This window comes from Microcystis sp. M144S2, from assembly GCF_020246065.1.
Taxonomy (GTDB): Bacteria; Cyanobacteriota; Cyanobacteriia; order Cyanobacteriales; family Microcystaceae; genus Microcystis; species Microcystis ichthyoblabe_A.
Genome location: NZ_JADBTR010000011.1, coordinates 1 through 57,671, shown reverse-complemented (window position 1 = coordinate 57,671; position 57,671 = coordinate 1). Strand labels below are relative to the sequence as shown.

General features: G+C 42.0%; 53 protein-coding genes and 4 pseudogenes (1 of these 57 running past the window's edge). 23 read left to right on the top strand and 34 right to left on the bottom strand.

The window, feature by feature from the left end; all coding sequences use genetic code 11:
* Positions 1 to 247, bottom strand: partial view of a GAF domain-containing protein gene (locus IM462_RS01775; protein WP_287700327.1) — the 5' portion only. It extends 173 nt beyond the left edge of the window; only the first 247 of its 420 coding nucleotides appear in the window; it begins with the start codon at positions 245 to 247; its stop codon lies beyond the left edge, outside the window.
* Between the two features lie 85 nt (positions 248 to 332).
* On the opposite strand from IM462_RS01775, the gene IM462_RS01770 reads away from it, so the two are divergent.
* Both IM462_RS01770 and IM462_RS01765 read left to right on the top strand, forming a co-directional pair.
* Complete coding sequence (locus tag IM462_RS01770) at positions 333 to 1,667, top strand: AAA family ATPase (protein ID WP_287700325.1); 1,335 nt, start codon at positions 333 to 335, stop codon at positions 1,665 to 1,667.
* Positions 1,664 to 2,356, top strand: coding sequence for a Rho termination factor N-terminal domain-containing protein (locus IM462_RS01765; RefSeq protein ID WP_190722758.1), 693 nt, complete (start codon positions 1,664 to 1,666; stop codon positions 2,354 to 2,356). The genes IM462_RS01770 and IM462_RS01765 overlap by 4 nt, the downstream gene beginning before the upstream one ends.
* A 485-nt stretch (positions 2,357 to 2,841) precedes the next feature.
* Here the strand turns inward: IM462_RS01765 and IM462_RS01760 are convergent, their stop codons facing one another.
* Positions 2,842 to 3,558 (bottom strand): lysophospholipid acyltransferase family protein, encoded by a 717-nt coding sequence (locus tag IM462_RS01760; protein WP_287700322.1) that lies wholly within the window; start codon positions 3,556 to 3,558, stop codon positions 2,842 to 2,844.
* 156 nt (positions 3,559 to 3,714) lie between these two features.
* Here IM462_RS01760 and metG point away from each other — a divergent pair, with 156 nt between their 5' ends.
* Complete coding sequence (gene metG / locus IM462_RS01755) at positions 3,715 to 5,328, top strand: methionine--tRNA ligase (protein ID WP_287700320.1); 1,614 nt, start codon at positions 3,715 to 3,717, stop codon at positions 5,326 to 5,328.
* 100 nt (positions 5,329 to 5,428) lie between these two features.
* Positions 5,429 to 6,034, top strand: a complete 606-nt coding sequence (locus IM462_RS01750; RefSeq protein WP_002743578.1) for a LabA-like NYN domain-containing protein — start codon at positions 5,429 to 5,431, stop codon at positions 6,032 to 6,034.
* 137 nt (positions 6,035 to 6,171) lie between these two features.
* On the opposite strand, the gene IM462_RS01745 is transcribed toward IM462_RS01750, so the two are convergent.
* From IM462_RS01745 to IM462_RS01730, 4 genes are all read right to left on the bottom strand, one after another.
* On the bottom strand, positions 6,172 to 6,366 hold the full coding sequence (locus tag IM462_RS01745; RefSeq protein WP_287714793.1) for a hypothetical protein: 195 nt from the start codon (positions 6,364 to 6,366) through the stop codon (positions 6,172 to 6,174).
* A 74-nt stretch (positions 6,367 to 6,440) separates the two neighbouring features.
* Entirely contained in the window at positions 6,441 to 7,637 is a 1,197-nt protein-coding gene (locus IM462_RS01740) for a DNA double-strand break repair nuclease NurA (protein WP_287701361.1), read from the bottom strand.
* Positions 7,638 to 7,745: 108 nt separating this feature from the next.
* The gene (locus tag IM462_RS01735; RefSeq protein WP_287701359.1) at positions 7,746 to 8,903 is read right to left on the bottom strand and encodes a HigA family addiction module antitoxin; all 1,158 of its coding nucleotides are present in this window, start codon (positions 8,901 to 8,903) and stop codon (positions 7,746 to 7,748) included.
* Positions 8,896 to 9,231: a type II toxin-antitoxin system RelE/ParE family toxin gene (locus IM462_RS01730; RefSeq protein ID WP_002758830.1), complete on the bottom strand. Its 336-nt coding sequence runs from the start codon at positions 9,229 to 9,231 to the stop codon at positions 8,896 to 8,898. The genes IM462_RS01735 and IM462_RS01730 overlap by 8 nt, the downstream gene beginning before the upstream one ends.
* A 422-nt stretch (positions 9,232 to 9,653) precedes the next feature.
* Between IM462_RS01730 and rpsL the strand changes: the two genes are divergently transcribed.
* From rpsL to rpsJ, 5 genes are all read left to right on the top strand, one after another.
* On the top strand, positions 9,654 to 10,037 hold the full coding sequence (gene rpsL, locus IM462_RS01725; RefSeq protein WP_002740176.1) for a 30S ribosomal protein S12: 384 nt from the start codon (positions 9,654 to 9,656) through the stop codon (positions 10,035 to 10,037).
* 155 nt (positions 10,038 to 10,192) lie between these two features.
* Positions 10,193 to 10,663, top strand: coding sequence for a 30S ribosomal protein S7 (gene rpsG, locus IM462_RS01720; RefSeq protein ID WP_002739653.1), 471 nt, complete (start codon positions 10,193 to 10,195; stop codon positions 10,661 to 10,663).
* Positions 10,664 to 10,805: 142 nt separating this feature from the next.
* The gene (gene fusA / locus IM462_RS01715) at positions 10,806 to 12,881 is read left to right on the top strand and encodes an elongation factor G (RefSeq protein WP_287701356.1); all 2,076 of its coding nucleotides are present in this window, start codon (positions 10,806 to 10,808) and stop codon (positions 12,879 to 12,881) included.
* Positions 12,882 to 13,034: 153 nt separating this feature from the next.
* Positions 13,035 to 14,264 (top strand): elongation factor Tu, encoded by a 1,230-nt coding sequence (gene tuf / locus IM462_RS01710; protein WP_287701354.1) that lies wholly within the window; start codon positions 13,035 to 13,037, stop codon positions 14,262 to 14,264.
* A 90-nt stretch (positions 14,265 to 14,354) separates the two neighbouring features.
* Entirely contained in the window at positions 14,355 to 14,672 is a 318-nt protein-coding gene (rpsJ, locus tag IM462_RS01705) for a 30S ribosomal protein S10 (protein ID WP_002740287.1), read from the top strand.
* Positions 14,673 to 15,075: 403 nt separating this feature from the next.
* Here rpsJ and IM462_RS01700 read toward each other — a convergent pair whose 3' ends face one another.
* The 4 genes from IM462_RS01700 to fabI form a co-directional block, all read right to left on the bottom strand.
* Positions 15,076 to 16,263, bottom strand: a complete 1,188-nt coding sequence (locus IM462_RS01700) for a lipoxygenase family protein (protein WP_287701352.1) — start codon at positions 16,261 to 16,263, stop codon at positions 15,076 to 15,078.
* 354 nt (positions 16,264 to 16,617) lie between these two features.
* The gene (gene glyQ / locus IM462_RS01695; protein ID WP_004162850.1) at positions 16,618 to 17,493 is read right to left on the bottom strand and encodes a glycine--tRNA ligase subunit alpha; all 876 of its coding nucleotides are present in this window, start codon (positions 17,491 to 17,493) and stop codon (positions 16,618 to 16,620) included.
* Between the two features lie 157 nt (positions 17,494 to 17,650).
* Positions 17,651 to 18,574: a serine/threonine protein kinase gene (locus IM462_RS01690; protein WP_287701350.1), complete on the bottom strand. Its 924-nt coding sequence runs from the start codon at positions 18,572 to 18,574 to the stop codon at positions 17,651 to 17,653.
* A 293-nt stretch (positions 18,575 to 18,867) separates the two neighbouring features.
* Complete coding sequence (gene fabI, locus IM462_RS01685; RefSeq protein ID WP_002740281.1) at positions 18,868 to 19,644, bottom strand: enoyl-ACP reductase FabI; 777 nt, start codon at positions 19,642 to 19,644, stop codon at positions 18,868 to 18,870.
* 214 nt (positions 19,645 to 19,858) lie between these two features.
* Here fabI and ntcA point away from each other — a divergent pair, with 214 nt between their 5' ends.
* Both ntcA and IM462_RS01675 read left to right on the top strand, forming a co-directional pair.
* The gene (ntcA, locus tag IM462_RS01680; protein WP_002793163.1) at positions 19,859 to 20,536 is read left to right on the top strand and encodes a global nitrogen regulator NtcA; all 678 of its coding nucleotides are present in this window, start codon (positions 19,859 to 19,861) and stop codon (positions 20,534 to 20,536) included.
* Between the two features lie 7 nt (positions 20,537 to 20,543).
* Positions 20,544 to 22,031, top strand: a complete 1,488-nt coding sequence (locus IM462_RS01675) for a DUF3084 domain-containing protein (RefSeq protein ID WP_287701348.1) — start codon at positions 20,544 to 20,546, stop codon at positions 22,029 to 22,031.
* 13 nt (positions 22,032 to 22,044) lie between these two features.
* Here the strand turns inward: IM462_RS01675 and IM462_RS01670 are convergent, their stop codons facing one another.
* The 5 genes from IM462_RS01670 to ccsB all read right to left on the bottom strand — a co-directional run bounded on the left by IM462_RS01670 (position 22,045) and on the right by ccsB (position 27,652).
* A complete protein-coding gene (locus IM462_RS01670; RefSeq protein ID WP_287701346.1) occupies positions 22,045 to 22,629 on the bottom strand; it encodes a Uma2 family endonuclease in 585 nt (194 codons plus the stop codon).
* Positions 22,630 to 22,675: 46 nt separating this feature from the next.
* Complete coding sequence (locus IM462_RS01665; protein WP_104398036.1) at positions 22,676 to 23,920, bottom strand: ATP-binding protein; 1,245 nt, start codon at positions 23,918 to 23,920, stop codon at positions 22,676 to 22,678.
* A 241-nt stretch (positions 23,921 to 24,161) separates the two neighbouring features.
* A complete protein-coding gene (locus IM462_RS01660; RefSeq protein ID WP_287701343.1) occupies positions 24,162 to 25,484 on the bottom strand; it encodes a serine/threonine protein kinase in 1,323 nt (440 codons plus the stop codon).
* 55 nt (positions 25,485 to 25,539) lie between these two features.
* Entirely contained in the window at positions 25,540 to 26,433 is an 894-nt protein-coding gene (locus IM462_RS01655) for an aspartoacylase (protein WP_287701341.1), read from the bottom strand.
* A gap of 232 nt (positions 26,434 to 26,665) precedes the next feature.
* A complete protein-coding gene (gene ccsB, locus IM462_RS01650; RefSeq protein WP_287701339.1) occupies positions 26,666 to 27,652 on the bottom strand; it encodes a c-type cytochrome biogenesis protein CcsB in 987 nt (328 codons plus the stop codon).
* Positions 27,653 to 27,784: 132 nt separating this feature from the next.
* On the opposite strand from ccsB, the gene ftsH reads away from it, so the two are divergent.
* Positions 27,785 to 29,749 (top strand): ATP-dependent zinc metalloprotease FtsH, encoded by a 1,965-nt coding sequence (gene ftsH, locus IM462_RS01645; RefSeq protein ID WP_287701337.1) that lies wholly within the window; start codon positions 27,785 to 27,787, stop codon positions 29,747 to 29,749.
* 168 nt (positions 29,750 to 29,917) lie between these two features.
* Here the strand turns inward: ftsH and IM462_RS01640 are convergent, their stop codons facing one another.
* The 3 genes from IM462_RS01640 to IM462_RS01630 all read right to left on the bottom strand — a co-directional run bounded on the left by IM462_RS01640 (position 29,918) and on the right by IM462_RS01630 (position 32,922).
* Positions 29,918 to 31,834: a hypothetical protein gene (locus IM462_RS01640; RefSeq protein ID WP_287701336.1), complete on the bottom strand. Its 1,917-nt coding sequence runs from the start codon at positions 31,832 to 31,834 to the stop codon at positions 29,918 to 29,920.
* Positions 31,803 to 32,156 (bottom strand): hypothetical protein, encoded by a 354-nt coding sequence (locus IM462_RS01635; RefSeq protein WP_287701334.1) that lies wholly within the window; start codon positions 32,154 to 32,156, stop codon positions 31,803 to 31,805. The genes IM462_RS01640 and IM462_RS01635 overlap by 32 nt, the downstream gene beginning before the upstream one ends.
* Positions 32,157 to 32,370: 214 nt before the next feature.
* Positions 32,371 to 32,922, bottom strand: a complete 552-nt coding sequence (locus IM462_RS01630; protein WP_287701332.1) for a thioredoxin family protein — start codon at positions 32,920 to 32,922, stop codon at positions 32,371 to 32,373.
* A 41-nt stretch (positions 32,923 to 32,963) separates the two neighbouring features.
* On the opposite strand from IM462_RS01630, the gene IM462_RS01625 reads away from it, so the two are divergent.
* Both IM462_RS01625 and IM462_RS01620 read left to right on the top strand, forming a co-directional pair.
* Entirely contained in the window at positions 32,964 to 33,368 is a 405-nt protein-coding gene (locus IM462_RS01625; RefSeq protein ID WP_046663094.1) for an NIL domain-containing protein, read from the top strand.
* A gap of 236 nt (positions 33,369 to 33,604) precedes the next feature.
* Positions 33,605 to 35,014 (top strand): isochorismate synthase, encoded by a 1,410-nt coding sequence (locus IM462_RS01620; protein WP_287701329.1) that lies wholly within the window; start codon positions 33,605 to 33,607, stop codon positions 35,012 to 35,014.
* A gap of 11 nt (positions 35,015 to 35,025) precedes the next feature.
* Here the strand turns inward: IM462_RS01620 and IM462_RS01615 are convergent, their stop codons facing one another.
* The 12 genes and pseudogenes from IM462_RS01615 to IM462_RS01560 form a co-directional block, all read right to left on the bottom strand.
* Positions 35,026 to 36,402 carry an aldehyde dehydrogenase gene (locus IM462_RS01615; RefSeq protein WP_287701327.1) on the bottom strand — a complete coding sequence of 459 codons (1,377 nt, stop codon included), beginning with the start codon at positions 36,400 to 36,402 and terminating at the stop codon, positions 35,026 to 35,028.
* 30 nt (positions 36,403 to 36,432) lie between these two features.
* Positions 36,433 to 37,911, bottom strand: coding sequence for an Ig-like domain-containing domain (locus tag IM462_RS01610; protein ID WP_287701325.1), 1,479 nt, complete (start codon positions 37,909 to 37,911; stop codon positions 36,433 to 36,435).
* A gap of 56 nt (positions 37,912 to 37,967) precedes the next feature.
* Positions 37,968 to 38,759, bottom strand: a complete 792-nt coding sequence (locus IM462_RS01605; protein ID WP_287701323.1) for a TIGR03943 family putative permease subunit — start codon at positions 38,757 to 38,759, stop codon at positions 37,968 to 37,970.
* A gap of 24 nt (positions 38,760 to 38,783) precedes the next feature.
* Entirely contained in the window at positions 38,784 to 39,794 is a 1,011-nt protein-coding gene (locus tag IM462_RS01600) for a permease (RefSeq protein ID WP_287701321.1), read from the bottom strand.
* 336 nt (positions 39,795 to 40,130) lie between these two features.
* Positions 40,131 to 40,940, bottom strand: coding sequence for an ATP-dependent sacrificial sulfur transferase LarE (gene larE / locus IM462_RS01595; RefSeq protein ID WP_287701319.1), 810 nt, complete (start codon positions 40,938 to 40,940; stop codon positions 40,131 to 40,133).
* A 215-nt stretch (positions 40,941 to 41,155) separates the two neighbouring features.
* Positions 41,156 to 41,416, bottom strand: coding sequence for a type II toxin-antitoxin system RelE family toxin (locus tag IM462_RS01590; protein WP_002780565.1), 261 nt, complete (start codon positions 41,414 to 41,416; stop codon positions 41,156 to 41,158).
* A complete protein-coding gene (locus IM462_RS01585; protein ID WP_045359291.1) occupies positions 41,417 to 41,632 on the bottom strand; it encodes a hypothetical protein in 216 nt (71 codons plus the stop codon). It abuts the gene before it with no gap.
* Positions 41,633 to 41,728: 96 nt separating this feature from the next.
* Positions 41,729 to 42,421 carry a PEP-CTERM sorting domain-containing protein gene (locus IM462_RS01580; protein ID WP_287701365.1) on the bottom strand — a complete coding sequence of 231 codons (693 nt, stop codon included), beginning with the start codon at positions 42,419 to 42,421 and terminating at the stop codon, positions 41,729 to 41,731.
* A 469-nt stretch (positions 42,422 to 42,890) separates the two neighbouring features.
* A complete protein-coding gene (locus IM462_RS01575; protein WP_024969784.1) occupies positions 42,891 to 43,277 on the bottom strand; it encodes a hypothetical protein in 387 nt (128 codons plus the stop codon).
* 161 nt (positions 43,278 to 43,438) lie between these two features.
* Positions 43,439 to 43,698: pseudogene (locus IM462_RS01570) on the bottom strand (element excision factor XisH family protein); the annotation flags it as partial.
* Positions 43,699 to 43,917: 219 nt separating this feature from the next.
* Positions 43,918 to 44,298: pseudogene (locus IM462_RS01565) on the bottom strand (DUF4351 domain-containing protein); the annotation flags it as partial.
* 57 nt (positions 44,299 to 44,355) lie between these two features.
* Positions 44,356 to 45,270 carry a DUF4351 domain-containing protein gene (locus IM462_RS01560; RefSeq protein ID WP_287701313.1) on the bottom strand — a complete coding sequence of 305 codons (915 nt, stop codon included), beginning with the start codon at positions 45,268 to 45,270 and terminating at the stop codon, positions 44,356 to 44,358.
* 150 nt (positions 45,271 to 45,420) lie between these two features.
* Here IM462_RS01560 and IM462_RS01555 point away from each other — a divergent pair, with 150 nt between their 5' ends.
* Together IM462_RS01555 and IM462_RS01550 are read left to right on the top strand one after the other, a co-directional pair.
* The gene (locus IM462_RS01555) at positions 45,421 to 47,127 is read left to right on the top strand and encodes a potassium channel family protein (protein ID WP_287714767.1); all 1,707 of its coding nucleotides are present in this window, start codon (positions 45,421 to 45,423) and stop codon (positions 47,125 to 47,127) included.
* A complete protein-coding gene (locus IM462_RS01550) occupies positions 47,124 to 47,378 on the top strand; it encodes a hypothetical protein (protein WP_002776534.1) in 255 nt (84 codons plus the stop codon). Before IM462_RS01555 ends, IM462_RS01550 begins: the two co-directional genes overlap by 4 nt.
* A 117-nt stretch (positions 47,379 to 47,495) precedes the next feature.
* Here the strand turns inward: IM462_RS01550 and IM462_RS01545 are convergent, their stop codons facing one another.
* Complete coding sequence (locus IM462_RS01545; RefSeq protein WP_287714766.1) at positions 47,496 to 48,107, bottom strand: Uma2 family endonuclease; 612 nt, start codon at positions 48,105 to 48,107, stop codon at positions 47,496 to 47,498.
* A gap of 194 nt (positions 48,108 to 48,301) precedes the next feature.
* Here IM462_RS01545 and IM462_RS01540 point away from each other — a divergent pair, with 194 nt between their 5' ends.
* A complete protein-coding gene (locus tag IM462_RS01540) occupies positions 48,302 to 48,415 on the top strand; it encodes a type II toxin-antitoxin system YoeB family toxin (RefSeq protein ID WP_353738210.1) in 114 nt (37 codons plus the stop codon).
* A 39-nt stretch (positions 48,416 to 48,454) separates the two neighbouring features.
* Here IM462_RS01540 and IM462_RS01535 read toward each other — a convergent pair.
* From IM462_RS01535 to IM462_RS01525, 3 genes and pseudogenes are all read right to left on the bottom strand, one after another.
* Positions 48,455 to 50,569 (bottom strand): annotated as a pseudogene (locus tag IM462_RS01535) (pentapeptide repeat-containing protein).
* 41 nt (positions 50,570 to 50,610) lie between these two features.
* Complete coding sequence (locus tag IM462_RS01530) at positions 50,611 to 51,111, bottom strand: hypothetical protein (protein ID WP_502845519.1); 501 nt, start codon at positions 51,109 to 51,111, stop codon at positions 50,611 to 50,613.
* 274 nt (positions 51,112 to 51,385) lie between these two features.
* Entirely contained in the window at positions 51,386 to 51,514 is a 129-nt protein-coding gene (locus tag IM462_RS01525) for a hypothetical protein (protein ID WP_256378106.1), read from the bottom strand.
* 290 nt (positions 51,515 to 51,804) lie between these two features.
* Here IM462_RS01525 and IM462_RS01520 point away from each other — a divergent pair, with 290 nt between their 5' ends.
* From IM462_RS01520 to IM462_RS01495, 6 genes and pseudogenes are all read left to right on the top strand, one after another.
* Positions 51,805 to 52,041 carry a hypothetical protein gene (locus tag IM462_RS01520; RefSeq protein ID WP_110544353.1) on the top strand — a complete coding sequence of 79 codons (237 nt, stop codon included), beginning with the start codon at positions 51,805 to 51,807 and terminating at the stop codon, positions 52,039 to 52,041.
* Positions 52,042 to 52,043: 2 nt separating this feature from the next.
* A complete protein-coding gene (locus IM462_RS01515; RefSeq protein ID WP_287701309.1) occupies positions 52,044 to 52,484 on the top strand; it encodes a hypothetical protein in 441 nt (146 codons plus the stop codon).
* A gap of 307 nt (positions 52,485 to 52,791) precedes the next feature.
* A pseudogene (locus IM462_RS01510) lies at positions 52,792 to 54,026 on the top strand (RNA-guided endonuclease InsQ/TnpB family protein).
* 557 nt (positions 54,027 to 54,583) lie between these two features.
* The gene (locus IM462_RS01505) at positions 54,584 to 55,150 is read left to right on the top strand and encodes a nicotinate-nucleotide adenylyltransferase (protein ID WP_287701307.1); all 567 of its coding nucleotides are present in this window, start codon (positions 54,584 to 54,586) and stop codon (positions 55,148 to 55,150) included.
* Positions 55,147 to 55,875 (top strand): NUDIX hydrolase, encoded by a 729-nt coding sequence (locus IM462_RS01500; protein WP_287701305.1) that lies wholly within the window; start codon positions 55,147 to 55,149, stop codon positions 55,873 to 55,875. Before IM462_RS01505 ends, IM462_RS01500 begins: the two co-directional genes overlap by 4 nt.
* Positions 55,876 to 55,887: 12 nt before the next feature.
* Positions 55,888 to 57,546 carry an NAD+ synthase gene (locus IM462_RS01495; RefSeq protein ID WP_287701303.1) on the top strand — a complete coding sequence of 553 codons (1,659 nt, stop codon included), beginning with the start codon at positions 55,888 to 55,890 and terminating at the stop codon, positions 57,544 to 57,546.
* The last annotated feature ends 125 nt before the right edge of the window (positions 57,547 to 57,671 follow it).

Sequence of the window (57,671 nt, the reverse complement as noted above, 5' to 3'; positions counted from 1 at the left end):
CCTGACGAATGCGATTATCTCCGAGGGTTTGTCCTACCACCACCGGACAACTCCCCTGGTAAACCACCGTACACAATCCCGACGTGGCAATATCACCCCTTTTGCCCACAATTGCCTGGGTATTTTTACCCGCACCCGCACGATAATCAATACTATCACCGTCAAATTCGGCAATGATAACCGTTTCTGTTGGAATTAAACCTAAAATTTCTTCAGCAATGCGATCGAGATTAGTTAATTTTTCCATAATGGGTTAGGGGTTGAGGAAATGGGGTGTTATACTCAAAAAAAAGAGCAATTCATTAACTTTAGTCTATAGTTTGTGAACTCAAATGAAAGATAACACCCCCAAAGTAAAAAGTCTCAAATCTTATCTTCAGCATTTGCCTCAAGATGCGTCGGAAGCGATCGTTAGCACCAACTTTGCACGTTACCTGATATCATATTTAGGATTTTCAACCACGGAGATAATCCCACAGTACGAAACGGGAGGCGGTGGGATTACCGACTTTGCCACTCGGAGAAACCTAGCAAACGATATTTTTCTGCATACAAAGAGTAATCCTTTTCTGCTGATAGAGTTAAAGGGTAGAGATATTAACCTAACTGAAAATAGTCCAAGTTATAAGGCAACTGTCAATCAGTTAAAGCGTCAGTTATTAGGGACTAAGTGTCAAGCAGCCCAATGGGGAATTATCAATAATAGTTCACACATCCAGTTATTTAGAAAACATGGTAAAACCATTTTTCCTGCCACTACTTGCATAGAGCTAACCCCTGAGAACATTGATGATACTGTAGCTCTGATCAAGACAAAAATTGACAATACTCCCAAAGCATTAACGGTTACTGTTTACAATAATAAAGGCGGTGTAGGCAAAACCACCACCACCGTAAATCTTGCGGCTATTCTTGCTTTTTTAGGTAAAAAAGTTCTAGTTTTAGACTTTGATTTTAATCAACGAGATTTAACTGGCTCTCTCCTAAACATAAAACCACAAAATGGACTACTAGAAGAGGCTTTAACTGATAAGAATATTGATCTAAAATCAGTGATTATTCCTTATATTTTTAAGAATACAAAACTACAAATTACCTTCGATGTTGTTCCTGCTGATCCTAAAATAGCAGGGCTGACGGAATTTGACTATCATTCTAAAATGAAAATATCCACTCTCCATAGAAAATTAGACTTAGCTAGATATGAATATGATTACATCTTTATAGATGCAGCTCCCAATTGGCGATTTACTAGCCAGCTGGCTGTTTATGCTGCCGATGTTGTCCTCTTACCCACAAAACATAACAATTCATTCTCCCTTAATAATGCAGCCACTGCCATCAAGGAGTTTCTGCCGGAAATGCAAAAATCAAAAAAAGATGGGACTCCCATAGCCTTACCAATTTTTTTCAACGGTGAGAAGATTACTCAACCACAGTTACAGCTTGCCCAAAAAGAAATTAATCAAATACTAAAAAATGACAAAAACCTTGTACACTATTTTTATCCCAGATATACTAATGCCAAAAAAGATTTACATATTCATCACCTGCCAGAATACGCTATTATAGCCAGTGCTGCTTTTGAGCGCGTGCCAGCCGTTTATAAAAATCGTTCCGCTCATGACTATTACAAAGACTTAGCAAAGGAGTATTTTTTACAATGATGGAATATACCGATATTGGTACTTTGAAGTATCTCTACTTAGATGAAATAGAAATTACTAATGGGACAGATGCTGATAGTTTTTTAATTGAAGTTGCTGCCAAACTATTACAGCAGACAGGTGGACGCAATTGGCTGCCTGTAATCGTCAAAGAATTATCAGAGGATCGCTATGAAGTTATCGGCAACTCATTTGTTTATGCTGTGGCTGAAAGGGCTGGACTAGAAAGAATTTGGTGTATTATTGCCGATGGAACAGAAGATGCTAGGAATATATCCAGAGCTTTGGCAAGAGAAGAAACCCCAAAACTAAATCTGTCAACAGCTTCAAGAGAAGAAATTAAATCTGCTTTACAGTTCTTAATTGAACAACCGAATAGCCCACTGAAAACAGTTAAATTAGCTACTGCTACTGCTAGGATTGATGAGGCTCCCCGTCAATTCTGGAAGAGTTTAGATTCAATTGTTGCCCTCAAGTGTGGAATTACAAAAGGGAAGGGATTAGATTTACTCAAAACTGTCTTTTATCTCACTCCTCAATCTCAACAAGATGCAGTGATTGAGGAGTTTTCAGAAGAAACTCTCAAACTCAAGACTGTTTCCGAATTAAAGACTCTAGCCAAAGAAAAGGGAATCGTTGGTTTAAGCAAGATGAAGAAAGCAGAGCTAGTCAGAATATTAGCGCAATAAGAAAAAGGAGTATGAATTATCAATTAGGAAGTGGGGAAGTGGGGAGAAAAAAATCTGTCTCCTGTCTCCTGACTAGAAAATAGAGCCTGAAATAACGCAAATTCGTCAATCATACTAAATCCATTGAGTATAGGCTACATATCAGGAGAGGAGATCATGCCAGTGGAGTGACTCTTAAATTATTACAGATGTGTCAGCAGCTGCGTGTAAGCATCCCACCGAAAAACTAATGCGCGGGGGGTTTGGGGGCGGCACTTCGACAGGCTCAGTGGCCGCGCCACGCCCCCAACGGGGGGTTTGGGGGGTAGAACCCCCCAAAAGCTTGGATTGAGCGATAAAATCAGAAGTAATACTAAATCCCTTGAGTCTAGGCTACATATCAGGAGAGGCACTGATTTGGAAATAGAAGCTGAAATAACGCAAATTCGTCAATCAGAATATTTTCATGCTTGGCGGTGTCAACTTTGGCATCGGGACTGACTTCGTTAGCCTTTCAGCAATAAATCGCTAATTTCCGACTGACAATGACCAATTAAACGATTAAGGGCTTTTTTTCCTTGTTTACCTTGATAATCTGAGCGATCGCTCTCAGTAATTCCATAGGGACGACCGATCGCCACCTTGACACGATGATAAAAGACAACGGGATGCCAACCATCTTGATCGAATAAAGGTTCTGTGGTATCTAACCAGCGCAGCAAACGCACGGGAAAAGGACTAATAACAGTTTCCGACTCGGAGAGAATAGCCACAGGTAAGACAAATAAATTCTCCACGGGACAACGCAGGGCTAAATGGGCAAATCCGCTCTGAAAACGGCTAATTTGACGAGTAGCAGTCAAATTTAACATCGGCGATCCACCTTCTGGAAATAAACCGATCCATCGTCCGGACTGTAAAAAATCCGTTGCTTGCCGAAAAAAAGTCCGGTGGCGTTTTTCGGGGGTATCAAAGGGAAAACAGCCCAATTCTCCGATTAATTCCCGCAAAAGTGGCGTTTTTCCCATGTAGTGATGACAGGCGATCGGGAGAGTTTTGCCCAAAGCTTGAATTAAGATCGGCGCGTCCAAAAAGCTACGATGGTTACTTACCACGATCGCCACTCCTTGGCCGGGTAGATTTTCTTGACCGACGGTAAACAGACTCGTGCGCGTGGTATCAAGAATTAAACGAGAGGTGGATAGGGGGGTAAGCAGCTTCATGGAAAAAAAAAATCGGCCTTAAGATTGTTTTTATTGACTTAGACTACAACTAAAGGATAAAACAGAATTAGAGGATCATAAAATATAAGGGATTATGTCCCAATCATCTACGGATCAGCCTCGGGGCAGCCTCGTCTATTTAAAAAAATAAATTTCATGAATGATTTAAATGAGCGAAAAACATTTGCTTTAACAACACCTCTTTATTATGTCAACGATATCCCTCACATCGGTAGTGCCTACACAACGATCGTAGCGGATGTTATGGCACGATGGCAGCGGTTACAGGGGAATTCTGTTCTCCTAATTACAGGGACCGACGAACACGGACAGAAAATCGAACGAACCGCGGCAGCCAAAGGACTCAATCCCCAGGAACACTGCGATCGCATTGTCACCAGTTTTGCCAATCTCTGGGTAAAGCTACACATCCAGTATGATCGCTTTAGTCGCACCACTGCCCCCCGTCATCAGGCAATTGTTAACGAATTTTTTGAAAGAGTCTGGGAAAAGGGCGATATCTATCTCGATCGCCAACAGGGTTGGTATTGCGTCGCCTGTGAAGAATTTAAGGAAAAAAGAGAACTGTTAGATAATGGCTGTTGTCCCATTCATACTAATCTGGCCGCCGAATGGCGCGACGAGGAAAACTATTTTTTCCGTCTCTCTAAATACCAAGCACAACTAGAACAACTTTACCAAGAACAACCCGATTTTATTCAACCGGAAAGCCGACGTAATGAGGTTCTCAACTTCGTCAACCAGGGACTACAGGACTTCTCCATTTCTAGGGTTAATGTGGCTTGGGGGTTTCCCATTCCCCACGATGGTCAGCATACCATCTACGTTTGGTTTGATGCCCTTCTTGGCTATGTTACCGCCCTTCTCGACCCCGAAGACGAACCCACCCTAGAAAATGCCTTGGCCAAATGGTGGCCGATCGATCTGCATCTGATCGGTAAAGATATATTAAGGTTTCATGCCATTTATTGGCCGGCTATGCTAATGTCGGCGGGGTTACCCTTGCCCAAAAGAGTGTTCGGCCATGGCTTTTTGACCAAAGACGGGCGGAAAATGGGCAAAAGTCTCGGTAATACCCTCGATCCCTTCGATTTAGTTGATCGCTACGGGGCCGATGCCGTCCGTTACTATTTCGTTAAAGAGATTGAATTAGGACAGGATGGCGATTTTCAGGAAACCAGATTTGTTAATATTCTTAACGCAGATTTAGCCAACGATTTAGGCAACCTCCTCAATCGCACCCTAGGCATGGTCAAAAAATACTGCCAAAATATCCCCCCCCAGTTGACTGGCGTAGATATCCCCAACGATAATCACCTTAAGAATATGGGGATCAATTTAGGAGGCATTGTTGAACAGAAGTATGATGCGCTACAATTTGATCAAGCCTGTGAGGAAATATTGGCGTTAATTCGCGCTAGTAACAAGTTTATCGATGAGAGTGCGCCCTGGAGTTTATTTAAACAGAAACAACAAGCAGCGGTAGAACAAGTCCTCTACGCAGTTTTGGAATCAGTAAGACTCTCTGCCTACCTACTCTCACCGATAATACCGACCTTGAGCAGTAAAATTTATCAACAACTAGGTTTTGTTATTGATTTTAATACTTTCAGGTCGGAGGATGGGGAAAACTTCCCTGATGGTGTCTCTTTTTCCCAACACTGTCAATGGGGATTACCCACAAATCCACAACTAGGAACACCTGAACCGATCTTTTCTAAACTAGAACTGCCGTTAAACGATTCCTAAAGGAATTTTTTAATAACTCTATTTTTTAAGGTCTGTTGTCCTTTGGGACACAACTGGCAAACAATCAACACTAAACTTTTAACAAACGAGGAAAAATAAAATGTTTGACGATTATGACACAGCCCCAGTCTTCACCCCCGAACAAGTGCTAGAAAATCGCGGTCGTGTGGCGATTTTCATCGATGGTTCTAATTTATTTTATGCGGCTCTGCAATTAGGTATCGAAATTGACTACACCAAATTACTTTGTCGTTTAACTGCCGGTTCTCGTCTCTTGCGCGCCTTCTTTTATACTGGAGTTGATCGCACTAACGAAAAACAGCAGGGATTCCTCCTCTGGATGCGTCGCAACGGCTATCGAGTCATCGCTAAAGATCTAGTACAATTGCCCGATGGTTCCAAAAAAGCCAATCTGGACGTGGAAATCGCCGTGGATTTAATGGCGCTAGTGGGTTCCTATGATACCGCAGTAATTGTCAGTGGTGATGGGGATTTAGCCTATGCTGCCGATTCCGTCAGTTACCGCGGTGCGCGAGTGGAAGTGGTTAGTTTGCGATCGATGACCAGTGATAGTTTAATTAATGTAGCCGATCGCTATGTTGATCTAGATCAAATTAAAGAAGAAATTCAAAAAACCAGCAAACATCACGTTAGTTATAATAATTTCCCCGTCAGCGTCTTGGATCAAGATCGTAGCAGTCGCTAGAAAAATTCAGCAAAAATCAAGTTTAAGGTGGGTAATTCCCACCTTTTTCAGTTATCAGTTATCAGTTATCAGTGATACTAAATCCGCTGAGTATAGGCTACATATCAGGAGAGGCACTCATGGAAGTGGAGTGACTCTTAAATTATTACAGATGTGTCAGCAGCTGCGTGTAAGCATCCCACCGAAAAACTAATGCGCGGGGGGTTTGGGGGCGGCACTTCGACACGCTCAGTGACCGCGCCACGCCCCCAACGGGGGGTTTGGGGGGTAGAACCCCCCAAAAGCTTGGATTGAGCGATAAAATCGGAAGTAATACTAAATCCCTTGAGTATAGGCTACATATCAGGAGAGGCACTCATGCAATAACTGGATTTAGTATACCACTCCCCATCTGCTGCCTCCTCAATCAAGCGATACTACTGCGCTTTCTCGCTTCCTTATAAGATGTTCCCACATCCTGTAAACCGACTTTAATCATTTGTTGTTCCAAAAGAGCAAAAAAACGCAAGCGATCGCCACCTTTAATCACCGCTAAATTGTGCGCTTCCGCTAAGGCGATCGGATAACCATAACCTTTTAACACCTGGGCCAGTAAAATACTCAAAGAGCGATCGAGTAATTCTCGCTCCTCCACCACCCAAGCAGGAACCTCTACCCTAGCGATTTCCGTCCCCACATGGAGATAACAGAAGTAAATGCGATGTTCATCCCCATAAAGATCGAGTATCTTCAAAGAACTGCGCCAAAAAGGACTTCTTTGCCCCGGTTCCAATAAATAACCCCAGAGAGAAGCATCCCGGAGAGGATCGACAACGCGACAGGGGGTTTTTTCTGGGTCTAAATCACCGCAATTGATCAAGCAATTGGGAGTATCATGGGGACAAGATTGTAAACGCAGGAAATTTAAGCTTTCCGTGCTACGAGAAGCACTAATATAACCTATAAGCGGGATTTTAGCCGAGCGCAAATCGTCCCAAGACTGAAAAATCGGTGGCAAAATTAAATCTTTTGCTTCCGGGGGGAGACTATCGATAAACCAATAGATCAAAGAACCATCCACAAGGGCTAAATTTGGTTCATAATGGGCGCCGGGGGGTTTTACCCAACGAGTAGCCATTTCCGCTAACATTTGGCTTTCTAATACCGTGCGACGATAACTCATCCACTCATCGACGCGAATACCCCACTGTTTAGAAATGTAGAGGTCTTCTGATTTGTAATAGACTTCGGGAATGCTATCGAGGAGCGGGTGCAAATTTTGACCATAGTGCAACATAATCCTACCGATATTAATTAGATAACAGTAGGCGATTTCGTGGTGGGAAGGGGCAATCTGGGAACCATCCGTGGCAAAAACGCTATGACTTTCGGGAGCGGGAAGGATAGTAACGCGGGTGTCGAGAGGTTCGATCGGTAGCGCGACAGAGAAAATTAGGCGATCGTGCCAGTTATGATAGAGTTCTAGCAGTTTTTCCTGTTGCTGTTGAGCCTGTTCTAAAAGAATTTTAGCCCGTTGCACGCGCTCGCGACTAGCTGTCACTTCCTGTTGAAAATGTTGACTGATTCCTGGCATTTTTGCCGCTAATTTCGCAAGATCGAGCATAGCTATCCTCTCCCTGACTTTTTTTGATGTTATCGCAATTTCCTGTCTCTAATGCTAATTTTGTCAATTATGTCCAAATTTATCCTTAGTAATCTCCGCTTACAGCAGTTATCTTAATGGTGAGATAGGAAGTTTTCCTTTTGGGGAGTCGCTCGTCAATACCAAAAAGGAATTCTGCGTATTTAGACAATATTTCTCCTTAAGATCATTATAGTTTTGATAAGAAATAATTTGCTCATGTTGCATTCTACCAACAATAATACCAGGGTGTATTCCTAGTTGTTCGGCAAATTGATTAATAGCTTTTCTATTCAGAGAATTATTGGCGATAAATCTCTGCCAATCTCTGGGATCAATTAAGAAATTAGCCGCAAAAACATCCGCCTCTTTTTCTTTAATTGTATCTTGAATATCTTGCCCCTCTAAAAATAAAGTTCGTTTCCCATGTAATAAAATATGACCAGCTTCATGAAAAAAAGAAAACCAAAAATGATCATTTGTTTTGTATCGATCGCTCAATTGAATTAAAGCTCTGTGAGAATCTAACCAACGGGTAGCACCGTGTACCCTTGTTTTCGGAAGTTCAGGGACAAAGGCTAAGGCAACCCCCGCTGCCGCACAAAGCTCGATCATTTGCGGTTGAAATACCTCGATAGACTTAATAGTTAACGAACGAATTTGTCGCAAGGCATCTCTGAATTTCAACTCGTTGTAATCAGCACAATTAATTTTCGATGCTTCTATTTCTCCTTGACGTAACCATGCTGTTATTGCCCCTCGATCGCTATCAAATGCTTGAGACTTTCTAAAATCAATCGATAAATTTCTCCCCCAAATCTCCTCCCATTGCTCAGGGGAGACAACGGCAAAAAAATTCAAGCTCTCTCGTAATTGCTCTATTTTATCCTCATCAAACTTGAGCCAGCCTAATTCAGTCATCTGCCGATAAGGAATTTGTTTTAACCAGCCTAAATAACCTTTTAATCTTTGATTCTCATTTTTTCTCGCTAAATATTCCCGATAAAGTCTTTCGCGCTCTATCCAGAAACTGGCGGGAGTTCCTAACACTAACTCTATCTGTAAGGCGGTATCGATAGTAATCTCCGCTTTACCTTTTATGATCTCATTGATAGTCTTTTTTGGTCTGCCCATGCGTTGGGCGAGTTCCGATTGAGACATATTTCTTTCTTCTAGGATTTCGGCAAGGGTTTCTCCCGGTGGAGAAATAAAATCCGGTGCATATCTGTTCTCAATAGTATTAGTCATGGGTGTCATCTATGCCAATAATTACGACTGCGGTTACTTTCTTCCAATCAATTCCCCCGTCTGCTTTTTGAGGAATCGGTATATTAGCTGGCTCAAAAATTAGTCTGAGGGGATGAACTAAATCTAAAGATAGTTGTCCAGCACGGTTATATAACAATTCGTGGCAACGTCCCGGCAGCGATCGCATTTCCTCCAGGACAATAACTGCTTTTAAGTCGTCGAGTCTTTGCCTGATTTTCTTAGCCATCTTCTCTCCATACTGTTTTTTCAGTAGTCTTTGGCTATTGCATTCGTTCTCAAATTTTTTTTCCTTAAATACAATATCCATTGTAGATGACCCTTGTAATATTGTTAACCTCAAAGGTTAACAATATTTTATGGCAGCACACCTGGGTTGCATCCAGTACAAACGCTCTAAATATATCGTTAAGAGCTAATAGTCTAGACACCAGTTCTGAAAATGAGGTTAGCTAGAGACAGCTTTTCAGACGTTGGCCGATTAATCAGGTGATAATTATCGCTAAAATCGCACTATCAAGCCAAAACAACGAAGCTGTAATTTTATCGCCTAATAACGCCCGAATTGAGTGCCGCCGCCGCCCAAGAAAAAGACAATCTCTAACATCTAAACCGGAGAAAAGCACAATCGCGGACTTGACAACAACAGCAACAATTTGCTATAATGACCTTTTGTCAACGATTTGACCTTCGGTAATAGGAGTTCAGAGTAACCTTAGATACAGCCCTATCATGCCCACCATTCAGCAATTAATACGCGACGAAAGATCCAAAGCGAAAAGAAAAACCAAATCTCCCGCCCTCAAACAATGCCCCCAACGTCGGGGAGTTTGTACAAGAGTATATACCACCACACCGAAAAAACCCAACTCAGCCCTACGGAAAGTCGCTAGGGTACGTTTGACCTCTGGATTTGAGGTGACAGCCTACATCCCGGGCATCGGTCATAACCTGCAAGAACACTCGGTCGTCCTCATTCGCGGCGGTCGGGTCAAAGATCTACCCGGAGTCAGATATCACATCATTCGCGGCACCCTCGATGCCACTGGGGTGAAAAACCGTCAAAAGGCGCGCTCTAAGTACGGAACCAAACGCCCCAAACCCGCCGCTAAATAAACAGGGAATTGATTAACCAAAAAAATACTCCCACCGAGTCGGTCAAAGTTAACCCAAGAGACTGAAAACTCGCAGGAGGGGGTTTGAGATGGGCTGTAATCATCCGACTGTCAAGCAAAAGTTAAAGTTAACCTAGAAAATTCAGGAATATTCCGATGTCTCGCCGTAAAAACGTCAAAAAACGTCCTATTCCCCCCGATCCCGTTTACAATAGCTGTTTAGTCAGCATGACCATCCGCCGGATCATGCGATCGGGCAAAAAATCCCTAGCCGCTAACATCGTTTACGATGCCCTGAAAACCGTCGGCGAACGTACCGGTCAAGAACCCCTAGAAGTATTTGAAAAAGCCGTTAAAAACGCCACCCCCCTAGTGGAAGTGAAAGCCCGCCGGGTCGGTGGAGCCACCTATCAAGTGCCGATGGAAGTACGCACCAACCGTGGTAGTACATTAGCACTACGCTGGTTAGTCCATTATGCCAGAACCAGAGGCGGCAAAACCATGGCTGGTAAACTAGCTAACGAGATCATGGATGCGGCCAACGAAACCGGCGGCACGATCAAAAAACGGGAAGAAACCCACCGGATGGCAGAGGCAAACAAAGCCTTTGCCCACTATCGTTACTAAAAAGATACTTTAAAGATACTTTAAGGGCGGTGGACTACACCGCTGCCGCCAAAAAACTGTCAAGAAAAGTATAGAATTGTAAATAGTGTAAAAAATCCTAGAACAAAATCCCATCACTGGCAAGCAAAGCAAGGAGGTTGCTGTGGCACGGACTATCCCGCTAGAGAGAGTGCGAAACATCGGAATCGCCGCTCATATAGACGCGGGCAAAACAACGACAACAGAAAGAATCCTGTTCTACACGGGAGTCGCCCATAAACTGGGCGAAGTCCACGACGGAACGGCAATTACCGACTGGATGGAACAGGAACGGGAGCGGGGAATCACCATCACCGCCGCCGCCATCAGTACCAGTTGGCAAGATCATCGCATCAACATCATCGATACCCCCGGCCACGTCGATTTCACCATTGAAGTGGAACGTTCCATGCGGGTACTCGATGGCGTGGTGGCGGTTTTCTGCTCTGTGGGTGGTGTACAACCCCAATCGGAAACCGTCTGGAGACAAGCCGATCGGTACAAAGTACCCCGGATTGCCTTTATCAACAAAATGGACAGAACGGGAGCGAACTTCTTCAAAGTTTACGAACAATTAAGAGATCGCCTTAGAGCTAACGCCGTTCCCATCCAAATGCCGATCGGTGCAGAAAGCGAACTGAGCGGGATCGTTGATCTCGTCAAGATGCGCGCCTATATATATAAGGACGATCTAGGCAAAGACATAGAAGAAACCGACATTCCCGAAGACTTATTGAAAAAGGCCGAAGAATTCCGCGTGCAGCTGGTGGAGGCTGTAGCGGAAGCGGATGAAGAACTCCTAGAAAAATATCTAGAAGGTGAAGAACTCACCGAAGCCGAAATCAAACGCGGTCTCAGGGAAGGGACGATTGCTGGTACGATTGTTCCCGTCCTCTGCGGCTCGGCTTTCAAAAACAAAGGGGTACAACTGCTCCTTGATGCCGTGGTAGATTACCTACCCTCGCCCTCGGAGGTAGCCGCCGTTAAAGGAATTCTTCCCGATGGCAGCGAGGCCATCCGGGAAGCCAAGGACGATGCGCCCTTCTCCGCTCTCGCCTTCAAAATCATGGCTGATCCCTTCGGTCGTTTAACCTTCCTACGGGTCTATTCCGGTGTGTTAGCCAAAGGCAGCTACGCCTACAACTCCACCAAAGGAACCAAAGAACGGATCGCTCGCCTGATCGTCCTCAAATCCAACGAACGGATCGAAGTGGATGAACTGCGCGCCGGTGATTTAGGAGCGGCGATCGGACTGAAAAACACCATTACCGGGGATACCCTCTGTGATGAGAAAAACCCAGTTATCCTAGAATCCCTCTTTATCCCCGAACCGGTTATCTCCGTGGCGGTGGAACCGAAAACCAAACAGGACATCGAGAAACTCAGCAAAGCTCTGCAAGCTCTCTCCGATGAGGATCCCACCTTCCGGGTCAAAGTTGATCCCGAAACCAATCAAACGGTAATCGCCGGCATGGGAGAACTGCACCTGGAAATCCTCGTCGATCGGATGCTGCGGGAATACAAAGTCGAAGCAACCGTGGGCGCTCCCCAAGTTGCCTATCGGGAAACCGTGCGGAAACCTGTACGGGCCGAGGGTAAATTTATCCGTCAAAGTGGCGGTAAAGGACAGTACGGCCACGTCGTCATCGAACTGGAACCGGGTGAACCGGGGTCAGGCTTTGTCTTCGTCTCCAAAATTGTCGGTGGTGCTATCCCCAAAGAATACATCAACCCGTCAGAACAAGGGATGAAAGAAGCTTGCGAATCGGGGATTGTAGCGGGTTATCCCGTTATCGACCTGAAAGCAACCCTTGTGGATGGTTCTTTCCACGATGTGGACTCCTCCGAGATGGCCTTTAAGATTGCCGGTTCCATGGCGATCAAGGAAGCGGTGATGAAAGCTTCTCCCGTTCTCCTAGAACCGATGATGAAGGTCGAGGTGGAAGTACCCGAAGACTTCATCGGTAACGTCATCGGTGATCTTAACTCCCGTCGGGGACAAATCGAAGGTCAAGAAACCGAGGCCGGCATCGCCAAAGTGTCCGCTAAAGTTCCCCTAGCGGAAATGTTTGGTTACGCCACTGATATTCGCTCTAAAACCCAAGGACGGGGCATCTTCACCATGGAATTTAGCCATTACGAAGAAGTCCCCCGCAACGTGGCTGAGGCGATTATCACCAAAAGTAAAGGGAACGGTTAATCAGTTGCCAGTGACCAGTGAGCAGTGGGGATAAACCGATCATTTAAATTCGATCGGTCAACCCTAATAACTGCTAACTTAAAACTGATCTCTGGTGACTGATTACTGTTCACCCGGCTGAAGAAGAAAAAAAAACAAAGGAACAGAAAGTAAATGGCACGCGCTAAATTTGAACGGACGAAACCTCACGTTAACATCGGTACGATCGGTCACGTTGACCACGGCAAAACTACCCTCACCGCCGCTATCACTATGACCCTAGCGGCTCTGGGTAATGCCCAAGCTAAAAAATACGATGAAATCGATGCCGCTCCCGAAGAAAAAGCCCGCGGGATCACCATCAACACCGCTCACGTTGAGTACGAAACCGCTGATCGCCACTATGCACACGTGGACTGCCCCGGCCACGCCGACTATGTAAAAAACATGATCACCGGTGCGGCACAGATGGACGGTGGTATTCTCGTGGTCTCGGCCGCCGATGGCCCGATGCCCCAAACCCGGGAACATATCCTGCTGGCTCGTCAGGTGGGTGTACCTAACCTGGTGGTCTTCCTCAACAAAAAAGATATGGTGGACGATGAGGAGTTACTGGAACTCGTAGAACTGGAAGTACGCGAACTTCTCACCAGTTACGACTTTGCTGGCGACGAAATCCCCATTATTGCCGGTTCTGCGAAAGAAGCCCTCGACTACATGACCAAAAATCCCAAGGCCCAAAAAGGCGATAACGAGTGGGTGGACGCAATTTATGAATTAATGGAAGCGGTAGATAGCTATATCCCCACCCCCGAACGGGATATCGATAAACCCTTCCTGATGGCGGTAGAAGACGTATTCTCGATTACTGGTCGGGGGACGGTGGCTACCGGTCGGATCGAACGCGGTATTGTGAAAGTGGGTGATAACGTGGAATTGGTCGGGATCAGAGAAACTCGCCCCACCACCGTCACCGGGATCGAAATGTTCAAGAAAAGTCTTGAGCAAGGGATGGCCGGTGACAACGCGGGTATCCTCCTGCGTGGTATCCAAAAAACCGACATCGAGCGCGGCATGGTGATCGCTAAACCGGGTACAATCAAACCCCACACCCAGTTTGAAGGTGAGGTGTATGTGTTAACTGCAGGAGAAGGTGGTCGTCACACTCCTTTCTTTAAAAACTATCGTCCTCAGTTCTATGTACGGACAACCGACGTAACTGGTACTATCCAAGACTACACCGCCGATGATGGCAGCACTGTAGAAATGGTCATGCCGGGAGACCGGATCAAAATGACCGTGGAACTGATCAACCCGATCGCTATTGAACAGGGTATGCGCTTCGCTATTCGCGAAGGTGGTCGCACCATCGGTTCTGGAGTTATCTCGAAAATTATCAAGTAGGCTAATCTACTAATTAACGGGGCAGTGAATTTAAAAGCTGCTCCGTTACTGTCTTTATTTTGTACCTTGACAATTGCAATAGGTGAAATTATGGCTACGCTACAACAACAGAAAATTCGCATTCGTTTGAAAGCTTTTGACCAGCGCTTACTCGATACTTCCTGTGAGAAGATTGTCGATACTGCCAATAGAACTAACGCCACAGCGATCGGACCGATTCCCCTACCGACAAAAAGAAAGATTTATTGTGTCCTGCGTTCCCCTCACGTTGACAAGGACTCCCGTGAACATTTTGAAACCCGCACCCATCGCCGCATTATTGATATTTACCAACCCTCTTCTAAGACAATCGATGCTTTGATGAAATTAGATTTACCCGCAGGGGTTGATATTGAAGTTAAATTGTAAAAAATGCCAAAAAGATGTTATCGCTAACATCTTTTTTTCTTAGAGACTCTTTGTCATGATGTTTCTCGTCTAGTTTTTGTGGACGAGAATCGCTATTGATACGCCAGCAGCCCATCAAGGTGGCGGTTGCTCTTTAAATAGGGTTGGCTGAATAAATCTAAAAACCTTGTTGGATAAGACTTTTAGACTTTTTTGACCTCAAAAAGTGCCAGCCATTGGAGGGACCGGGGCGAAAATTCAGGTACTTTTTCCCTGAAAATTAGGTAATTGACCGTCTGAAAATGGGTAAAACCCTACACCCCACACCCGTTCGGACCTCGGCGTGAGCTCGGTCGAACGCTGAGCTCACGGCCGAAGCCCACACCCCACACCCTGCCCCCACAAAAAACTTTTTCAGCAGACCCTAAATATTGATACTATTGGGGATGCGAGAGGGTTTCAGGAAAATATAAGGCGTAAATCGGGTTATATTGCGCCGATCAATCTCATTTTCGATCGCTTTTAATTTAGCTTGGAAAACCGCCAAAATCGGGTAAGTGCGTTGATCTGGGAAAGCACTTCGGGATGGATAACCAAAACGGTTAAATTGAAAAGCTGTTAAAGTCTGCATAATTTCCAATTGATAAGCGGCCTGGGCCTGGGGCGGCAAAAGACGGAGAATATAATCTATATCCACCTCTTCAGCTGCTTTGGGAGGGGATTGATAACCCGCTAGGGGAATATTCGGGCAAAAGGCGAGATAATCGTATTGAGGATAATTAACCGCCGCGTGTTGTGGTCCGGCCACAAAAATTATCTGGGTGACAACTTCGATTAATTTGGCTAAAGTGTCTAATTGTCCGTCAGAAACTAATTTTTTGATGCCTCCACCTTCAGGTGACATCAATTTTCGCGCCCAAGCTTGTAATTCTGTATCCCCGTTTACATCCGCGTCGGAAGTATAGATGCGCTGATTAGGTTGGGTCGGATCTTGATACAATTGAATGGCAACTGGTACTAATCCCCCTTGACCGCGTAAACCTCTAGCACGCCAACAGAAAAGGACAAGAGGTGCTGTCACAGCTTTCATCCCCCGTTGATAACTGCCTAAAGTTAGGTTGTTTAGGGGTGCATAATCTGCTAGAAATAAGTTACCCTTAGCGGCTTCCGAGGCAATGGTTTTATCCGGTCCCATGGCTTTTTGGAAGATAGTATCGCTGACGGGGAAATTATTTGGTAAGCTGCTAATCCCGCGAATTACCATGGGATTTGCTCCCGCTAATCTTTGGTAGGCAAAACCTGTGTTAGATTGCCAAGTTTTAATGCTTGTGGGTTGGGGAAGGATGGGAAAAAGTTCTTCGTAATCTTCTAATTTGTCGAAGGGATCAAAGATATTTTCTACCCTTGTGGCGACTCCATTGGCAATTAAAGCACTGAAACCTTTACCCCGCATTACTTGATAGGAAATAGAAAAGTTTTCGTGGGTAGGTAAATCTTTGACGAGGGTGATACCATTAACGGAATCATAAACGTACACTTGTTTTTGTCGTCTTAATAGATCTTGTCTTTTGACTGGATCAGGATCATTTTGGGGTAGCGATGGTGTCAGCAAAGTAACTCCTTATCTAAAAAATTAGAACTTAAAAAGTTTAGTCTTTTTCATGGCACTAATAGGCTAGTCAAGGTAAGGAATTACCTCTGAGAAAAGGAGCTTTTGAGGTAAATTACTGGCTAGATATAGTGTCATCTATTATATACAGTTATAACTGGGTTAGATTCCCGAAATATTGCCTCTGTTTGCAAAACTTAATATATTAGTTCTTGGACTTATGAGGTTTAAAGTTGCTGGTTTGAGGTTGGGGAGATTTTATCAGTGAACAGTAAACAGTGAACTGAAAACTCGCATTTGATAACTGGTAACTGATTACTGATTACTGAAAATGATGACGGCTAGAATAACTGATTGCTAAACCGTTTGTAGGGGAAAACCTAAAGCTTCTCGTTGCTGTAAATACAATTGAGCAACCTGTCGAGCTAAATTGCGAATTCTGCCGATATAACGGGTTCTTTCAGCTACAGCAATCACACCTCTAGCATCGAGTAAATTAAAAGTATGGGAACATTTGAGAACATAATCTAGACTGGGAATCACCAGAGAACGATCGATTAATTGTTTAGCTTCCTGTTCGTATAAACTGAATAAACTAAATAATAACTCAGGATTAGAAGCCTCAAAATTGTAGGTACATTGTTCGATTTCATTTTGTAGAAAAATATCACCGTAGAGGATATTTTCATTCCATTGAATTTTATTAATTGCCTCTACATCTTGCAGATACATGGCCAATCTTTCTAAACCATAGGTAATTTCGATTGCCACGGGACGACAATCGATGCCCCCACACTGTTGAAAGTAGGTAAACTGGGTGATTTCCATACCATCTAACCACACTTCCCAACCCACACCCCAAGCACCGAGGGTGGGAGATTCCCAGTTATCTTCCACGAAGCGAATATCGTGATCTTCCGGGTTAATTCCTAACACCCGCAGGGAGTCTAAATAGATTTCCTGAATATTATCGGGAGAGGGTTTAATTAGGACTTGATATTGATAGTAATGCTGAAAACGATTGGGATTTTCGCCATAACGGCCATCCGTAGGACGACGACAGGGTTCCACATAGGCAACGGCCCAAGGTTCCGGTCCAATTGCCCTTAAAAAAGTGTGGGGACTCATGGTTCCTGCACCTTTTTCGGTATCATAGGGTTGAGCAACTAAACAACCGCGATCAGCCCAAAATTCATTTAATTTAGCGATAACAGCCTGGAAAGTTAAAGACATGGGAAAAAGTAAAAAAGCGGATTAGGGGTTGGGGAAGTGGGGTGTAGGGTGTGGGGTGTAGGGTGTAGGGTGTGGGGTGTGGGGAGATGGGGGGTTGGGGAGAAAAAAGCTGCCGACTGTCTCCTGTCTCCTGTATCCTGTCTCCTGACGGTTAAAGTCATTGACTTACTTTTAACTGTAAGCGAAAGTGGACGGGGGTAGAAGACTGGGGGAGAACAACTAATTCATAAAATCCCTCTTCGGATAATTGACCGGACCATTGCCGATCGCTAGACTTATCTAAAAGGGTAATATTACCCGTGGGAGAGTAGAAAGATAGTAAAACTTGGCCTTCCGCCTCTAAATTTAAGTTTAACCGATCACTGGAACGCAATTTTATTGCATAGGCTTTTCCTTGTCCCTGGCTGAGAATTGCCTCGATAACTTCCTCTGCCCCCGCGTCTAAACTTTCGATCGCTTGGTAAGATAGGCCAGACTGTAAAGATTGTAACTGATTCCAGGCCAAGCCACTCCACAGTTGCCCTAGGCTTGTATCAAAACTTGGTCTTTCTGTCAATTCGGGAAATAGCTGAAAAAAAAGAGTATCAGTGAGTAAATTGAGGACTCTACCGCTTAAGCGTAACTGATTTACTTGTTCTCGCCATTTTTGTCGCTGTTGCTCGTTGTAACTACCTAATGCTTCTCTAGTGCCAAAATCGAGACGTTCTAAGCGATCGAGTATTTCTGCTGCTAGAATATCTCTTTGTTCCTGTTTCTGTTTTTCCTCTTTGATCTCCCCATAGCGGAGGCTAAACAATTCATTGACGAGATTTTTAAAAAACTGACCATCAATTCCCAACTCTAGACGGCGCTTTCTTATCTCGGCTTTCCGTTGCCATGCCCGATCCGTGGCAGAATTAAAATTATTTTCCTCCGTGGCAAAAACTGGTTTAACGGTTTCGGGTTGATTGCTGTGTTTAACCCACTGTTTTCCGATTAACCAGCCTATTGCCGCCGATAATAGCATCAAGAGGCAAAAAATAGCGATTCTGCCAGAACAGCCGAGAAAAACGGGCGATTTATTCCGAGAATTGGCGGCCATTGTCTTCTTAGACGATTTAGGGTTTTGGTCTGTAAAGATGAGATTAACACAAATAATAGGCTAAGACGCATTTTAATCGCCTATCCTGAGATTCGCCGAATCTTCCCCAATCCCTTCACCAATGCAAAAATGAAAAGCATCATTGAGAAATTGTTTGAAAATAGGGAATAAATTGTTAAAAAATTAAACGAACCTTCAGACCGATCACAATTAACCCCAAAGCAGTCAAAAATCCCCCTTCAGAACCCCGTGACACTAATAACTAATAACTAATAACTAATAACTGAATAAAACTACATTCCCATAATTTCGTAACCGGAATCTACATAAATAATCTGACCGGTAATACCACTAGAAAGATCACTGGCTAAAAAAGCGGCCGTATTTCCCACCTCAATTTGTGTCACCGTGCGATGTAAAGGGGCGATTTCTTCCACATGATGGATCATATCAAGAATTCCCCCCACGGCCGAAGATGCTAAGGTGCGAATTGGACCGGCAGAAATACCATTAACTCGTATCTTTTGGCCACCTAATTCCGCGGCTAAATAGCGAACACTCATTTCTAAACCGGCCTTTGCCACCCCCATTAAATTATAGTTAGGAATTACCTTGACACCACCGAGATAGGTAAGAGTAATAATACTTCCCCCTTCCGTCATTAAAGGTTTAGCCGATCGAGCTAGACGGGTTAGGGAAAAAGTGCTAATATCTAGGGATTTAGTGAAAGCTTCCCGAGGGATGGCGGTAAAATCGCCCGTTAAACCCTCTTTATCGGCAAAAGCGAGACAGTGAATCAAAATATCCAGTTTGCCCCATTTTTCCGCCACTGTAGCGAAAGTATCTTCTACCTGTTGGTCATTTTGGACATCGCAGGGGACATAAAAAGCGGGATTAAGTTCATCGGCCAATTCTCGCACTTTTTTCTCAAAACGGCCCTTTTCGTCGGGGAGATAGGTGACACCGATATTCGCACCAGCTTGATGGAGTTGTTGGGCAATTCCCCAAGCGATCGAGCGATTATTGGCAATTCCCGTCACTAGGGCGTTTTTTCCCGTTAAATCTAACATAGTTCTCGTTTCTCTTACAAAAATCTCCCCAATAGCCGACCCCAGCGAGATTCGGTATAATAGGGATACAGATAACGGGGCAGCAATGATCACCCCTCCCCCATTGTCTGGCAAAAAGCGCCCAAAACTTTTCCCAGTTTAGGGAGCGGTTGTGTTTAATAGAGGTGACACTCGTTGGATAATAAAAACAATTTTCCCCTTTTTTGGATGTGAGATGGACTTATCATTAATACAAGATAAACCCCTAGCAGATGTGTTCCGTCGAATCGGCAGCGGCAATTTCCCCCCGGTGGTGGAGTTGTTCGAGCGTGGCAAAACGATCTTTTTCCCGGGAGATCCCGCCGAAAGAGTCTATTTTTTGCTGAAAGGAGCCGTTAAGTTGTCGCGAGTCTATGAAGCGGGAGAGGAAATTACCGTGGCTCTACTGCGGGAAAATAGCGTCTTTGGTGTGCTATCCTTACTCACTGGTCAGCGATCGGATCGTTTTTATCATGCTGTGGCTTTTACTCCGGTAGAATTACTCTCGGCCCCGATCGATCAGGTAGAAAGGTCCCTCCGCAATAATCCCGATTTATCAATGTTGATGTTGCAGGGGTTGTCCTCGCGGATTCTGCAAACGGAAATGATGATCGAAACTTTGGCTCACCGGGATATGGGTTCACGTTTGGTCAGTTTTTTATTGATTCTCTGTCGTGATTTTGGGGTTCCCACCACCGATGGCATCCGGGTGGATCTAAAATTGTCTCACCAAGCGATCGCAGAGGCGATCGGTTCTACCCGCGTCACTGTCACCCGTTTATTGGGGGAGCTGCGGGATCAAGAAATGGTCTCAATTTACAAGAAGAAAATTACCGTCCATAATCCCGTCGCTCTCAGTCAACAATTTACTTAAATTCTGGATGACTAGCGCTTATATTTTGGTTTTGGCCATCGTGGTTTTAGGTGGTCTGATAGCGGTGATTGGCGATCGCATAGGTAGCCGTATCGGTAAGAAAAGGATGCGTTTATTTAATCTGCGTCCGAAACAAACCGCAACTTTGATGACGATTGTAACGGGAATTTTGATCGCCGGTTCCACTTTAATTGTCTTGTTTGCTTCTAGTAAATCCCTGCGTCAAGGAGTTTTTGAACTGGATCGCCTGTTAAATGAACGTCGTGCCGCTATTAAGGATTTGGAAAGTCAGGTAAGAAAAACCACCGAACAAAAAAATCAGGTGGAAAAAGCGTTAAAAACGGCTAAAAGTGAACAGATAGCCGTGCAGAAACGTCTAGAGGTTCTTAACAAAAATTATCAAGCTTCTCGTCAACGTTTGCGGTTAGTTTCGGGACAGTTGGAAAAGTTTCGTAAGGAAGTGGCTAATTTAAATAATGAACGAGTTATTTTAACTAATCAAAAGGCACAGTTAATCAGTCAACGGGAGCAATTGTCCCAACAAAAATCAATTCTTTCTAGTCAGATCAATCAACTACAAACCACCGTTAAAGTTAGAGATAAAGAGTTAGCTAATCAACAAAAGTTATTAACAGCCAGACAAGCGCGACTTCAACAGTTGGAAACCCAACAAAAAACCCTACAGCTAGAAATTGATCGCCGCGATCAACGCATTGGAGAACTCGATCAATCGATTGTGGATAAAAATTTAGCTTTGGAACAGCGCGAGGGAAAATTAAAAGATTTAGAAACCCAAATGGCTTTTCTTAAGCGGGAAGTGGAAGTTTTAGAACAATACTATCAAACCTATCAAGAATTGCGGGAAAAACAAATCGCTATTTTCCGGGGACAGGTGCTATCTTTTGGAGCTTTTCGTATTGTTGATCCCCAAGCTATTGTCGCTGTTATTGATAAGTTATTGCGAGAAGCGAATATAAATGCTATCCGTGCCACCCAACCGAATCAGCCTAATTTTGACCAGCGTTTAGTTAAGATCACAAAAGCACAGGTAGAACAGTTAAGTCAACAATTACAGGACGGTAAAGAATATGTGGTGAGAATCCTTTCAGCAGGTAATTATGTCTTAGGAGAAACCGAGATTCGTGTCTTTGCTGATGTGGTTCCCAATCAAAGAGTTTTTGAGGAGAAACAGGTCATCGCTGCCGTTTCCATTGATCCCCAAAATATGACAGAAGAAGACCTACAAAAGCGTTTAGATTTACTCTTAGCTTCGGCTCAATTTCGCGCTAGAAGTGCGGGAGTTTTAGGATCAATTCAAGTGGAAGATGGTTTATTAACTACCGTAGTTAACTTTATTGGTCAAGTGAAAAAGTCGGGTAATTCTATCGAGACACTTGAGGCAGTTGCCGCTAGTAAAACTAATACTGCTGGCCCCTTAACTTTGCGTTTAGTAGCGGTAAAAGATGGTAAAATTGTTTTTAGTACGTCTTCTTAAAAGATAGCTAAAGTTAGGAGTTGAGACTAAAATCAATTCCTTCGTAAATATCGGCAAGATTTAAGCTAATTCCTAAAGAATCTAGGGATATAATTCCCCTAGCTGGGGTGTATTCTTGCAGTAACCAATTATTCTCTGATGTTTTGCTATAGGATTCTATTAGTATCTCCCCTTGACTGACGAGAAGATATTGGTTTAATTGGGGTATAGAACGATAATAACGAAATTTATCACCCCGATCATAACCGGAGGTGGAAGGGGATAAAACTTCGATAATTAGGCAGGGATTTAAAATTTCATCGTTGCGATTATCACTCAATAATGGTTCCCCGGCAATGATCATTAAATCTGGGTATAAACCGCGATTATATTGGGGTATCCATAGACGTAGATCACTAGATTGAAGACGATAATTAGTTCCTCTTAAAGCTAATTTTAGCAGGACAATAAGATTAATGAGAATACTATTATGATTGATGCTTCCCCCTGTCATCTCGATAATTTCCCCGTCGTGATATTCGTGTTTAGTTTCTGCGCTAGTTTCTAGGTTGCGATATTCTTCTAAGCTGAGAATTTCGGGAGGAGATTGAGTCAACATTTTTACAGATTAGATATTCTTTTATTTAATCATAACACAATTAATGCTACCTATTTAATTCTAATTCTCCTTGGAGAAAATCAATAAATTGTCTGGCAGTTCTTCCCGATCGCCCATTATGTTGGGTTGCCCATTGTTTGGCACGAAATTCTAGGTCTTCTAAGCTAATTTTTAATTTAGCTACACTGGCTAAATGACGCACTATTTTCAAATACTTTTCTTGATTAGCGGGTTCAAAAGTTAGGGTTAAACCAAAGCGATCACTAAAGGATAATTTTTCTTGTACTGTGTCCCAATTATGCACTTCATCCCCATCTTTTGGTTGTGGTCGATCGGCGAAAAATTCTCTGACTAAATGTCGGCGATTAGAAGTGGCATAAACTACGACATTTTTCGGTCTAGCGGTGATGCTTCCCTCTAAAACAACCTTTAAAGCTTTAAAAGCTTCATCGTCCTCTTCAAAGGATAAATCATCGACAAAGATAATAAATTTTTGGGGCAAATCTCGCAAGATTTCAATAATTAATGGTAGGTCTTTTAATTGGGATCTGGCCACTTCAATTAAGCGTAATCCTTGACTATGGTATTTTTGCAATAATCCCTTGACTAGAGAGGATTTTCCCGAACCACGACTGCCATAGAGTAGGACATTTAAAGCGGGATAACCTGCTAATAAAAACTCAGTGTTTTTAATCAAGGTTTCCTTGGGCATTTCATAACCGACTATTTCTTGAATCTGCACGGGATCGGGATGAGTAATCCCTTGTAATCGGTTTTCTTGCCACCTTAAAGCTTGATAACGGGCAAAAATTCCTGTACCACATTCGCGATAATAATCGGCTAGATCTTCGACTAATTCCGTCCAATCTAAACCGGAATGTAGAAAACTTTCTAATTTATTGTCCACTTCCCAAGCGGGGAAACTGAGAAATTTAATTCGTTCAAAAATTGTCGAATTGCTGAGGCTATAAATGCTAGAATTATAGAGAGATTGGAGGATAGATAAATCCTGTTTCACGCCATTAATTAAAGATTCGGGTAACTCCCAAACACTTTTTTTCTGTACCTGTTGACTAAAGGGATTGTCATCTAATAAAATTTGTTCGACTAGAAAATCATTCCAACTAATATTTTTAGATGCTAAAGCTTGAAACCATTGACCATAGGCTTTTAGAAAATCGGCGATATTATCCGTAGATAATAGGGTAATAAATGCCTGGCCAATAGCATTATCAAAAACCCCTTGATACAAAACTAACAAGCTGACTTTTTGGTAAATTTCAGATATCATTTTTATTCTCCACTAATAACTAACATTTCATGGCCGATTTTTTGTAATTCCTAATCCGATTTAATAATTGCCGTCCTGTATCCAAGAAAATGTAAATCAGTTATTATTCTATCAAGATAGGGTAATCTCTGCAAGATTAAGGTTAAAAAAGGGAAAATGCCTACCGACTAATTCCCAAGATTTCTTGAGATGAGGTACAAGGTTTTCGTTTTGGGGAGACGGTTGATAATACCCTGTCAGGTTACACTTCCTCTTGATGAGAAACGTTATATTTGATAAAATTTAACCAATCTTGGATTTCCTGTCCTAACCAGAGACATTCATCCTCGCGGAGATTCTGACCGATAAGATAATAATTTTTAGCCGTCCGCAGACGAATCTGATAGTTACCTTCTGTGCCATTGCTATGGAGAAAAATACCCCATAAATCTTGAGTTTTAAAAGCAAATTTTTTGTAGATAAAATTGAAGACTTTATACTTAATTAAAACTTCTTGGGGGGTAAGAATTAATTGCATCTCCCGCAAACAAATAAAACTAATCAGAGCTATAATAAAGGTAAGAATCGGGGAGATAAAGACAGTGACAGTAAGGACAATCGCCAAAGACCAGAGGGTAGGCGCATCAGAAGGTAGCTTAATTTTGGGGGGTAAATTAATCTCTAAATTATCCCTATGTTTAGCGATGCGGATGGAACTGTGGGGAGGTTTTGGTAATTTCTTAGGATCGATTAAACTTGATACTTGACGATAGGAGGGATGTTGGAGAAATTTCAGGGCTTCTCTGGCACTTTTAAACCGCTTTTCTACTGCCATATCGGTCATAGTTTCTAACCAATCGATTAAATCATCATCGATTGTCACCAGTTGGCGAAATTGAATTTTAGAGTCGCGGTGGGGCAATTCTATCGGCACAATTCCCGTCAATAAATGAATTAAAGTCATACCCAAGGCATATAAATCAGAACCCGGAACTGCTCGGCCCCAAAATTGTTCTAGGGGTGCATAACCACTCGTCCCCACCACGGTAAAAGTAACTCCTGTTACTGCACCCCTGGACTGGACTGCGCCAAAATCCACTAAATAAACGTTATTTTCCAGGTCAATAATTAAATTACTCGGTTTAATATCTCGATGTAATACTGGGGGCGATAATTCGTGCAAATAGATGAGAATTTCGAGAACTTCTTGGGCAATATTCCGAATTACCGTAGGGGTGAAACGTTGCCCCCTTTCTAAGCGATCGCTTAGAGATTCTCCCGGTATATAATCTTGTACAAGTACAAACCAAGGAGTCCCGTCACCTTGATTTTTATCGAGGGAAAAATAATCGCGATAGCGGGGAATACGGGGATGATAGAGAGAAGCTAAGACGGCTGCCTCTCGTTCAAATAATTTTAATTCTTCCCACTCCATCTGGGGACTAAAAGCGAGGAGTTTAATAATTACCGATTCTTGGGATAATACATCGATAGCTAACCAAGTTTGACGACCGATAGCGGTATTGCCTAGGCGTTGTTGCAGTTGGTAACGTTCAGCTAAAAGAGAATCAGAAGTAAAGGTCATAGTGGCTTTTCCCTTATTTAGACCGTTTTTTTGTCAGGAAAACTACTGTCTGGCACTAATTAATATCGATTTGTTTTTTGGCCGTCCAACAAAGGGCGATTCCTTTTTCTTTATAGGAAGATTCTCCAACAAAGATAGGATATAATTCAGATTCCCCACGATAGATAATTTCCTGGCCATCAAATCCTAGAAAAATCGGTTGATTGGGTTGAATTGCCTGATAATCTCGTTGGAGAATCCGAGGATGTAACATGGCTTTAATTTCACCCTGTTCATTCCTAGGATAATCGATCGAGCCTAAACGTTGGTAAACTGTTAGGGATTCGCTGAAAGTATCGAGATGGGCAGCGAGATAATTTTCCTGTTCGATGTAGTCTAGGATTTGATAGATGAGTGTTTCGGTTTGACGAAAAAGATAGGGACAGATGACACCATGGTTAACCGGACCGATTTCGAGGGTAAAAGCTAGGGGACAAATTCCTTTTAGAAAATGATTTTCTTCCTCGCTGACGGGATGATAAATTAAGCGCACATCAGGATTAATTTTAGTCAGATAGGTAAAGAGTTTTAATAGCCAAGGATGGGGGTTAGAATAAATAATCGCCAGCATCATGTTAGATGTGGTGCTGTGAATATCGATTAATAAATCAATGGATTTTTCTCGGATTTGCTGATATATATCTTTCGCTATTAGTTGCTCATGTTGCTGATAATTAGGATTGGCTAAATCTGCTCGGTTAAAACAACGATTTAAATCCGTATCGACATATCTAACCCGTTGCTTTAGGGCTAAGGGATTGGCGATGAGAGTGTGGGATTGAAAACTGCTGCGGGCCAGGAGATTAGCTGAGTTTTGCAGGTATTTAACCAAATAAGCGGGAGTTAGTTCATTGCCATGCACACCGGCAATTAAAGCCAGATTTTTAATAGTAGTTTTCTGCTCGATCATTTTTTATAATTTTTGAAAAGTTGTAATTATTTATGGTTTACTGAAAAAGTTTCTTGGTGGGGTTAGGAGACAGTTATCAGTTATCAGTTATCAGTTATCAGTTATCAGTTCACTGAGAAAACTCCCCACACCCCACACCCCAATTCATAATTCATAATTCATAATTCATAATTTATAATTCCTACACCCTCTTTCAAGTCAGGAGGGGCAGGTTTGCCCCCCTATAACTGATTTAGAAAAACCAACCGTAGGAATGAAGACCTTTACCTAAAAGATTCACCCCTAAATAACATACCCAAACCACAACAAAACCACTCGCCGCTAGAATAGCCGGTTTTCTTCCCTGCCATCCCCGGGTAATGCGGGCATGGAGATAAGCGGCAAACACTAACCAAGTGATTAGCGCCCAAGTTTCTTTCGGATCCCAACTCCAATAGGAACCCCAAGCTTCATTCGCCCAAACTGCCCCGGCGATGATACCGATAGTGAGAAGGGGAAAACCGAGACCGATGACCCGATAACTGATATTATCGAGGGTTTCCGCCAAGCTAAGACGTTGGGGCGAAAGAGTCGCCATCGCTGTTAAGGTGGGAGTTAAAAGGGCGGTTGTGCCACTGTTAGCCGTTTCCATGAAAACTGGCGCGGAAAGAGTGGTAGATAACTTATTTTGGAGACGATAGCCCCCCGTACCCACGGAACTGCCTTTTAACTCAATATTTTGACCTCTAGTGACGATCAGAAAAGCGATCGCCATCAGGGAACCCACCATCAAAGCAGCATAACTTAACATCATGACGCTAACGTGCATCATCAACCAATTCGATTTTAAAGCCGGAACCAAGGGCGCCGAAGTTTGCATTTCTCCTGGTAAGGACAAAGTGGCAAAAGCAGTAATCCCCATGGCTACAGGAGTCGTCACCACCCCCACCAGGCGACTGCGGCTAGTGTACTCAGCAATTAAATGAACCGCAGTTACACCCCAAGCGAGAAAGAATAAAGATTCGTAAAGATTGCTAATGGGGAAATAACCCGCTTCTAACCAGCGCGCCCCCAATAAAGCGGCGATACAGAGGTTAGCGATGGCCACTCCCGTGCTGCCCAGGCTGGGCAACAAAGGTATGCTAGGAAAGGCTGCCCCGGCCCAATAAACCAGCATGGTTAAAAACAGGACTAAAAAAGAAGTGTTATCGAGAAAGTTCTCTAAGCTAACTAAATTCATGGGATTTCTCTCGTTTGTCGCTCGCTCGCTACCAAGTATTCCATCCTCTATCCTATCCCATCGGTAAGGCGATCGAGACAGGGAATTGTTAGTATAAACTTTGCATTTTCACTCTCACCTGCCCTAAAAATTATGGCTAATCAAGAAGATAATCAATTTTCCTGGTCGCGTTTGCCTCTGTTAGGCAAAATCCTGATCATTTGTTCTGGTGTTGCCGCTTTAGGCTATTTTCTTATCCCTCGTCCCTCAGAATTATCCAATATTCCCCTCGAACCCTACAGCGAATTTATCAATAAAGTGGAACGGGGCGACATCAGTAGGGTCAGAATTGGCAATCAAGTTATCTATTATCAATTAAAAAATCCTTTAGAATCCCTGCCTATTCCGGGTAATCCCCGCGTTAATCCCCCAGAATCAAGTAATCCCCTTCACGGTGATTCTAGTTCTCTGGCGGGCAAACCGAGCAGTAATCCAGCCCCCGGACGAGTCTTGTCCACGATTCCAGTCGATAACCCCCAATTACCCCAACTATTACAGCAAAAAGGCGTAATCTTCGAGGCGATTCCCGTGGCCGAAAACAGTTGGATCAGCACTCTCCTCGCTTGGGTGGTTCCTCCCTTAATTTTAGTCGCCGCTATGCAGTTTCTGTTCTATCGCAACGATGACACGCGTAAATCGCTGCTTTTTAACAAAAATCTCGCTAAAGTTTACGGAGACGGCGAAAAATATCCGATTACCTTCAGTGATGTGGCCGGGGCTGAGGAAGCAAAAACCGAGTTAAAGGAAATCGTCGAATTTCTCAAGGATGCCGAGCGCTTTAATAAAATCGGGGCGCGTATTCCTAAAGGTGTTCTCTTAGTCGGACCGCCGGGGACGGGAAAAACCCTCTTAGCAAAAGCGGTCGCAGGAGAAGCGGGAGTGACTTTTTTTAGCATTTCGGCCTCGGAATTTGTGGAATTATTTGTCGGCACTGGGGCGGCCCGGGTGCGGGATCTATTTGCCCAAGCGAAGAAAAATGCCCCTAGCATCATTTTTATTGATGAATTGGACGCAATCGGTAAATCGAGAAGTTCGGGATCGGGAACTAGCGGCAGTAATGATGAGCGAGAGCAGACTTTAAACCAACTTTTGACAGAAATGGACGGTTTTAGCCCCAAAGAAGCCGTTGTCATCGTTTTAGCCGCCACCAATCGCCCAGAGACTCTTGATGCCGCTTTATTGCGTCCGGGGCGCTTTGATCGCCAAGTTCTGGTGGATCGTCCCGATTTAGCGGGACGATTGGCAATTTTGCAAATATACGCCCAACGAGTCCAGATGGGTGAAGATGTTAATCTCAAAGCGATCGCCACCCAAACCCCCGGTTTTGCCGGTGCCGATTTAGCCAACCTCGTCAATGAGGCCGCTCTTTTGGCTGCCCGTAATAATCGGGAAAAAGTCAGTCAAATTGATTTTAAAGAGGCGATAGAAAGAGTTATCGCTGGCTTAGAAAAGAAAAGTCGGGTTTTATCGGAAAAAGAAAAGAAAATCGTCGCTTATCACGAGGTTGGCCATGCTTTAGTCGGTGCTGTAATGCCGGGAGGTGGTCGGGTGGAGAAAATTTCCATCGTTCCCCGGGGTTTATCCGCTTTGGGTTATACCCTGAAAATTCCCACGGAAGACCGTTTTTTGATGACAGAAACCGAATTTAAGGAACAAATTACTATGTTATTGGGCGGTCGGGCAGCCGAAGAATTAATCTTTGGCAGTGTGACTAATGGCGCTTCCGATGATTTACAAAGGGCGACGGATATTGCTGAAAGAATGGTGACAATGTATGGTATGAGTAAATCCCTGGGACCCCTAGCCTACGATAAAACAGGACAGGCTAATTTTTTAGGTAATAATCAGGGTAGTCCCCGCCGTTCGATCGGGGAAAATACGGCCAAAGCGATCGATGAAGAAGTTAAACAAATTATCGACGCTAGTTACCAAAAAGCCCTAGCAATTCTTAGTCACAACCGCAATTTATTAGAGTCGATTACTGCTAATCTTTTGACCACGGAAGTAATCGAAGGAGAAGAATTGCAAGAATTCTTAAATCAAGCGCAAATGGTCTGATCAATCCCCATAAATAGGGTCTGCCGAAAAAGTTTTTCGTGGGGACAGGGTGTGGGGTGTGGGGTGTGGGGAGAACAAAGCTGCCTTTTGCCTTTTGCCTTTTGCCTTTTGCCTTTTGCCTCTCCTCATAACTAGGGTCTGCTGAATAAATAGTCGAGAATATCTAACTTAAGGAGAAGACAGAATCAAAGCATTAGAAAATTGATATTTCCCTGCTTTGACGGTTAATTTGCCCTTTTTCCATCCCAAAGAAACGGGAGAGTTATCTCGACTTAAACTGTTATAAAGGGCGAAATTTTTTGACCAATCGTGCTTTTGACCGTTACGAATTAACATCGGCAGTAGATTGATTTGATTATAGGTAAATTGTAAACTCTGCCCTTGACTGCCTTTAAATAAAACCCTGCCTTGCTTAATTTGAGTTAAATTTACTTGACTTTTTTGCTTAAATATGCTCTTGAAATTCTCATAACTACCCTGGGTTGCCGCTTCCCCCACTTCCAGAGCAAAACCCGCATAATTGTTACCTGTGGGTAAAGCTTGGTAGGTATTATCATCGGGATAAGGGGAATTAGGAATCTCGATCCTTTCAGGAGAAGAAAGATTTATTAATCTTAGGGCTAACCAAGTTTTTTCTAATTGAATAAACCAGATATTATCATCTTTTTCTACCTTGGCGGTTTTCGGTAATTGCCAGAAAAAAGCTTGATCTGCCGGTCGTAACCAGATTAAAAGATTGCGATATTGTCCGATTTCATCCCCGGGATTTTTGCCCGGTTTTACGCCATTGTTGCCAGTGTTAGCCACAAAAAAATCCACCCCTTTGTGTTGATTAAAGGCCATTAATTTAAACGGGGCTACATCACCATCGGGGAAAGTTCCCGCCAGACTACCCATTTGATAACTAGCCCCGATAAATTGAGTTTCCCAATAACCCGGACTTTGATTATTGCCCGGTTTCCAGTTTTCATATAGGGGTTTACTGGCGAGAATTTCTACCGGTTTATTAAAGTTTTTTCGGGCTAATTCCATCACTGCTAAAGGAGGACGATAACGACTGGTAATTAGATAAAGAGAGTCCAATTCCGGGCGATTATTGGCGACAGGAGTATCACCAAAGTATAACCAAAAAGCGCGGCCTGCGTGTGATCGCATTACGCCGTGGCCATCACCATAATCACGTTTTACAGGGCCACCCCAACCACCGCGATAATATTTAACACTAGCGGCCATGGATAACCAATCTAAGGCCATTTTTGCCCATTGTTTAACTTCCGTATCTTGAGCGAAATCGTAGAGATTAAGATAGGAAGCAAAGGTGTGACCGTGATAAACTTCTGAATCCCATTCTCCCATACCGATGTTATATAAAGCTGAAACATAGCGCTTAATTTTACTTTTATACAGTTGACGAGTTGCCTCATTTCCTGTTTCTTCGGCCATCAGATAAACCGATGTTTCGCGCATTGCTCGTAGGTTATCAGTATTGCGACTATCTACCCATAAACCCCGTCTTTTCATACTCCAATCATTACCCGTTCCTTGGCCAGTACCATGGATAGGATGGGGCTGTTGTAAAGGGTCGGTTTCTGTCCAAATTTTTGCCGCATTATACATTCTCTGACGATAAACTGGATCTAGATACTTTCCGAGAAGAAAATATTTTCTAATTTGTCCTTTCAGGGTAAAACAAAAATAATAATCTATATAATCAGTGTGGGCCTGTTCCCGTTTTTGTGGGTCATCCTGCTGCAGGAAATCTAGGGCTTTTTGCCGGTTTCCTGCCAAGAAATCAAACATGGCCATAGGATAGGATTTTTTCTCGTTTTCTCCCCACAAATTGCCATAACTTTCCCGATTAGCAAAATAGTTAATAGCCTGCTTGGCCCTTTGTTGAAATTCTGCCTCTAATTGCGGTGTCCAATCGTTAAGATATTGGGTTTGAACTTCGGCAACAGGAAAAGAAGCGATCGAGTTTTGAGAACCCGAATAGAGGGAGTTAAAGCCAATAGTAAATAGGGCAATTATTCCCGCTAAAATTAGGTATTTAATTCTAGATCCAATCGTCATCTTCGGCAAATTCATCGATGTTTTCTTGATTTTCTGGGGACTGAGTTTGATTCTCTTTATCCAATTGTAAAGGAACTGGTTCAGGAGCGATAATTTCCGGTAATAATTCTTCGGGTTTTTGACCATCTACCTCCACGACAATCATTTCTGTGACAGGAAACCAAAGTAGGCGGCCTTGATCGTCACAAACCGTCACCGTTCGAGGTTTATCCGGAGCCTCCGTTGCAAAGAAATCTCCTAACATTTTGGTGGGCAAAATACTCTTACTTTCACCCCCACTAACTCCTAGAAATATATATTCGTTACCCGTGGTCAAATGTTGAACAATAATCGCCATAGTTAAAATAATTCAGTCAATGAAATGTAAGTAGTCGTGTAAAATAAATTTCCTAGAAAAGATAGGCAAAAGGCAAGAGGTGGTTAGATATGTGTAATTAATTTTGCTTAGGTACTTACCTATTGATAGTTAACTCTTGAATTATAGCTTTCAGCCATAAGCTTTCCACTGATAACTGATAACTGATAACTGATAACTGATAACTGATTACTGATTACTGCTTAACTTGACTGCCGTGACTGCGGGGATCGGTTTGACTAGCACCCGCAAGGACATTAAAATCAGAAGTCTGTCCCGTAGTGGTGGCATAGGGTAGGGTAGAATTAGTTAAAAGTGCCTCTAGATTAGCAGTTAAAATTGATTTTGGTTGTTCTCCGATCGCTTGGGCAACCGGTTGTCCTTGGTTATTTAAAAAGACAAAATGGGGAATCCCATCCACACGATAACGGAGAATTTCCGGCAACCATTTATTATTATCAACGTTGAGCATAACAAAATTAATGGCATTACCGTATTGTTTTTTAATTTCGGCAATTTCAGCGGCCATCGCCTGACAACTGGTACACCAATTAGCATAAAATTCTGTCAGGGTGGGTTTACCATTGCTGAGGGCAAGATCGAAAGGTGTCGCTTTTTCCGCTTGCGCTTCCAAAGATACAGAACTAGCGGTGGTTTGAAACCCGAAGAAAATCGCTACACTAAGGATAACTGCCGTCACTGCCAGCAGCAGATTTCTGATTTTATTGGTGGGTGTGGTGGCTGTCATGGATAGTCTCTCAAAAATTATTCCTATCCTATCCTATCCTCATGAAAAAACGTATTACTCTCACTTTTCCCAAAAAAGCCGTCCATATGCCCGTTACCTATCGACTGGCGAAGGATTTTAACGTCGCCGCTAATATTATCCGCGCCCAAGTTGCCCCCAATCAAGTGGGAACATTAGTATTAGAATTATCGGGAGATATCGATGAGTTAGAAGCGGCGATCGAATGGTTACAATTACAAAATATTGGCGTTTCCCAAGTTAGTCGCGAAATCGTCATTGATGAAGAAAAATGCGTCGATTGTGGGTTATGTACGGGAGTTTGTCCCACGGAAGCTTTAACCCTTGATCCCGAAAGTTTTCGTCTCAAGTTTTTGCGTTCCCGTTGTGTGGTTTGTGAACAATGTATCCCCACTTGTCCCGTGGTGGCAATTTCCACAAACTTGTAAAGTAGCAGTTATTAAATTAATTTTTTTGCCCATTTAAATAATAGCCCTCTCTAGAGATTTTAAGCCTTCATTTGTCGTCAACGCGGTTAATCGTCACAAATATCCGGCTCCTTTTCTGCCTAAAGACCCTTTCTCCGATACCATAGTTAAAAAGAGATCGTTGACTCTGGCCACACCTGTGGGGATTACATACCATTAATCATGGTTTTTTTTGCAAAAAATACAAAAAACTTGACATGACTTCTGCCGTTCCTCGCCTTTCCCATCCTGATAGTCCAATTGCTGATCTTCGCAGCCTCTATGACTTTATCCTCAACCCGCAACTGTTAGCCGCAGAAAAGGGAAATCGGTCGATCGTCAGTTTTTGTCAAAAAATTTCCCCCCTTGATCCCCTAGAAATTCTCTCTCGGATTGCCCCTAGCTATCCCACCCATTATTATTGGGAAAATCCCGAACGAGAAACCGCTTTTCTCGGCTACAGCATCGCCTTTACTGCCAATTTCCACGGCAAACAACGTTTTTTAAAAGCTCAAAAATTTATTGAAACCTGTCAACAAAGAATTATTAAAATTGATAACTATAGCGAGATTACTCCCCGCATCTTTTGTAGTTTCACTTTTTTCGACTCGGCAACAGCTACCCCCTTTCCCTCAGCTACCCTAACCCTGCCTAAGTTTCAAATTATCAAAAAACAGTCGGAATATTTTTTCCTGACCAATCTCTTAATCACCGGCACAAAAGAAATAGAAAACTCCCTCGAAGAAACTATTAATAACCTCAAAATTATCCAAAATAACTCGAGCAATTGCCGACAAAATCCCCACCAGGATTCCTGTAGTTACTATATTCATCCTACCTATAATTTTCAAGCGGCTGTTGCCGATGCACTCCAATCTATCCAGGCTCAAAATTTTAGCAAAATTGTCCTCGCTCACGCTCTTGACGTGATTTCTCCCCGTCCTTTTCATCTGGTAAACTGTCTCGATAATTTGCGTCAGCGTCATCCCGATTGCTACACTTTTTCCCTCGGCAATGGACGGGGAGATCATTTTATCGGTGCTAGTCCCGAACGCTTGTTAACTGTCCATCAGGGGCAATTAATCACCGATGCTTTAGCGGGATCCGCCCCCCGGGGAGAAAATGCGATCGAAGATGCTCTCTTTGCCAATAAACTCCTCGCTAGTGAAAAAGAACAACGGGAACATCGGGCCGTTAGTGACTTTATTAACCAAAAACTGCGACAAATTGGCTTAAATCCCCAAAATTCTCCCTCTAGATTGTTAAAACTCTCCAATATTCAACATCTCTGGACTCCTATCCATGCCAAACTAAAACCCTCTATCCATCCCCTCGAAATTGTTGCCCAACTACACCCCACTCCTGCTGTTGCTGGGGTTCCCACCGAGATCGCTTTAGCACAAATTCGTCATTATGAAACCTTTGATCGCTCTCTTTATGCCGCTCCTTTGGGTTGGATTGATTGTCAAAATAATAGTGAGTTTATTGTTGGTATTCGTTCGGCCTTAATTGAAGGCGATCGAGCGCGATTATACGCCGGTGCGGGTATTGTTGCCGGTTCCGATCCGGAAAAAGAACTAGCAGAAATTCAGCTTAAATTTCAAGCTCTCTTAAAAGCTTTAACCTAAACTATAGCTTTTTACCGAACCAATAACTTAAATAAGCCTAATTTACCCTTAAAAGGCGGATATTTTAAAGCGGGATTGAACCAAAGAGGTGTTTTCATAATCGCTTTTTGGTGACTAAAATTATCAAAGGAAAAACGACCATGATAGCTACCAATACCGCTATTTCCTCGACCACCAAAGGGTAAACTAGGATTAGTAAAATGAAAACTATTGTTATTAATACAACCTCCCCCAAACTGGACTGATTCTAGCCATTTCTTTTCGGTATGTGCCTCGGTAGTAAACAGATAAAAAGCTAGAGGGTTAGGGTTTTTAGCAATAATTGCTAAAGCTTCCTCAAAAGTGCTAAAGGCAATGATCGGTAAAATTGGACCAAATATTTCCCCTTGCATAATAGGAGCATCGAGGGAAACATTAGTTAATAAAGTTGGTTGAATATATAAATTTTCTCGATCGGTTTTGCCTCCAAAAACAATCTCACCATCTTTGAGAAAGTCAATCAAGCGATCAAATTGTTTCTCATTGATTATCTTACCATAATCAGCACTTAATCTGGCATCTTCACCGAAAAAATTAACAATAGTATCAGCTAATTCTCTGATCAAATTCTCCTGCTGGGATTGATGTACCAAAACATAATCAGCTGCGATACACATTTGACCACAATTAGAGAATTTTGTCACGGCAATGCGACGGGTTGCCACGGAAATATTAGCATCAGCTTCGATAACACAGGGACTTTTTCCCCCTAATTCTAGAGTAACAGAAATTAACTTTTCTGCTGCTAGTTGATAAATAATTTTTCCTACTCTTGTACTGCCAGTAAAAAATATATGATCAAAGGTGAAACTGTCTAACATATTCGGAATTACTTCCGCACCATCTCCGGGTACAATTAACACATATTCTTCAGGGAATATCTCTTTAATTATTTTAACTACTAATTTTTCCGTCGCTGAGGCAAACTCACTCGGTTTTAATACCGCACAGTTACCGGCAGCAATAGCACCAACTAAAGGCACTAATAACAATTGGAGGGGATAATTCCAAGCAGCAATAATTAAAACTACTCCTAAAGGTTCCTGAATAACTTGACTGGAGGAGGGGAAATTTAAAAGATTAGTTTTAACAGGTTTGGGTTGCATCCATGAGCGCAAATTTTTTAATGCGGTATTAATTTCCACCAAAAGGAAGCCATTTTCAGTAATCCAACAATCTTCGGGACTTTTCTTTAAATCCCTATATAAAGCTTCATAGATATCCGCTTCATATTTAATGATTGCCTGTTTTAACTTCTCTAACTGCTGACGACGGAATTGATAAGAACGAGTGGCACCACTGGCAAAATACTGACGCAATTTGGCTAATTTTTCTGAGTTTGACAGCATCGAAATAATTCCCAAGTTAATAATGAAATTCTATGGCATCCACTGGGGACGAATTCCCGCTAGAGGTAATTCAATTAAATCAGATTTACTTGCTTTTACTCCATCTTGTAGGGGAGGAATTAACATCCACAAACGACCACCGATAATTGTTTCTCCTGAATCGGTAGTTAGGGGATTAGTCGGATTAGTATCATAACTGGTGCGAAGTTGATCAAAAATAATCGCTAAACTATCGGGAGATAAACTAATGTGAATATCACGATAATCGGCTAATTCTAGTAGGGGAGTCACTTGACCGGTCTTCACATCTATTTTAGCAAAATAGGGTTTTTCTTTGTACTCTTGACTGTTAGTAACTAACTCAGTTAACAAACAATACAAATCACTACCAGTGGCATTAAATTGACAATCTATAATCGAACCTTGTAGATTGAGTAAGCGTTTTTGTAATCCTTGATTATTGACATAAAAAAGCGATCGAATATAACGCATTTTGGCATTATCAGTATTAAAATTCACCATTGCCGCAGCTGTACCATCAGCAGAAAAATTCAAAATTCGCCCAAATTTTGGTAAAAAATCTAGGGGTTTTGTTTCGGTTTTTAAAGGCAAAAGGGCGATTCCTTCCCCCTGGGTGACAGCCAAAGTTTTACTATCAGGTGCGATCAAAAATTCCCCGCCTTGGATGTTTAATTGTTGGGGTTTTTCCCCCGATTTAACTGCCCATAAATCGAAGTTAATCGGATTGCGGCGCTCAATTCTCTGCACGACAATAGTTTCCCCATCTTTAGCTAAATCAAAATGATTATTTTGATAATCTTTATTGTCTAGCACTAACTCAATTTTTGGGGAAGATTGACTGCTATCAACTTGATAAAGCTGCAGTTCACGAATTCCCTCTATCCCCTGATTTTTCGCCACGGCCGAAAAGAGGATTTTTTTACCATCAGGGTAAAATTCAAAAGCCATAACGGTCAAATCTGCGGGAGTTAAGACGGTTTTCTTCTCCTCGGTCAAGTTATAAAAAATTAATCTTCCCTGTTCTTCCCCATTAGTGCCAATATAGGCAAAAGCTCGATCGCGACTTTTAAATTCTCTTTCAAAAATTGCCAGGGTTTGTCCTAATCGATTACCGCTGCGAAATTGTTCCCGCGCACCTTCAATTTGCAGATGATATTTTTCTCCGTAGGGAATGGGAGAAGTGAGGGTATAAGCTAATCGTCTTCCGGCCCAACTAAACTTCCCCGGCAGCGCAGGATCGATAACTAGATTTTTTTCTACACTAGCATGATCCATGGGGCGATCAAAAGTGATAATAAATGCTTGATCTTCCGCACCAATTTCTCGATTTTCCCAGCTAAATTCCTTGACCCTTGGGCCAGTTTGTAAAAGACATTGATTACCACAGCTATTACCTAACCAAATTAAACCGCCAATTACTAAGGTTAGGGATACAATTAATGTTATCGCTAATTTATCAATTGGTTGTAGTTGTAAGGTTTTCAGCATTATAGTAGATAGTTAAGAACAATAACTGATAACTGATAACTGATCACTGATAACTATTAATATCCGTAGGGATCCACAGGAGTGGGTATAGGTTTCACGGATTTGGCCTTAATTACTAATTGTCTTCTGGTGGTTGATTTTCCCACCTCTACGGGTAAGGATTCCGTGGTCATTTCTCCAGTGATTTCTAACCAAGTGTCATTGGGATATTGACTGCGACTTCCTGATAGTTTCACCGGCAAACCCACGGGATAAGCATCCACGGCACAACAGGTAAGAATAAAGCGACTAATTAATAAATAGTTATCGGGTAATTGCGGCAATTGTACCACAAAACCTGTGACTTTTACCGGTTGTCCCGTGTAGGCATCAGGTTCGGGGTAAGCATTCAAAGTTCTTACCCATTCAATTAAACTTTTTTCCTCCGGTTTAACGGTAGTGCCAAAGGATTGAGTTTGCACGCGAGTTAGGGGTAAAGATTCACTAATTCCCCTCTGTAATGCGATTTGACTGCTGAGGGGCTGCGGGGAGATAAATAGGCCTAAAAGGGCAGTTATTACTAATAAACCTGAGCCAAAATGTTGAGGAAGAATGGTAATATGCGATCGATTATCGTTACTATCTAAATTAATCTTTTTTCGCCACTGTTTTAATAATGTCCAAAGCTTGACTATTCCAAGGGCAAATAAAGCCATACTGGTGATGAGAACCAGAATAAAATAATTAGGATGTATCAGTAAATTTAACTGTCCAGTTATCCAGTATTTAAATAGTAACGAACCCCAACCGATTAGGGCAATAACATCGATAAATTGGGGGGCGATTATTTTTAGACGTGATGAATTCATGGGAAAAACTATCCAGGTACTGACCTAAAATAAATAACTGTGAGCCAAGGTGAGTAAAAAAGTCATTTGCGCTGCTAAAGCAAAGAGATAAATTAACATTCTCGGTTTAAAAATAGACAACATTAAACCAATCCCTTTCAGGTCAATCATCGGACCGAACACTAAAAAAGCCAGTAGGGAACTACTGGTAAAACTAGAGGCAAAGGAGAGAGCAAAAAAAGAATCAACCGTGGAACAAATCGAAACAATTACCGCTAACAGCATCATGGCCAAGATCGAAGTAATCGGATCCTGACCCAAATTAAGAACAAATTCCCGGGGAACAAACACCTGTAAACCAGCCGCTATAGCACTTCCTAAGATTAACACTCCTCCTAATTCGCGTAATTCCATCACCACGTTTTCCAGAAAAGTTAACCAGCGCTTTTTCATCGGGATAGCTTGCACTGCTGGTAGGACAGCAGTAGCGGCAAAACTTTCGTCTAAGCGCAAAGTTTTGCCAGAATTACCGATCAGAAAAGACCCAGATTGTAGTAGTAGTGGGATAGATTCTTTTTCTGGTGTTTCCGGTTGCCAATTGAGACTTTTTGCCAAAGAGGTTTGGAGGAGTGGTCGCGGATCTTTTTGGATACTAAAGATAATCCCGATAACCGTAGCGATGAACAAAGAAAAGATAACTCGATAGAAAACAATTTCCGGTTGATCGCGAAAAGCTACCCAAGTGGACCAGATAACAATCGGGTTAATTGTCGGCGCTGCTAAGAGAAAACTAACCGCTACTGCATTCGGCATTCCTTGCACAAGTAAACGTCGCGCCACCGGTACATTGCCACACTCGCAGACGGGGAACAAAAACCCAATACATCCCCCCACAAATGCTCCTAAAATAGCATTTCGAGGCATCAGAGCAACTAGGCGACGTTCATCGACAAATATTAAAAGAATACTAGAGAGAATCACCCCTAGCAGCAAGAAAGGCATCGCTTCCACCAACAGGCTCAGGAATAGGGTAAAGGCATTTTGTAGTTGACTCATCTATCCTCGCCTTGGGAATTAGAGGTTTAGGGATAAAGACTTAGGAACCCCAGAAAAAGGTTCATCAGTCCGCTCCCCGGCTTTTTAACATTTTTTTAATATATCCGATCGAGTGACCGGTTATCAGTTATCAGTGACCGGTTATCAGTTATCAGTGACCAGTAGTTATCAGTTATCCGTTACAGCTTTTCTCGTCAAGATGAAGTATAACCCAATTTGGTATTGACGACCGACTCCCCAAAAGGAAAACTTCGTACCTCACCATTAAGATAACTGTTAGAGCAGATTTGAGTTTTCAGTCCACTGATTACTGTTTACTGATCACTGATCACTGAACTAGAGGACTCGATTAAGCTTGCCGCTTTGATAACCTTCTAGATCGAGGGTGACATAGATAAAGCCTAATTTTTGCAGATCAGCGACTAATTCGCTTAAATTTGTCCGATTAATAAAGTCGGGAATTTCCGCTGCCGGTAATTCAATCCGTGCCGTATCGCCGCTCGATCGCACCCGTAATTGACGATAACCTAATTTTCGCAGATAAATCTCCGCCCGTCCGACTCTTTGCAATTTCTCCAGGCTAATTTCCTCCCCGTAGGGAAAACGGGAACTTAAACAGGGTTGCGCCGGTTTATCCCACCAAGGTAAATTTAAGTAACGAGATAGTTGACGAACTTCGCTTTTTGTGATACCAATTTCCGCCAAAGGTGAACGAGCGCCGCGCTCCCTAGCGGCTTGGATCCCGGGACGATAATCCCTTAAATCATCAGCATTAACGCCATCAATGACGTAGGAATAACCACGAGCGAGAGCAAGGGGTTTAAGGGTGTCGTGTAGCTCACTTTTGCAGAAATAACAGCGATTAACGGGATTACTGGTGTAATTAGGGTTATTCATTTCCTCGGTTTCCACCAATTCATGCCGAATACCGATATAATCGGCCTGAGCGGTCGCTTCTTCCAATTCTTCCGGCAGTAGGGAAGGGGAAACCGCCGTAATTGCCAATGCTTGACCCCCTAGCAGATCATAGGCCACTTTTGCCACTAGGGTACTATCTACGCCCCCAGAATAGGCAATCAGAGCTTTTTCGCTGGTTTTTAAGAGGTTTTGTAATTGTCCGAGTTTATCGAGTAATTGACTGTGCATGGCGGCGATTTTGGCAACTGGTTTAGGGAGACCGTTTTTTATTATATGCCGTGCCGTAATTAATCAGGGCTACCGCTCGATTTATACTGCCATAATTTTGTCAATAATTGGGCTGTCTTTGGCAATTTTTACTAGAAAATAATCTCGCTATCATAAGGATAGGCGGTTAAAATGCGTCTTAGCTTATTGCTGATCCCAATTATTTTAGTAGGTATTTAGTCATAAACTTCACTTCTATGACCTACTCTAACAATAATAATTATCCTACTCTCTCGATCAAATTCATAAATAACCCGATAATCTCCTACTCTTAATTTGTAAAACCCTGACCATTCTCTCGTAAGAGGTAGGGGAGTTATCTGTTCAAAGTTGATAGCTAACCATTTAATTTTATTAAGAATCCTCAGTCTGATAAAATCTGTGATCAAATCTAAATCAGTTATCGACTCTGGTTCAAAAGTAACAGAATAGCTCATTTAAGGTTCTATCCCATATCTTTTATCCACCTCAGCTGCGGGAATAGTCGCTCTTCCTTGTAGTCTTTTTTGTCGGATTTCTAATAACTTTTCTTTAAAAGATTCCTTAACTTGTTTTCCCTCATCTGGATCACCAAAGTATTCATCTAGAGTATCATCTACTGTATTACGGATTAAACTTTGTAACTCTTGGGGAGTCATGTCTTTTATCTGCATATTTGCCCCTATTCAGAAAAGATAATTGACCTATCACTCCCGATTATATCAAGATATCGGGACAACTCCTCTGTAGTTGCCCCTGCCAAGGATAATTTATCCCCGACGACGAAGGGAAGCGGCACCCAAGGCACCAACAGCGATTAAACTCACTATACCACTAGGTTCCGGGGTTGATACACCACCGCCACCAGTAGGAGTAATATCCCCATTAAGAGCCACAAACCCACCCCCGGCAACATTAGCAGAGTTTGTACCATAGAAGATGACATTAGGTTCACTAGCACTCAGTCCATAGAGACGGAACTGCACCGGGCCGGTTTGGGGTGCTAAACTGCTTAGGTCAAAGCTGTAGGTATTAAAGCTATTTGTTAGTCTAACTTGTGTCCCTAAATTATTGGTGAACCCATCAACACTAGAGCGCAAGACTAAATCTATCCGCTTTTGATCCTGCCGCGCATTGAGTTGTAAGTTAGTAAAATCGACTTGAAAACCTGCACCCGGTTGTACGGCAAATTCGACGTATTGGCTGGTATTAACAGTGCCACTTGTATTCCACCCACCATTATCACCACCTAGCTGGAAAGGACTAAAGGGCAGCCGAGCTATCCCGGCGGTGTTTAACCCAGTGCTGGTTATATTCGCACCTACATTATCCGCCGCTTTGGGATAGGATGCCCCAGAAGCGGTAAATTGATTCCAACCAGCTACTATTGCCGCTTGAGCAGGAGCAACCCCAGTTAATCCCATCAGAGTCAAGGGGGTTAAAATTGTCAGTAATTTTTTCATGGATTTGATGGCCATAATAGGACAGAAATATGGTCATATTTAACGCTAGTTTTGCGCCAATATCATACAACAACTATCACAAGGGGGGGGGGAAGTCAAGGGTTATTTAATCATAATTTTTTATTGATTTTTATATTTAAAATAGTTTTGGATTATATAAATATTTTTGACTGGTTGCAAGGTTATAGCTGGCAACGCAGATAAGCGAGGTTCTACCTCTACTTATTTCTTTGACCGAAATGATCACCTTCGCTCCTAGGTTCCCCCGCAATAAATTGACCTGGTGCATCTTACATTTGCAGGAATACCGACAATCAGCAATTATACTAAATCCGTTGAGTATAGGCTACTTATAAAGGAGAGAACCTCATGCAAAAGGGGGAATAAATAATCAGTTTTTAATAACCAGATTTAGTATTAGCTTGTTGGCGAATTTTATCTTTAATATAGTCGGGAATAGGGCTAGGATTCATGCTTCTAATGGTGAAATTAATCCTCTTTTAACCGCTTCATTTAATCCTTGAGACTTCTTTAACAAGTTTATTTGATAAATTTGCATCAATGACCAAAGTTCCCTATTTTCAAAGGTTGATAAATCCCCCTCTTGTTGTTGATTGAGCAACTCGCTTAATCTTTGATCCTGTTCTGATGCCATTTGTAATTGAGTTAATTTGATAATTTCTTCATCTGATAATGAATTTAGGGATGAGATTTTTTCGCCTTGATAATTGGGACTAATAGAAAAAGCGATCGCTTCTACTAATATATCATTAAGATCACGGTTAATTGAATGGGCTAAGGATTGAGCTAGATTAAAAATCTCATCAGGTAGGGTTAAAGTAATTGAAATGGCCATAAGCCTTTTTTATGCGGGGTTATAGAGATATTATGATTATAGCTCAAATTCTTGTTAACCATAGGGATAAACTGGTTAAAAAGTAACAGAATAGCTCCTTTAAGCTTCTTTTATAAACCTCAGATTTCGAGGCAAGATTTACCGATAACTTAACTCACGGCAAGACTGATTAAATTTCGATATAAAATATATTGTCCTAAAGCTATTTCAAAATATCTCATAGGTGAGGGACTTAAAAAGCTTTTGATTTCCACAACAATTTTACGTCCATTTCTTTCAGCAGCCAAAGGTTTTTCTGCTGCTAAATCAGCAAAAATTCAACATCTTTATATTTAATTTTATAAGGATCAGCTAAAATACTCCAACCGTCTTTAATTAAGGCATTTTTCACGGCTTCATGGTAAATATCTTTTGCTGGCATGGTTCTAAAAAAGTAATTTTATTAGTTATATTTAATTTTATTAACAATCCTAAGTCTGATAAAATCGGTGATCAAATCTAAATCAGTTATCGACTCTGGTTCAAAAGTAACAGAATAGCTCATTTAAGGTTCTATCCCATATATTTTATCCACCTCAGCTGCGGGAATAGTCGCTCTTCCTTGTAATCTTTTTTGTTGGATTTATAATAACTTTTCTTTAGCGGAAAAAGCAGTTATAATCCTCTGACTGGCAGTAGGAGTTAGTATCCATAGTCTAGGGATATTTTCTGCTAATAAGGGTTGTTGATGACGGTGAGCTTCTCTTTGTAATTGTTCCCGCACTGTCAACATTTTAGATAAACAGGCAATAATGCCATCAATCGTGACTGGATTGCGATGGGGTTCCAATAAACAAGGGGTTTGAGCTAATTTGCCCAATAGGCCTAATTCGGGCGGCATTTCTGGGGAAGTCGGTCGAAAATACACATCGATTTCTTGAGTTTCTGCCGTCACATCAAGGCTAGTTTTCACGTCACCAGAAGAAGCAAGAAAAGTTTCGAGGTAATCTTTACTAAATTTATCCCAAAGAAAGTGAGTCAAGGCTGAAGTGATTCAATCAATGATGATGGTTATTTTATCATCTTCAAAGCCTATTTATTAGTTCAGCCAATTAATTAAGTCAGCTTGAGTCTCAAAGTCTAGTAATGCTTCTCCTAAGTCTTCTAATTTTTCTACTGAGAGTTTTTGAATAGTTTCGGTGATATGCGGGGGCAATTCACCAAAACGTCGCTTTAGTTGACGTAGCACTAACTTGGATGCTTCTTTTTGAAGTCCGATAGCTTCTCCTTGTTGAATCCCTTCGATTCTACCCTTTTGAATCGCTGCTTCTCTATCTTGTTCGTATAAAGGGGCTAAACGCATAATAAATTTCCTCTCCTCCTGGGTTCTTTTGGGTAAGGCTTGCAAGTTCCTACTCAAATTGTATAATAATTTTAAGGAAGCTGATTTAAAGGGATGATGAGGAGACAAGGCTTCTAATTCATCAATCGCTCTGCTTCTGGTTCCCCCTCTACCTAATAATCTTAACCAAAGGGTTTCAGGGGTTTCAGGTAATTGATGCAGGACAATAAGGGATGTGGTTAATGCTGGGGCTAAAAAGTAAATTCCTTCTCCCCAATCTGGGTTTAATTGACCTGAAAAAGCAGTTATAATTCTTTGACTGGCAGTAGGAGTTAGTATCCATAGTCTAGGAATATTTTCTGCTAATAAGGGTTGTTGATGACGGTGAGCTTCTCTTTGTAATTGTTCCCGCACAGTCAACAGTTTAGATAAACAAGCAATAATACCCTCAATCGTGACAGGATTGCGATAGGGTTCCAATAAACAAGGGGTTTGAGCTAATTTTCCCAATAGGCCTAATTCGGGCTGTATTTCTGGGGAAGTCGGTCGAAAATACACATCAATTTCTTGAGTTTCTGCCGTCACATCAAGGCTAGTTTTCACGTCACCGGAAGAAGCGAGAAAAGTTTCGAGGTAATCTTTACTAAATTTGTCCCAAAGAAAGCGAGTCAAGGCTGAAGTGATTCAATCGATGATCAGGGTTATTCTATCATTTTAAAAGCCTGATTAGGAAAATTAGCAGCATTGCAGCTTTAGTTACAGATTTTTCCTAGTTTTTGCGCTAGAACTGAAAGGTTAATCAGCAAAAAACGCGCTCGACGAATGAAACCGCAAATCATCGTCTGTGGATTAGGTCGCACGGGTTATAAAATCTTTTGTTTACTCAAACAACAATCTGCGGCAGTAGTAGCGATTAGCGATCGCCAAATGGTCTGCGAATACCAGTCTGATATTATTATCGGCGATCCCTGCTCTCCTAAAACTCTCCTGCAAGCTGGTCTCCCGGATGCAGAAACCCTAGTTTTGGCCATCGATAACGACGCACTCAATCTGGAAATTCTCACCCGCGCAAGGATAATTAACCCGAAAATTCGGATAGTTAACCGACTATTTAACGAAACTTTAGGAGAAAGACTCGATCAAACCCTCCCTGCTCACGTTAGCATGAGCGTTGCTTCCCTAGCATCCCCGATCTTTTCCTTTGCTGCCCTTGGTAATAAAGCTATCGGTCAATTACAGCTATTCGATCGCCTTTGGCCGATTCAAGAGATAATTATTGAGGAAAATCATCCTTGGTGGGGATTACCCCTCTACGAACTTTGGGACGATCCGGCCCGGATGTTAATCTATTATCTCCCCGCTCACGACGAAATCGATCTGGTTTCCGCAGTTCTGTTAGGCAAAAAACTCCAAACTGGCGATCATCTCATTATCGGCAATAAACCGACAATTAAGGCAAAACAGCGTTTTAAACTGCAAAAGTGGCTGAGAAATCTGCTCAATCTCCGTCCCTATCAGCACTATGTCCAACCGGTAATTCTTGTCACCCTTTCCCTCCTGGGGATGATTTCCCTTGCTACCATTACCTATCTCAGCGTTAATCAAAAAATTTCCCTCGTCGATTCCCTCTATTTCTCCGTCGGGATGATTACCGGCGCCGGAGGTAACGAAAAAGTGGCCGAATCTACCCCCGATAGTATCAAAATTTTTACCGTGGTCATGATGATTGTCGGTGCGGGGGTTATCGGTATCTGTTATGCTCTCCTCAACGATTTTATCCTCGGTAGTCGCTTTAAGCAGTTTTGGGATGCTACCCGCATTCCCGTCCGCAATCATCACATTATCTGTGGTTTAGGAGGTATCGGCACCCGGATCGTGCGACAATTGCACGACCAAGGCTGTGAAGTGGTGGTGATTGAATCGGACCCCAATAATAGATTTTTGCATTCCGTGCGCTCCTGGGGAATCCCCGTCATCATCGAGGATGCGCGTCTAGTGGCTACCCTAGAAACGGCTAATATTAACAACGCCGAATCTTTGATCGTGGTTACTTACGAGGATATGATTAATGTGGAGATTGCCCTCACTGCTAAAGCGATCGCTCCTAAAATTAATCTAGTTTTACGCTGCTCTCAGGAACAATTCGGGCGATCGATTCAAGAGGTTTTTGATTTTGATACGGTATTATGTCCCCGGGATCTGGCTACCTATTCCTTCGCTGCGGCCGCTTTGGGCGGTAGAATTCTCGGTAATGGCATGACCGATGATCTCCTCTGGGTTGCTTTGGCTACATTAATCACACCTAATCATCCTTTTATGGGGCAAATTGTCAAGGAAGCGGCGATGAATGCCGATTTTGTGCCACTTTACTTAGAAAAACAAGGTCAAACTATCCACGGTTGGCAATTACTGGAAATCACTCTCGATCAAGGTGATATTCTTTATCTAACTATGCCGGCTATGCGTTTACAACAGGTTTGGCAAAATACTTCCCTAACTATTCCCCAATCTTTCCCCGATTTAAAATGATTTCTGGTCTTAATTATCTGAGCAAAGCTAGTTATCGCTGTATCTTGAGTTTAGGCAGTGCTGGCAGTATTTTAAGTCTCGCTAGTGCCAGCAGCATTTTAAGTCTGGTTAGTATCGGCAGTATGCTCAGTATTGGCAGCGTCGGCAGTATTCTTAGTATTGGCAGTGTTGGCAGTATTCTTAGTATTGGCAGTGTCGGCAGTATCTTTGGCATTTTTCAATATCATTCTCTGCCTAACTATCCTGAGTAGTTCTAATGAACTACTTCTCACCGCTTCTTTGTCGATGGCGGTTTTATAAGTTTAAACTGTGGGGCGATCGCTTTTTATGCAAACAAAATAGAAAGGGTATTAATCGGATTAAGGGATTTATGAGGCTGCGGCAAAACTAACACGACGATAAATTTCTAGCAAGGGAAGTTCAACGTTTAAACTCTCCAGAGGGATTATTTGACTAAGTTGATCGTAGGTTTGTAGTTGCCAGCGATCGCTCTGTGCGAGTCTAAAATATTGCTCAATGTAGGGTTCAGTTTGGCTAACGAGCAGATATTCACAAAAACTTGGCAGGGAACGATATTTTCTAAATTTATCACCTCGATCATAGGCTTCCGTGGCGGGGGAAAGCACCTCTACAATAAATAAAGGATTAAGAATTTCGTCTTTGCGATCGCCGTTAAATTCCGGTTCATGGTTAACGATCATGAGATCGGTATAGGTTCCACAATTATATTCAGGAATCCACAGCCGCAGATCGCTGTTATAGAGACGAAAATCCCTATCTCTCAATAAAAATCCCAAAAAAACCGAGATATTGATCGCGATCGCGCTGTGGGTTGCGGTTCCTCCAGGCATGAGAATCATTTCTCCATGGCAATATTCATAACGTTCCTGAGAATTTTCAGCGATCGCCCGATATGCTTCCAAAGTGACAGGGGTTTTGGTGACTGTCGCAATAGTTGGTTTTTCTTGAGCGATAATCATCTTTGTCTTTCTCCGATATTCTATTAATTAATTTTATGGTTATTTTTTAGGGATTGTGGGGAAGCGATCGCTTTTTATCCAAACAGAATAGAAAGAGCGATCGCCTTGTGATCATCAGTTAATAAAACAATAAAATTCGGGAAAAATGAACCAAGCCAGTCTTCAATATTTATCCGATAAAAATTGCTAAAAGCTTGGAATTTGATCGGTTGGCTTTTGAAGATTTGGCTTGGTGGGTTGAGGATGACCGCAAGCAGACTTTAAAAATCATTAGGCTGATTCAGAAAGTTCAACGGCATCCTTTTTAAGGAATTGGTAAACCTGAAAAGTTAAAGATGGAAAGAAAGTCAGGTACTCAGGTTTGCTAATTGTTCCTGAATATTAGCTTGAGTAGAGAGTTTTTCGGATTTTTCCCATAGAGCGTTAAAGATACTTTTATCTGTCTCGACAACTCTTGTTTGATAGGAAATATAACCTGTTTCTGTTTGACGATTCATAGTTCTTCTCGCTGTAAAAGAATTTCTTGGAACAGATAAGTTTTCGCTAATCAATAGGTTGGTATCATCCCAACGATAGCCTTCAACATCTTTGGCTTTTTCCTGACAAATCCAAGCAACTTCTATGCCAGAGTTAAGTTGTTCCTGAATCACCTGTAAATGCTTTGGATTCCGAGCTTCAGGAAGAATAAAGACTCGTTGAATAGAAATCTTCCTTTCGATTAGTTCTTTGTTAACTTCCCAGAATTTTTGACCAAGGGGATTATCCCACCAGATGGAATCTGTCATGGAGTGAACAGCCAAGATTCGAGATTGACTTTGAGGATCAATGTGTTTGAGTAGTTGACCAACCTTTTCTAAACGAGATTCGCCGCTAATTTCAATGTTAATTTCAGGCATAATTGTGTTAGCCAAAATTGTGCCATCAAGGAGGGTTAGATTATTTTCATCTAATTTAACATCGGTCAAGTTAGCTCCCGTTAAATTAGCTTTGCTCAAATCGGCATGACTTAAATCGGCTCCTGTTAAATCAGCATTAGTTAAATTAACCTCCGAAAGATTAGCCTGACTGAAGTTACATCCCATCAATTTTGCGTCAAAAAGATTGGCCTCACTATCCATTAAATTAACTTGGCTGAAATTCAGTCCCCAAAAATCTCGTTCGCCAATTTTGTGCAAATGTGTCAATTCTTTTGTGCTATGAATATCGGGGTGATATTCCTTGGGTGCATAAACGGCAATCATCGCTTTGACGTAGGCGAAAAAATAAGCCTTGATAATATTTTCATGGGTGTAGATGGTAATAACTTCTTTACCATCATACTCAACCACCGCCTTGACAGTTACTTCTCCTTCTTGACCCGGTGTCAAGTTGGCTAAATAGATAGATTTAAGGGTATGTTTAACCTCAACTAAATGAGCTAGAGCCTCATTAAAAGCAGTACAAAGTGCATCTACTGAACCTTTTTTAAAGGCCGATTCAGTGTAACGCTCTTGGGTTTTTGTATTGCATAAGATAACTGTCGCAGAAGTTAAATTGTTATTGGCACAGAGAATTTCAAAGTTCTCAATTTTCCAGCCTTGAAAAAGCAAAAGATTATCTTCAAAGAATAAGTTTTGTTGAGGCTCGTTTTCTAAAAGCTGATTGAGTTTTACTTTCTCATGTTCCATGGCAGCTTTACCGAGATTTTTGAGAGTTCTTTCGATAGAAGCTGGCGAGGTATCTTTCCCTAAAAACTGTAAGAATAAGGAAGGAGAACCCACAAAAGGATATCCACTGGCAATGAATTCTCGATCTGCGATGGTGATAATACCTGCTAGGCTATACTTTCTGGCAATCTCAACTTGAATTGCCGTTTTTAAATTAACGTTGGGATATTTTTCTAGGTCAATTTCTTTCAAGTTAACTTGACCGACGTTAATTTTACTCAGAAGTTCAATGATCAAACGATTGGCATATTCTTGAGATTTCAGATTTTTGATATTATGCCAAATTTTGATTAATCCCATTTCTCCAAAGTAAGGATTAATTTTTCCCTCTAAAACAAGTCCCATAACCCTAGTAGCTTCACTGTTAAGAGTCGTCTGATTTCGTAATAAAAACTCTTCAATCAGAGCAGCGTCAATTAAGACTTTTGGAGCTTGAGAATTGTTATCTTTTGATGGGAATACCTCTAAGTTATCCAGAAAAAAATCAATATTTATACTAGGATGATTAGTCACTTTACGCAAACTAAGCTTGATTTAGTACTGCACAAAATCATCAGATTCGCTTTCGAGATTATTTCTCAAATCCCAAAGTTTTTTAATAACTTGAGGCTCAGGATATTCTCCCAATTTCCTTATGATTTCAGCACGGCGATCGCTATCCTGTTCATTGTCTAGTTGAGCTAACAAACCATTAATAATGTCAGCACGGGGAGTGACCGATGTTGGTATCTCGCACAATAACTCTGTGTTTTCCATTTTTAAATCAATCTCCTTGATTGGTGGTCTTCTCATCCGCACTAATTTTGTCTGACAGTAAAAGACTGCTCTAATTGAGAATTTTCAGCGTAGCGTGTTGGCAAAACTTTCACTGATTCATCGTCATTAATGTCAACAAAATAGCCCTTTTTAAAGAGAATCCTTCTTAGAGAAGTAATTCCCACACGCTCACTGTCATCTAAATCAAGGTAAAGTTTAAGATAGGATCCTAGATTTTTGTTGAAATCTGTGTTGAGATTTTTGCCGCTGCTATGATTGAACATTTCAGCCAAATCATCGGCGGAATAAAGTCCTGTAGCCGCCCGATAAAATATCTCCTTATATTTATCAGATAGGGGTTCGATTTCTTTCAATAAAGCTTCTAGCTTGGGTATATCCAAACCACAGTTTCTTGCCTGCTTTTGGGCATCACACAGTGATGGGGGCATTGACGAGAGCGTCTTCATGGCTGTATTACAGTTTCTTGCCTGCCTTTCGGCATCGGATAGGTTTTGGGGCATTTCGGATAGGTTTTGGGGCATTGACGAGAGCGTCTTCATGGCTGTATTTTCGAGCTAGTTAGCATATTTTGAAATGGAGTACCAACAATTATTGTTTAATGATAGCAACAATTATTGGTTTAAATGGGCAATATTTGTTGGTTTAAATGGGCAATATTTATTGGTTGATATCCTTACAGTAAGTGATTACTATTGTGGATACCATTGAAGAAAATAGAGCGATAGTAAAAAACAGTACAAAAAAGCTGGTCGAGTGTTGCCGCACTGCCCAGCCTGAATTAAATAAACGTTCTACCTATCGCTTCCCGTCTTTATTATCTCCACCCTGACGTTTTGCTAGTTCGTTGATGGTGTAGATAAAAACGTAGTCATAGGGATGAATCTTCCCGACAGCTACGCCGTAAGCAAGGGAGCTTAGGAGCATGACAGTGAGTAAGTTCTTCATTGATTGACCTCCTGGCTTCTTGAGTCCACTTACTAAGGTTTTTAAGTCTCCTGGTGGGCTAATTGAGAGGGTTAATCCCGATGATGCGAAGCTAGGAGAGGGCCAGTATCCTCGCGGGTGCTGGCTCTTTACTCATCATTATCATCCCCGCATCTTAGCCCATGAGGGTAGATTGAGTAAAGCTAAAATGTTAAGGATTCATGACACGATGAGCGAAACACTGCTAGGCAAAAACAAAGATCCTGATCAAATCAACTGCCACCCTAGCCATGAAAACACTTAGCCACAAAACAGAAGATTTGAGTATAGCCGATGTCTCATCCGATTACCCCGATCAATGGGTGGTCTTAGAGATCACTGGTCGCGACAAATATGGCTGGCCAGAGAAAGGTAAGGTTATTGGGTATTCAGACGATAAACATAAGCTTATACAAGAAACTAAACATTTGAAGGGAGACTTGTATTTGTTTTATACAGGTCTTGTTGACGGTGGTAGGGTTGCTTAAAAATGTTAGAATCTATACAAAAAACACAATCTCCTTTAGCTTTAGCCCCTCCGTTGGCAGCTGCTATTAAACGAGGCGAAGAAGCGAAGAAGCGGTTCCTATCTAAGCAAGGCGGAACCTTAACCAGCGCTGAGATTTGTAGTGTTTTAGCCTGTAGTTCTTTGGAATTAGAAACTATGAGGCTCAATCATCAGGTCTTAGGTTTATCTGTCAACGAAGAATTAGTTTATCCTGCTTGGCAATTTATTGATGGCAAAGTTTTGTCTGGTTTAGACCAAGTGTTAGCCGTCCTAAAAGAAGACGGTGCTTGGACACAAATGCTCTTTCTGCTCACGGGTGATATTCGTTTAGACGGAGCAACCCCGCTAGAAAAACTCCAAAAGGGAGAAATCGAGCCAGTGGTTTTGGCCGCTAAGTGCTACGGGAGTCATAGCGCGGTGTAATGGGTTTGCCTCCTTCTGTTTGTGGGTTAGTACGTTTGAGAATTAGTTCACCAATTTTATCTTGAATGTCGGGGTGAAGACCGTTCGGCTGAGCTCACGGCCGAAGCCCTCGCTTTTAGCGACGGGATGAAACCCCGACCAGTATAAAACAGCACTTCGACAAGCTCAGTGACACGAAGCACGACATTTCGACACATTTCGACAGGCTCAATGTAAAGGCTCAATGTAAAAGCTCAGTGTTTACAAAATCTTGACAATTTGTGCTATACAAGTTAGAATAAAATAAGTTGTTTGAGGTCGATAAACAATGATTGTCTTAGAAATGAAAGCCGTGGTCAAACCAAGTCAGTGTTCTGCCATTGATGAAGCTATTCGTACAGTACAATTCATCCGTAATAAGGCTTTAAGGCTTTGGATGGATGCCAAGAGAGAAGACAAAATCGATAAATATTCTCTCAATAAATATTGTGCGGTTCTTGCCAAACAGTTCAAGTTTGTCGATACTCTAAATTCTACGGCCAGACAAGCATCGGACGTTCGGCGATGCTCAGTCGAGCCGCAGAACGAGCTTGGTCAGCTATTGCCCGTTTCTATGATAATTGTCAGAAAAAGGTTAAAGGAAAAAAAGGTTATCCTAAATTTCAGAAAAATAATCGTTCTGTGGAATATAAAAACTCTGGATGGAAATTATCAGAGGATAGAAAGAAAATAACTTTCACAGATAAGAAAAATATTGGCACGGTTAAACTGAAAGGAACCAGAGACTTAAACTTTTGCCCTCTAGACCAAATTAAACGAGTTAGGATTGTTAAACGAGCGGATGGTTATTATGTCCAATTCTGTCTAAGTGTTGATATTCGGGAATATGCTAAACCCCTAGAACCAACAAAGAAATGTGTGGGATTGGATGTAGGTTTAAAAGTTTTCTACGCTAACAGTGATGGGGAAACGGTAGAGATACCGCAATACTATCGCAAGGCAGAAAAAAGATTAAATCGACTGAATCGGAAGAAATCTAAAAAGTTTAGAAAAGGTCAACCCCAATCAAACAACTACCAAAAAGCTAGAAAGAGATATGCTAGAAAGCATTTAAGAGTAAGCAGGCAACGTAAAGGCTTTGTCGAAAAAGAGGCATTGCGCGTCATTAAATCTAACGATTTCATCGCCTACGAAAACTTAAATATTCAAAGCATGGTAAAAAACTCTAAACTTGCTAAATCTATTAATGATGTGGCTTGGTCTATTTTTCGACAATGGTTAGAATATTTTGGTTTTAAATATGGTAAGGCTACGGTAGCAGTAGCCCCCCATAACACGAGTCAAAATTGTTCTAATTGTGGTCAAAAAGTCCCTAAATCTCTATCTACGAGAACCCATACTTGTCCCCATTGTGGTTATGTAGAAGATAGAGACATTAACGCCGCTATCAACATTCTCAAAAAGGGACTAAGTACGGTGGGACACACCGAAACTAATACGCTTGGGGAGAGATTCCCTCTGGTTTGGCTGGATACGTCCTGCCAGATTAAGGAAACTCAGTGAACCAAGAATCCCTCGCTTTTAGCGATGGGAGTGTCAAAAAAAATAATATCTCCTGCAAGAATCAAAAATCTTCAGTAGCAGACAAAAGATAAGAGATAAGGGACTTGCGTAGGAATAATATCCCAGCCAGAAAATCGCTCTGTAGAAGAACCAGACCAGCCAGATGGCACATTATCAAAGCGCAAGTCCCTAACACCTCGAAGGCTCTCCCCCTACTTAGGGTGATCAGCAAACCTGATCGATCGGAGGGCGCAAGCATTGCGCCCCTACAGTAACGGATTTTGTCCACAATGTAGGGGCGAACTGCGTTCGCCCAAAAGGTACATTATCAAAGCGCAAGTCCCTAACTATCCTATTCATAAAACCTAAAATTATGTCGAATTTATCCGGGGTTTTAGATATTTTCACCCGATAGCGGCTCGATAACTTACTTTTGCAGGAGATCACTGATCCTCTTGCCCTATTTTGGTAAAATCAACTATAATGGGGAGAAGTTAATTTTTGCCAAGCTTGAGCAGAGTTAAACTAATCCCTCAGTGAGCAAGCAATTGAATTCTATGCTTAAAATTGCCCTTTTTGGAACCAGTGCCGATCCTCCTACTGCCGGTCATCAAGCCATACTAAAATGGTTATCGGAACAGTACGATATTGTTGCGGTTTGGGCCGCCGATAATCCCTTTAAAAATCATCAAACCAGTCTCGAACATCGTCTGAGGATGTTAAATTTGCTCATCCGGGATATTCAACCCCCAAAGGATAATATACAACTGCGACGAGAATTAAGCGATCGACGTAGCTTAATTAGTGTGGAAAAAGCGCAAACAATTTGGGGAGAACAGGAGGAATATACCCTAGTCATTGGTTCTGATTTAGCTGGACAAATTAGGCACTGGTATCGTAGCCAAGAATTACTAGAAAAAGTCAAAATTCTTGTGATTCCCCGTCCCGGATATCCTATTAACCAAGATGATATTGAACAACTGCAAACATTAGGGGGTGATTGTCTAATTGCTGATGTATTTGCTCCGGCTGTATCCTCAACAGATTATCGAGAAAAAGGCGATAAACAGGCTGTTCCTGCACCGATTAAAGATTATATCGAAGGTCAAAAACTTTACGCATGAAACCGCCAAATACCCTAGCTAATAAATCTCTAGCTGATTTTAAAGTGGGAGTTGATAACGTGATCTTTTCCGTTGATACCCAATTAAATCGGCTGCTGGTGCTTCTGATTAAACGACGGGAAGAACCTTTTAGTAATTACTGGAGTTTACCCGGGACTTTAGTGAGAAATGGGGAATCACTGGAAACGGCAGCCTATCGAATTTTAGCCGAGAAAATTAGCGTCAATAATCTCTATCTGGAACAGTTATATACTTTTGGCAGTCCAGAGGGAGATTCCCCGGCAGCGGCCGAGAGTTTTGGGAAACGTTATCTATCGGTGAGTTACTTCGCTTTAGTGCGGTTTGAAGAAGCAAAGTTAATCACTGAACGGGATTATAATATCACTTGGTATATGATTGATAAAGTGCCAGATTTAGCCTTTAATCACGGTCAAATTTTGGAATATGGCTGGCAAAGATTACGCAATAAAGTAGAGTATAGTCCCGTCGCTTTTGAGGTTTTACCAGAATTATTTACTTTAAATGATCTTTATCAATTTTATGAGACAATTTTAGGTAAAAATTTTAGTGATTATTCTAACTTCAGAAATCGGCTATTGAAATTAGGATTTCTCAAGGATATGGGTTTAAAAGTCTCTCGTGGTGCCGGTCGTCCTGCTAGTTTATATCGCTTTGATGAAAAAGCTTTTGCTCCCTTTAAAGAGCAACCGTTAGTTTTTGTTTAAATAGGAAAAAATATGAGAATTGCTATCGCTCAATTAAATCCCATTGTTGGAGATATCGAAGGAAATGCCCAAAGAATTTTAGAGGCTGCTCAAACGGCATTTAATCAGGGAGCGGAATTACTTTTAACCCCGGAATTATCCCTCTGTGGTTATCCCCCCAGAGACTTGTTATTAAATCTGGGTTTTGTGGAGAAAATGTCTCGACAATTGCAATTATTGTCCCAACAATTACCAGAAAAGTTAGCCGTCTTAGTCGGTTTTGTCGAAAAAAATCCCTCGGCAACGGTCAGGGGAGAAAAGCCGTTATTTAATAGCATAGCTTTGTTAAAAAGTCAAGAGATTAAACAAATTTTTACTAAACGTTTATTGCCTACCTACGATGTTTTTGATGAGGATCGTTACTTTGCTTCTGGGAAAGAAAGTCAATATTTTCAAATAACAGAAAATAATGTAAAAATCGGTGTAACTATCTGTGAAGATGTTTGGAATGATGAACAATTTTGGGGTCAACGTCAATACGCGGTTAATCCCATCGCCGATTTAGCTAATTTAGGAGTGGATTTAATCGTTAATCTTTCCGCTTCTCCCTACAGTGTCGGTAAGCAAAAATTGCGAGAATCTTTATTATCCCATAGTGCCACTAGATATAATTTACCTATAGTTTATGTCAATCAAGTGGGAGGTAATGATGATTTAATTTTTGATGGTGACAGCGTGGCTTTTAACCGACAAGGAGAAGTGATTTATCGCGCTCAGACATTTACTTCTAGCCTAGAATTGATCGAGTTTAATCAAGATTTGTTACCCGCAGTTATTCATCCTTTACCTGTCGATGAAGATGAGGAAATTTATCGAGCTTTAGTCTTAGGAGTGCGAGATTATGTGCAGAAATGCGGTTTTAAACGGGTAATTTTCGGCTTGAGTGGTGGCATTGATTCCAGTTTAGTTGCCGCTATTGCCAGCGACGCATTAGGTAAAGAAAATGTTCTCGCTGTGATGATGCCTTCTCCCTATAGTTCCGACCATTCCATTAGCGATGCAGTGGCTTTAGTTAATAATTTAGGTATCAAAAGTGAGAAGTTAGCAATTCAAGAAATTATGACTGCTTATGATCAACTTTTAGAGGATCTTTTCGCTGGGACTGATTTCGGTATTGCTGAAGAAAATCTTCAGTCACGCATTCGCGGTAATTTATTGATGGCTCTCTCTAATAAATTCGGTCATTTACTATTATCCACTGGCAATAAATCAGAAATGGCGGTGGGATATTGCACCCTTTACGGTGATATGAATGGTGGTTTAGCAGTGATTGCTGATGTGCCGAAAACGAGGGTTTATTCCCTCTGTCGCTGGTTAAATCGGCACGGGGAAATTATTCCCCTCAATGTGATTAATAAAGCTCCTAGTGCTGAATTAAAACCCAATCAGAAGGATCAAGATTCTTTACCTCCCTACGAGATTTTAGATGCTATTTTAGCACTATTAATCGATCGCCATCAATCCGCCGAACAAATTATCGCCGCCGGCTTTGAGCCTGAAATTGTGCAGAAAGTGATTAAATTAGTTAAAAATGCCGAATTTAAGCGCAAACAAGCCCCCCCGGGACTAAAAATTAGCGATCGCGCTTTTGGCACTGGTTGGCGAATGCCTATCGCTAGTCGCTGGGGTTAGGGGGTTTTTCAGTTATCAGTTATCAGTTATCAGTTATCAGTTATCAGTTATCAGTTATCAGTTATCAGTTATCAGTTATCAGTTATCAGTTATCAGTTATCAGTTATCAGTTATCAGTTATCAGT

Excerpts from the sequence above, each read along its gene's own strand:
- IM462_RS01660 (WP_287701343.1), bottom strand. The coding sequence starts at position 25,484 with ATGACCTTTACTTCTGATTCTCTTTTAGCTGAACGTTACCAACTGCAA.
- IM462_RS01575 (WP_024969784.1), bottom strand. The coding sequence starts at position 43,277 with ATGGCCATTTCAATTACTTTAACCCTACCTGATGAGATTTTTAATCTA.
- IM462_RS01635 (WP_287701334.1), bottom strand. The coding sequence starts at position 32,156 with ATGGCGATTATTGTTCAACATTTGACCACGGGTAACGAATATATATTT.
- IM462_RS01530 (WP_502845519.1), bottom strand. The coding sequence starts at position 51,111 with ATGCCCCAAAACCTATCCGAAATGCCCCAAAACCTATCCGATGCCGAA.
- IM462_RS01495 (WP_287701303.1), top strand. The coding sequence starts at position 55,888 with ATGAGAATTGCTATCGCTCAATTAAATCCCATTGTTGGAGATATCGAA.
- IM462_RS01600 (WP_287701321.1), bottom strand. The coding sequence starts at position 39,794 with ATGAGTCAACTACAAAATGCCTTTACCCTATTCCTGAGCCTGTTGGTG.
- glyQ (WP_004162850.1), bottom strand. The coding sequence starts at position 17,493 with ATGTCTTTAACTTTCCAGGCTGTTATCGCTAAATTAAATGAATTTTGG.
- IM462_RS01525 (WP_256378106.1), bottom strand. The coding sequence starts at position 51,514 with ATGCTCCTAAGCTCCCTTGCTTACGGCGTAGCTGTCGGGAAGATTCAT.
- IM462_RS01620 (WP_287701329.1), top strand. The coding sequence starts at position 33,605 with ATGACTTCTGCCGTTCCTCGCCTTTCCCATCCTGATAGTCCAATTGCT.
- IM462_RS01625 (WP_046663094.1), top strand. The coding sequence starts at position 32,964 with ATGAAAAAACGTATTACTCTCACTTTTCCCAAAAAAGCCGTCCATATG.
- IM462_RS01590 (WP_002780565.1), bottom strand. The coding sequence starts at position 41,416 with ATGAGCTATTCTGTTACTTTTGAACCAGAGTCGATAACTGATTTAGAT.
- IM462_RS01765 (WP_190722758.1), top strand. The coding sequence starts at position 1,664 with ATGATGGAATATACCGATATTGGTACTTTGAAGTATCTCTACTTAGAT.
- IM462_RS01770 (WP_287700325.1), top strand. The coding sequence starts at position 333 with ATGAAAGATAACACCCCCAAAGTAAAAAGTCTCAAATCTTATCTTCAG.
- IM462_RS01730 (WP_002758830.1), bottom strand. The coding sequence starts at position 9,231 with ATGGATATTGTATTTAAGGAAAAAAAATTTGAGAACGAATGCAATAGC.
- IM462_RS01515 (WP_287701309.1), top strand. The coding sequence starts at position 52,044 with ATGTTAGAATCTATACAAAAAACACAATCTCCTTTAGCTTTAGCCCCT.
- larE (WP_287701319.1), bottom strand. The coding sequence starts at position 40,940 with ATGCACAGTCAATTACTCGATAAACTCGGACAATTACAAAACCTCTTA.
- IM462_RS01640 (WP_287701336.1), bottom strand. The coding sequence starts at position 31,834 with ATGAATTTGCCGAAGATGACGATTGGATCTAGAATTAAATACCTAATT.
- IM462_RS01545 (WP_287714766.1), bottom strand. The coding sequence starts at position 48,107 with ATGATTATCGCTCAAGAAAAACCAACTATTGCGACAGTCACCAAAACC.
- ftsH (WP_287701337.1), top strand. The coding sequence starts at position 27,785 with ATGGCTAATCAAGAAGATAATCAATTTTCCTGGTCGCGTTTGCCTCTG.
- ntcA (WP_002793163.1), top strand. The coding sequence starts at position 19,859 with ATGGACTTATCATTAATACAAGATAAACCCCTAGCAGATGTGTTCCGT.
- ccsB (WP_287701339.1), bottom strand. The coding sequence starts at position 27,652 with ATGAATTTAGTTAGCTTAGAGAACTTTCTCGATAACACTTCTTTTTTA.
- metG (WP_287700320.1), top strand. The coding sequence starts at position 3,715 with ATGAATGATTTAAATGAGCGAAAAACATTTGCTTTAACAACACCTCTT.
- IM462_RS01520 (WP_110544353.1), top strand. The coding sequence starts at position 51,805 with ATGAAAACACTTAGCCACAAAACAGAAGATTTGAGTATAGCCGATGTC.
- tuf (WP_287701354.1), top strand. The coding sequence starts at position 13,035 with ATGGCACGCGCTAAATTTGAACGGACGAAACCTCACGTTAACATCGGT.
- IM462_RS01580 (WP_287701365.1), bottom strand. The coding sequence starts at position 42,421 with ATGAAAAAATTACTGACAATTTTAACCCCCTTGACTCTGATGGGATTA.
- IM462_RS01585 (WP_045359291.1), bottom strand. The coding sequence starts at position 41,632 with ATGCAGATAAAAGACATGACTCCCCAAGAGTTACAAAGTTTAATCCGT.
- IM462_RS01690 (WP_287701350.1), bottom strand. The coding sequence starts at position 18,574 with ATGGCCGCCAATTCTCGGAATAAATCGCCCGTTTTTCTCGGCTGTTCT.
- IM462_RS01615 (WP_287701327.1), bottom strand. The coding sequence starts at position 36,402 with ATGCTGTCAAACTCAGAAAAATTAGCCAAATTGCGTCAGTATTTTGCC.
- rpsL (WP_002740176.1), top strand. The coding sequence starts at position 9,654 with ATGCCCACCATTCAGCAATTAATACGCGACGAAAGATCCAAAGCGAAA.
- IM462_RS01505 (WP_287701307.1), top strand. The coding sequence starts at position 54,584 with ATGCTTAAAATTGCCCTTTTTGGAACCAGTGCCGATCCTCCTACTGCC.
- IM462_RS01760 (WP_287700322.1), bottom strand. The coding sequence starts at position 3,558 with ATGAAGCTGCTTACCCCCCTATCCACCTCTCGTTTAATTCTTGATACC.
- IM462_RS01665 (WP_104398036.1), bottom strand. The coding sequence starts at position 23,920 with ATGATATCTGAAATTTACCAAAAAGTCAGCTTGTTAGTTTTGTATCAA.
- IM462_RS01555 (WP_287714767.1), top strand. The coding sequence starts at position 45,421 with ATGAAACCGCAAATCATCGTCTGTGGATTAGGTCGCACGGGTTATAAA.
- IM462_RS01740 (WP_287701361.1), bottom strand. The coding sequence starts at position 7,637 with ATGCTCGATCTTGCGAAATTAGCGGCAAAAATGCCAGGAATCAGTCAA.
- IM462_RS01750 (WP_002743578.1), top strand. The coding sequence starts at position 5,429 with ATGTTTGACGATTATGACACAGCCCCAGTCTTCACCCCCGAACAAGTG.
- IM462_RS01675 (WP_287701348.1), top strand. The coding sequence starts at position 20,544 with ATGACTAGCGCTTATATTTTGGTTTTGGCCATCGTGGTTTTAGGTGGT.
- IM462_RS01500 (WP_287701305.1), top strand. The coding sequence starts at position 55,147 with ATGAAACCGCCAAATACCCTAGCTAATAAATCTCTAGCTGATTTTAAA.
- fabI (WP_002740281.1), bottom strand. The coding sequence starts at position 19,644 with ATGTTAGATTTAACGGGAAAAAACGCCCTAGTGACGGGAATTGCCAAT.
- IM462_RS01670 (WP_287701346.1), bottom strand. The coding sequence starts at position 22,629 with ATGTTGACTCAATCTCCTCCCGAAATTCTCAGCTTAGAAGAATATCGC.
- IM462_RS01735 (WP_287701359.1), bottom strand. The coding sequence starts at position 8,903 with ATGACTAATACTATTGAGAACAGATATGCACCGGATTTTATTTCTCCA.
- rpsG (WP_002739653.1), top strand. The coding sequence starts at position 10,193 with ATGTCTCGCCGTAAAAACGTCAAAAAACGTCCTATTCCCCCCGATCCC.
- IM462_RS01605 (WP_287701323.1), bottom strand. The coding sequence starts at position 38,759 with ATGAATTCATCACGTCTAAAAATAATCGCCCCCCAATTTATCGATGTT.
- IM462_RS01550 (WP_002776534.1), top strand. The coding sequence starts at position 47,124 with ATGATTTCTGGTCTTAATTATCTGAGCAAAGCTAGTTATCGCTGTATC.
- IM462_RS01610 (WP_287701325.1), bottom strand. The coding sequence starts at position 37,911 with ATGCTGAAAACCTTACAACTACAACCAATTGATAAATTAGCGATAACA.
- rpsJ (WP_002740287.1), top strand. The coding sequence starts at position 14,355 with ATGGCTACGCTACAACAACAGAAAATTCGCATTCGTTTGAAAGCTTTT.
- IM462_RS01655 (WP_287701341.1), bottom strand. The coding sequence starts at position 26,433 with ATGATCGAGCAGAAAACTACTATTAAAAATCTGGCTTTAATTGCCGGT.
- IM462_RS01630 (WP_287701332.1), bottom strand. The coding sequence starts at position 32,922 with ATGACAGCCACCACACCCACCAATAAAATCAGAAATCTGCTGCTGGCA.